Source organism: Corynebacterium oculi, from assembly GCF_001412105.1.
Classification (GTDB): domain Bacteria; phylum Actinomycetota; class Actinomycetes; order Mycobacteriales; family Mycobacteriaceae; genus Corynebacterium; species Corynebacterium oculi.
The window spans coordinates 1-57,671 of the sequence record NZ_LKST01000002.1; the positions used below are offsets into that span (position 1 = coordinate 1).

General features: G+C 57.6%; 50 protein-coding genes, 1 other RNA gene and 4 pseudogenes (1 of these 55 running past the window's edge). 18 read left to right on the top strand and 37 right to left on the bottom strand.

Annotated features, from left to right (window positions below):
- Positions 1–138 precede the first annotated feature (138 nt).
- The 5 genes and pseudogenes from Cocul_RS03960 to Cocul_RS03980 all read right to left on the bottom strand — a co-directional run bounded on the left by Cocul_RS03960 (position 139) and on the right by Cocul_RS03980 (position 4,995).
- A complete protein-coding gene (locus tag Cocul_RS03960; protein WP_055122036.1) occupies positions 139–894 on the bottom strand; it encodes an iron ABC transporter ATP-binding protein in 756 nt (251 codons plus the stop codon).
- Positions 891–1,880 carry an iron chelate uptake ABC transporter family permease subunit gene (locus Cocul_RS03965; protein ID WP_055122037.1) on the bottom strand — a complete coding sequence of 330 codons (990 nt, stop codon included), beginning with the start codon at positions 1,878–1,880 and terminating at the stop codon, positions 891–893. Before Cocul_RS03965 ends, Cocul_RS03960 begins: the two co-directional genes overlap by 4 nt.
- 68 nt (positions 1,881–1,948) lie before the next feature.
- Positions 1,949–2,811: pseudogene (locus Cocul_RS03970) on the bottom strand (iron chelate uptake ABC transporter family permease subunit); the annotation flags it as partial.
- 67 nt (positions 2,812–2,878) lie between these two features.
- Positions 2,879–3,892, bottom strand: a complete 1,014-nt coding sequence (locus tag Cocul_RS03975; protein WP_055122038.1) for a siderophore ABC transporter substrate-binding protein — start codon at positions 3,890–3,892, stop codon at positions 2,879–2,881.
- Positions 3,893–4,005: 113 nt separating this feature from the next.
- Positions 4,006–4,995: pseudogene (locus Cocul_RS03980) on the bottom strand (NADP-dependent oxidoreductase).
- Positions 4,996–5,057: 62 nt separating this feature from the next.
- Between Cocul_RS03980 and Cocul_RS03985 the strand changes: the two are divergent.
- Positions 5,058–5,429: a winged helix-turn-helix transcriptional regulator gene (locus tag Cocul_RS03985; RefSeq protein ID WP_055122039.1), complete on the top strand. Its 372-nt coding sequence runs from the start codon at positions 5,058–5,060 to the stop codon at positions 5,427–5,429.
- On the opposite strand, the gene Cocul_RS03990 is transcribed toward Cocul_RS03985, so the two are convergent.
- The 8 genes from Cocul_RS03990 to Cocul_RS04020 all read right to left on the bottom strand — a co-directional run bounded on the left by Cocul_RS03990 (position 5,408) and on the right by Cocul_RS04020 (position 11,700).
- Positions 5,408–6,499 (bottom strand): alkene reductase, encoded by a 1,092-nt coding sequence (locus Cocul_RS03990; protein WP_055122040.1) that lies wholly within the window; start codon positions 6,497–6,499, stop codon positions 5,408–5,410. The two genes, Cocul_RS03985 and Cocul_RS03990, sit on opposite strands and share 22 nt — an antisense overlap.
- 337 nt (positions 6,500–6,836) lie before the next feature.
- Positions 6,837–7,213: a transfer-messenger RNA gene (gene ssrA, locus Cocul_RS11505) on the bottom strand.
- A gap of 39 nt (positions 7,214–7,252) precedes the next feature.
- Complete coding sequence (locus Cocul_RS03995; RefSeq protein WP_055122041.1) at positions 7,253–7,639, bottom strand: DUF488 domain-containing protein; 387 nt, start codon at positions 7,637–7,639, stop codon at positions 7,253–7,255.
- Positions 7,636–8,133, bottom strand: a complete 498-nt coding sequence (gene smpB / locus Cocul_RS04000; protein ID WP_055122042.1) for an SsrA-binding protein SmpB — start codon at positions 8,131–8,133, stop codon at positions 7,636–7,638. Before smpB ends, Cocul_RS03995 begins: the two co-directional genes overlap by 4 nt.
- A gap of 26 nt (positions 8,134–8,159) precedes the next feature.
- Entirely contained in the window at positions 8,160–9,062 is a 903-nt protein-coding gene (gene ftsX / locus Cocul_RS04005) for a permease-like cell division protein FtsX (RefSeq protein ID WP_055122043.1), read from the bottom strand.
- A 25-nt stretch (positions 9,063–9,087) separates the two neighbouring features.
- On the bottom strand, positions 9,088–9,777 hold the full coding sequence (gene ftsE / locus Cocul_RS04010) for a cell division ATP-binding protein FtsE (RefSeq protein ID WP_055122044.1): 690 nt from the start codon (positions 9,775–9,777) through the stop codon (positions 9,088–9,090).
- Between the two features lie 161 nt (positions 9,778–9,938).
- Positions 9,939–11,039 (bottom strand): peptide chain release factor 2, encoded by a 1,101-nt coding sequence (gene prfB / locus Cocul_RS04015; RefSeq protein ID WP_055122045.1) that lies wholly within the window; start codon positions 11,037–11,039, stop codon positions 9,939–9,941.
- Between the two features lie 121 nt (positions 11,040–11,160).
- The gene (locus Cocul_RS04020; protein WP_055122046.1) at positions 11,161–11,700 is read right to left on the bottom strand and encodes a hypothetical protein; all 540 of its coding nucleotides are present in this window, start codon (positions 11,698–11,700) and stop codon (positions 11,161–11,163) included.
- A gap of 93 nt (positions 11,701–11,793) precedes the next feature.
- Here Cocul_RS04020 and Cocul_RS04025 point away from each other — a divergent pair, with 93 nt between their 5' ends.
- Both Cocul_RS04025 and hisN read left to right on the top strand, forming a co-directional pair.
- Entirely contained in the window at positions 11,794–12,711 is a 918-nt protein-coding gene (locus Cocul_RS04025; RefSeq protein ID WP_055122047.1) for an inositol monophosphatase family protein, read from the top strand.
- Entirely contained in the window at positions 12,704–13,480 is a 777-nt protein-coding gene (hisN, locus tag Cocul_RS04030; protein ID WP_055122048.1) for a histidinol-phosphatase, read from the top strand. The genes Cocul_RS04025 and hisN overlap by 8 nt, the downstream gene beginning before the upstream one ends.
- On the opposite strand, the gene Cocul_RS04035 is transcribed toward hisN, so the two are convergent.
- The gene (locus tag Cocul_RS04035) at positions 13,466–14,329 is read right to left on the bottom strand and encodes a GDSL-type esterase/lipase family protein (protein WP_055122049.1); all 864 of its coding nucleotides are present in this window, start codon (positions 14,327–14,329) and stop codon (positions 13,466–13,468) included. The two genes, hisN and Cocul_RS04035, sit on opposite strands and share 15 nt — an antisense overlap.
- A gap of 126 nt (positions 14,330–14,455) precedes the next feature.
- Here Cocul_RS04035 and Cocul_RS04040 point away from each other — a divergent pair, with 126 nt between their 5' ends.
- Both Cocul_RS04040 and Cocul_RS04045 read left to right on the top strand, forming a co-directional pair.
- The gene (locus tag Cocul_RS04040; RefSeq protein WP_055122050.1) at positions 14,456–14,671 is read left to right on the top strand and encodes a hypothetical protein; all 216 of its coding nucleotides are present in this window, start codon (positions 14,456–14,458) and stop codon (positions 14,669–14,671) included.
- A 149-nt stretch (positions 14,672–14,820) separates the two neighbouring features.
- Entirely contained in the window at positions 14,821–16,431 is a 1,611-nt protein-coding gene (locus Cocul_RS04045) for an inorganic phosphate transporter (protein WP_055122051.1), read from the top strand.
- A 40-nt stretch (positions 16,432–16,471) separates the two neighbouring features.
- Here the strand turns inward: Cocul_RS04045 and Cocul_RS04050 are convergent, their stop codons facing one another.
- The gene (locus tag Cocul_RS04050) at positions 16,472–17,242 is read right to left on the bottom strand and encodes an SDR family oxidoreductase (RefSeq protein WP_150114357.1); all 771 of its coding nucleotides are present in this window, start codon (positions 17,240–17,242) and stop codon (positions 16,472–16,474) included.
- A gap of 49 nt (positions 17,243–17,291) precedes the next feature.
- Between Cocul_RS04050 and Cocul_RS04055 the strand changes: the two genes are divergently transcribed.
- Positions 17,292–18,875, top strand: coding sequence for a succinic semialdehyde dehydrogenase (locus tag Cocul_RS04055; protein ID WP_055122053.1), 1,584 nt, complete (start codon positions 17,292–17,294; stop codon positions 18,873–18,875).
- A 7-nt stretch (positions 18,876–18,882) separates the two neighbouring features.
- Here the strand turns inward: Cocul_RS04055 and Cocul_RS04060 are convergent, their stop codons facing one another.
- Both Cocul_RS04060 and Cocul_RS04065 read right to left on the bottom strand, forming a co-directional pair.
- Positions 18,883–20,448, bottom strand: a complete 1,566-nt coding sequence (locus Cocul_RS04060; protein WP_082422156.1) for a glycoside hydrolase family 5 protein — start codon at positions 20,446–20,448, stop codon at positions 18,883–18,885.
- Positions 20,449–20,493: 45 nt separating this feature from the next.
- Positions 20,494–21,641: pseudogene (locus Cocul_RS04065) on the bottom strand (ATP-binding protein).
- Between the two features lie 349 nt (positions 21,642–21,990).
- Between Cocul_RS04065 and Cocul_RS11715 the strand changes: the two are divergent.
- Genes Cocul_RS11715 through Cocul_RS04075 form a run of 4 tightly spaced genes read left to right on the top strand, consistent with a single transcriptional unit; the run spans position 21,991 to position 24,109 of the window.
- Positions 21,991–22,875: a tyrosine-type recombinase/integrase gene (locus Cocul_RS11715; RefSeq protein ID WP_082422157.1), complete on the top strand. Its 885-nt coding sequence runs from the start codon at positions 21,991–21,993 to the stop codon at positions 22,873–22,875.
- Positions 22,872–23,474 (top strand): AAA family ATPase, encoded by a 603-nt coding sequence (locus tag Cocul_RS04070; RefSeq protein ID WP_055122054.1) that lies wholly within the window; start codon positions 22,872–22,874, stop codon positions 23,472–23,474. The genes Cocul_RS11715 and Cocul_RS04070 overlap by 4 nt, the downstream gene beginning before the upstream one ends.
- A 2-nt stretch (positions 23,475–23,476) precedes the next feature.
- Complete coding sequence (locus Cocul_RS12225; protein ID WP_150114358.1) at positions 23,477–23,728, top strand: hypothetical protein; 252 nt, start codon at positions 23,477–23,479, stop codon at positions 23,726–23,728.
- Between the two features lie 39 nt (positions 23,729–23,767).
- Positions 23,768–24,109: a hypothetical protein gene (locus Cocul_RS04075; protein ID WP_055122055.1), complete on the top strand. Its 342-nt coding sequence runs from the start codon at positions 23,768–23,770 to the stop codon at positions 24,107–24,109.
- A gap of 111 nt (positions 24,110–24,220) precedes the next feature.
- On the opposite strand, the gene Cocul_RS11720 is transcribed toward Cocul_RS04075, so the two are convergent.
- The 3 genes from Cocul_RS11720 to Cocul_RS13130 form a co-directional block, all read right to left on the bottom strand.
- Positions 24,221–25,327, bottom strand: coding sequence for an esterase/lipase family protein (locus tag Cocul_RS11720; protein ID WP_245622104.1), 1,107 nt, complete (start codon positions 25,325–25,327; stop codon positions 24,221–24,223).
- Positions 25,328–25,527: 200 nt separating this feature from the next.
- Positions 25,528–25,755, bottom strand: a complete 228-nt coding sequence (locus tag Cocul_RS13125) for a trypsin-like serine protease (RefSeq protein WP_425388776.1) — start codon at positions 25,753–25,755, stop codon at positions 25,528–25,530.
- A 102-nt stretch (positions 25,756–25,857) separates the two neighbouring features.
- A complete protein-coding gene (locus Cocul_RS13130) occupies positions 25,858–26,226 on the bottom strand; it encodes a trypsin-like serine protease (protein WP_082422159.1) in 369 nt (122 codons plus the stop codon).
- A gap of 323 nt (positions 26,227–26,549) precedes the next feature.
- On the opposite strand from Cocul_RS13130, the gene Cocul_RS11730 reads away from it, so the two are divergent.
- The 3 genes from Cocul_RS11730 to Cocul_RS04095 all read left to right on the top strand — a co-directional run bounded on the left by Cocul_RS11730 (position 26,550) and on the right by Cocul_RS04095 (position 29,095).
- On the top strand, positions 26,550–27,911 hold the full coding sequence (locus tag Cocul_RS11730; RefSeq protein WP_082422160.1) for a TrkH family potassium uptake protein: 1,362 nt from the start codon (positions 26,550–26,552) through the stop codon (positions 27,909–27,911).
- Positions 27,904–28,590 (top strand): potassium channel family protein, encoded by a 687-nt coding sequence (locus Cocul_RS11735; RefSeq protein ID WP_245622105.1) that lies wholly within the window; start codon positions 27,904–27,906, stop codon positions 28,588–28,590. Before Cocul_RS11730 ends, Cocul_RS11735 begins: the two co-directional genes overlap by 8 nt.
- A gap of 163 nt (positions 28,591–28,753) precedes the next feature.
- Positions 28,754–29,095, top strand: coding sequence for a histone-like nucleoid-structuring protein Lsr2 (locus Cocul_RS04095; protein ID WP_055122059.1), 342 nt, complete (start codon positions 28,754–28,756; stop codon positions 29,093–29,095).
- Between the two features lie 325 nt (positions 29,096–29,420).
- Here Cocul_RS04095 and Cocul_RS04100 read toward each other — a convergent pair whose 3' ends face one another.
- The 5 genes from Cocul_RS04100 to Cocul_RS04120 all read right to left on the bottom strand — a co-directional run bounded on the left by Cocul_RS04100 (position 29,421) and on the right by Cocul_RS04120 (position 34,968).
- Entirely contained in the window at positions 29,421–30,485 is a 1,065-nt protein-coding gene (locus tag Cocul_RS04100; RefSeq protein ID WP_055122060.1) for a restriction endonuclease subunit S, read from the bottom strand.
- Entirely contained in the window at positions 30,482–32,308 is a 1,827-nt protein-coding gene (locus Cocul_RS04105; RefSeq protein ID WP_055122061.1) for an HsdM family class I SAM-dependent methyltransferase, read from the bottom strand. The genes Cocul_RS04100 and Cocul_RS04105 overlap by 4 nt, the downstream gene beginning before the upstream one ends.
- Positions 32,309–33,354: 1,046 nt before the next feature.
- Positions 33,355–33,732, bottom strand: a complete 378-nt coding sequence (locus Cocul_RS11740; RefSeq protein WP_169786399.1) for a hypothetical protein — start codon at positions 33,730–33,732, stop codon at positions 33,355–33,357.
- Positions 33,732–33,941, bottom strand: a complete 210-nt coding sequence (locus Cocul_RS11745) for a ribonuclease PH (protein ID WP_082422162.1) — start codon at positions 33,939–33,941, stop codon at positions 33,732–33,734. Before Cocul_RS11745 ends, Cocul_RS11740 begins: the two co-directional genes overlap by 1 nt.
- Positions 33,942–34,581: 640 nt before the next feature.
- Positions 34,582–34,968 (bottom strand): hypothetical protein, encoded by a 387-nt coding sequence (locus Cocul_RS04120; RefSeq protein ID WP_055122063.1) that lies wholly within the window; start codon positions 34,966–34,968, stop codon positions 34,582–34,584.
- A 314-nt stretch (positions 34,969–35,282) separates the two neighbouring features.
- Between Cocul_RS04120 and mobF the strand changes: the two genes are divergently transcribed.
- The 5 genes and pseudogenes from mobF (at position 35,283) to Cocul_RS04150 (ending at position 43,371) form a co-directional block, all read left to right on the top strand.
- A complete protein-coding gene (mobF, locus tag Cocul_RS11755) occupies positions 35,283–39,791 on the top strand; it encodes a MobF family relaxase (RefSeq protein WP_160318487.1) in 4,509 nt (1,502 codons plus the stop codon).
- A gap of 395 nt (positions 39,792–40,186) precedes the next feature.
- A pseudogene (locus tag Cocul_RS13135) lies at positions 40,187–40,468 on the top strand (hypothetical protein); the annotation flags it as partial.
- An 82-nt stretch (positions 40,469–40,550) separates the two neighbouring features.
- Positions 40,551–41,231 (top strand): EcoRI family type II restriction endonuclease, encoded by a 681-nt coding sequence (locus Cocul_RS12785; RefSeq protein ID WP_245622106.1) that lies wholly within the window; start codon positions 40,551–40,553, stop codon positions 41,229–41,231.
- Positions 41,232–41,344: 113 nt separating this feature from the next.
- The gene (locus Cocul_RS11770) at positions 41,345–42,349 is read left to right on the top strand and encodes an adenine-specific methyltransferase EcoRI family protein (protein WP_082422165.1); all 1,005 of its coding nucleotides are present in this window, start codon (positions 41,345–41,347) and stop codon (positions 42,347–42,349) included.
- A 320-nt stretch (positions 42,350–42,669) separates the two neighbouring features.
- Positions 42,670–43,371 carry a hypothetical protein gene (locus Cocul_RS04150; protein ID WP_150114360.1) on the top strand — a complete coding sequence of 234 codons (702 nt, stop codon included), beginning with the start codon at positions 42,670–42,672 and terminating at the stop codon, positions 43,369–43,371.
- Between the two features lie 829 nt (positions 43,372–44,200).
- Here the strand turns inward: Cocul_RS04150 and Cocul_RS04155 are convergent.
- The 12 genes from Cocul_RS04155 to Cocul_RS12245 all read right to left on the bottom strand — a co-directional run.
- Complete coding sequence (locus tag Cocul_RS04155) at positions 44,201–44,890, bottom strand: hypothetical protein (RefSeq protein ID WP_055122070.1); 690 nt, start codon at positions 44,888–44,890, stop codon at positions 44,201–44,203.
- A gap of 13 nt (positions 44,891–44,903) precedes the next feature.
- The gene (locus Cocul_RS04160; RefSeq protein ID WP_055122071.1) at positions 44,904–45,248 is read right to left on the bottom strand and encodes a DUF4913 domain-containing protein; all 345 of its coding nucleotides are present in this window, start codon (positions 45,246–45,248) and stop codon (positions 44,904–44,906) included.
- The gene (locus tag Cocul_RS04165) at positions 45,245–47,029 is read right to left on the bottom strand and encodes a type IV secretory system conjugative DNA transfer family protein (RefSeq protein WP_055122072.1); all 1,785 of its coding nucleotides are present in this window, start codon (positions 47,027–47,029) and stop codon (positions 45,245–45,247) included. The genes Cocul_RS04160 and Cocul_RS04165 overlap by 4 nt, the downstream gene beginning before the upstream one ends.
- Positions 47,022–47,711 carry a hypothetical protein gene (locus tag Cocul_RS04170; RefSeq protein WP_055122073.1) on the bottom strand — a complete coding sequence of 230 codons (690 nt, stop codon included), beginning with the start codon at positions 47,709–47,711 and terminating at the stop codon, positions 47,022–47,024. Before Cocul_RS04170 ends, Cocul_RS04165 begins: the two co-directional genes overlap by 8 nt.
- 65 nt (positions 47,712–47,776) lie before the next feature.
- Positions 47,777–48,349 carry a hypothetical protein gene (locus tag Cocul_RS04175; RefSeq protein WP_055122074.1) on the bottom strand — a complete coding sequence of 191 codons (573 nt, stop codon included), beginning with the start codon at positions 48,347–48,349 and terminating at the stop codon, positions 47,777–47,779.
- Between the two features lie 7 nt (positions 48,350–48,356).
- Positions 48,357–50,045: a VldE C-terminal domain-containing protein gene (locus tag Cocul_RS04180; protein ID WP_245622107.1), complete on the bottom strand. Its 1,689-nt coding sequence runs from the start codon at positions 50,043–50,045 to the stop codon at positions 48,357–48,359.
- A gap of 298 nt (positions 50,046–50,343) precedes the next feature.
- Positions 50,344–51,936, bottom strand: coding sequence for an ATP/GTP-binding protein (locus Cocul_RS04190; protein ID WP_245622108.1), 1,593 nt, complete (start codon positions 51,934–51,936; stop codon positions 50,344–50,346).
- A gap of 146 nt (positions 51,937–52,082) precedes the next feature.
- On the bottom strand, positions 52,083–52,982 hold the full coding sequence (locus Cocul_RS04195) for a hypothetical protein (protein ID WP_150114361.1): 900 nt from the start codon (positions 52,980–52,982) through the stop codon (positions 52,083–52,085).
- A gap of 23 nt (positions 52,983–53,005) precedes the next feature.
- Complete coding sequence (locus Cocul_RS04200) at positions 53,006–54,478, bottom strand: SCO6880 family protein (RefSeq protein ID WP_055122078.1); 1,473 nt, start codon at positions 54,476–54,478, stop codon at positions 53,006–53,008.
- A gap of 453 nt (positions 54,479–54,931) precedes the next feature.
- Positions 54,932–56,344: a hypothetical protein gene (locus Cocul_RS04205; RefSeq protein WP_150114362.1), complete on the bottom strand. Its 1,413-nt coding sequence runs from the start codon at positions 56,342–56,344 to the stop codon at positions 54,932–54,934.
- Positions 56,341–57,207 (bottom strand): DUF8175 domain-containg protein, encoded by an 867-nt coding sequence (locus tag Cocul_RS12240; protein WP_150114363.1) that lies wholly within the window; start codon positions 57,205–57,207, stop codon positions 56,341–56,343. Before Cocul_RS12240 ends, Cocul_RS04205 begins: the two co-directional genes overlap by 4 nt.
- A 12-nt stretch (positions 57,208–57,219) precedes the next feature.
- On the bottom strand, positions 57,220–57,671 hold the 3' portion of the coding sequence (locus Cocul_RS12245; RefSeq protein ID WP_150114364.1) for a DUF8175 domain-containg protein. Its footprint extends 175 nt past the window's final position; only the last 452 of its 627 coding nucleotides appear in the window; the start codon falls outside the window, past its right edge; the stop codon is at positions 57,220–57,222.

Sequence of the window (57,671 nt, forward strand, 5' to 3'; positions counted from 1 at the left end):
TCACACAACACCCACCACAACACCCAACCAAACGAAGAACCACCAACACTAGTGATCCCCCAGGGCCGTTGCGGCGACCCCCCATAACCTACACACCCCCCACCCAACACACAAACAACCAGGTCAACAAGGATATTTTTAGTGATAGCAGGCAAGCAAACCATCGGGACCGTCGATCACGGTGATCGGGGAATCGAAAATCTCGGTCAGCGTCTCCCCCACCATCACCTCCTCCGTGGGTCCGAATTCCACCACGGAACCACCCTTGACCGCGCACACGTAATCGGCGTAGCGGGCCGCGTAGTTGATGTCATGCAAAACGATGATGAAGGTGCGGCCAAACTCCTCGGCGGCGCGCCGGAGGTGCTTCATCATCTCCACGGAATGAGCGATGTCGAGGTTGTTGAGGGGTTCGTCGAGAAGCACGTACTCGGTTTCCTGGCACAGAACCATCGCCACGTAAGCCCGCTGCCGCTGCCCTCCCGAGAGCTGATCCAAATAGCGCCCCTCTAATTCCTGAAGGTTGAGGAACTCGATGTAGCGGGAGATGATCTCATCGTCCCGCGCGCTAAGCCTCCGCCTGCTGTACGGGAAGCGCCCAAAACCCACCAATTGCCGGACGGTGAGCTTGGTGATGAAGTGATTCTCCTGACGCAAGATGGACACGATCTTTGCCAGGTCGGCGGATTTTGTGCTCGTGACGTCATAGCCCGCCACCTCGATCTGTCCCTCATCCATGTCCAGGAGTCGGCCAATGAGGGTGAGTAGGGTGGATTTTCCCGCGCCGTTGGGCCCCACCAGGGCGGTAATGCCACCGGCGGGAATCGTGAGATCTACTGGGCCGATGGATACCTCATCACCATAATTCTTGGACACGTTTTTTAGTTCAATCACAGGCGCCCCTTTCTCAAGAGCACGGCAAGGAATACGCATCCACCAATCAACTCAATAATGATGGATACCACAGCTTGGGCATAGAAAACATGATTCATCAAAAAGTATGCCCCAGCCACAACCGTGAAGGCCGTAACAAAGGCCATGGGGAATATGTATCGGTGATCGTAGGTATCGGAGAATTGATAAGCCAGCGTGGCCACCAGGAAGCCCAGGAACGTCATGGGCCCCACCAAAGCGGTGGATACCGCCATCAACACGGACACCAGGATCAAAATGCTTATCGACGCCCCCCGGTACCGCAACCCCAGGTTGGTGGCGACCTCTCTGCCCAAGGAAATCACGTTCAGGTGGCGCGATAGAAGGTACAGGATCGCGGCCGCGCCCAGGCAGAGGGGAAGCACCACGGGGTAATAACTGGAGTCCGCATTATTCACCGAGCCAAAGAGCCTGGCGGTGAGCACATCGAACTCGCTGGGAGTAAGCAGGCGCTGCATGAACGTGGACAGGGAACCCAATCCCCCGCCGATCACGATGCCAATGAGAAGCATGGCGTGAAGGTTATTTTTCCCGGAAAGCAACCAACTATAGAGAATGAGGGATAGGCCCACCATAAGGGAGATCTGGAGAATGAGCATGGTGAGGTTACGGGACTCCAACAAACCCGTGACACCGAAGAAATACGCGGTTGCGGTATTAATGGCCACATACAGGGACTCAAACCCCATGATGGAGGGGGTGATGATGCGGTTATTGGTCACCGTGTGAAAGGCCACGGTAGCCATCGCCTGACACAGAGCCACAATCGCCATCGCCACCACCGCGTCCAGGCGCCTGTGTGCAATGCGCCAAAAGACCTCAGAGCCCACCGGCATGGGATTCTGATAGGCCAGCAGCCCAAAGGCGGAAAGCCCACCAAGCAGCACCAATGTTCCCAGAATCAACCAATACTTGTATCGCGCCCGTGGGGAAGAAAAGGAACTCATCGGGCCCTCCTCACGATCAGCAGGGTGAAAATCACGGAGCCGAGCACGCCAAGGACCACGGATACCGGAATCTCAAAGGGCGCGATAATCGTGCGGGCCAGCAGGTCACAGGCCGTGACCACGCCGACGCCGAGCAGGCACACCCAGGGAAGATTAGAGCGGAGGTCATCCCCCGGAACATGGAGACGATGTTGGGAACGATCAAGCCCAGGAAGGGAAGATTGCCCACCACCACGGTGACCACGCCGGTGGCCACCGCGATCAGGGAGGTTCCCACGAGGATCATGCGGTTATAGTTCACCCCCACGTTGGTGGCGATGTCCTGCCCCAGCCCCACCACCGTGAGGCGATCCGCGAAGAAAAACACTGCGGCTACCACCACGAGCACCAGCAACAGCACCTCCCATTGCCCCTGGATCACCGAGGTGAAACTCCCCGCAAACCATACCCCCAGGCTTTGCAGCATATCCGTTTTGAGTGCGAAGAACGTGGAGAGAGAACTTATCACCGCACCCAGCATGATCCCCACGATGGGAACAATCAGGGAGGAGCGCAGAGATACCCGGCGCAGGAAGAGGAAAAAGACCATCGTCCCGATGAAGGCGCAGGCGATTGCCCCCGCCATATGGCCCAAAATACTGGTGGAAGGGAAAAAGTACATGACAAAAAGCAAGCCCAGGCCGGCCCACTCCGTAGTACCCGTGGTAGTAGGCTCCACAAAGCGGTTTTGGGTGAGAAGTTGCATGACCAACCCGGACATCGCCATCGCGGCTCCGGCCAAAACCAGGGCTGCCGTCCGGGGAATCCGGGTGAGCGCGAACATCTCGCGGCCGTCGCTGTGGTCAAAAATGCTGTACTCCCCGGTCAAGAGGGAAAGGATCAGCAGGATTAATACCGCGCCCACGGCGAGGGGAAACGCAAAAGTACGCATACATGCCCTTACACGAATAAGAGGAGCCTGCCCTCCCCGGGCAGGCTCCTCGCTTCACGAGGAAAAACTAGACCGCCTCATCATTTCCCGCACCGGATTCAAAGGCATCCGCAATGCCATTGAGAATCTCGGTGTAGGTGAGAATAGACTCATTGGTGTAGGTATCCTGCGGGGCATAATAGACGTGCTTGTCTTTGATCGCCGCGAGCTGGGAGAGCACCGCGTTATCCTGCACAATCTGCTGAGCCTTGACAAAGCCGGGTTCCGTGCGTGCGCTCACCGCGCCGTCGCGGTCGAGCACGAAGAACCAGTCCGGGTTCGCCTCCGCGATGGCCTCCACGCCGATGTCATCGCCGCGGTGATCCTGGGAAGCATTCTCCACCTCAAGGGCCGGCTTGAGGCCCAGCATGTCAAAGACGGGGCCAAAGGTGCGGCCCGTGCTCGGGGCGATGTAGTTGATCTCGCCGCCCGTCACGTTGACCGCCATGACCGTGGCCGCGCCGTCGTAAGCCTTCTTAGCGCGAGCCAGGGCGGCGTCGAAAGCCTCCACCGTTTCCTGCGCCTCCGACTTCTTGTCAAAAAGCTCCCCCAGCGCGAGGGTGTGGCGCTTGAGTTCATCCGCCAGCGGCTTATCCTCGCGCGGCTCCAGTTCCACCACCGTGGCCTGGGGATTCAGGCTCACGATGTCCTCGTAGTACTGGCTGAAGCGCTGGCCGTTGATAACCAGGTCGGGCTGGGCCGCGGCCAAGGCTTCCAGGTTGGGCTCCCGGTGCGAGCCCAGATCCACGATGGAATCATCCTCCCGGTAGTCCGTGACGGTGAAGGGAATCAGCTGTTTGGGGGCGGCAACCAAATCCACGCCCCACTTATCCAAAAGCTCAAAGCTACGGTTATCCGTGGCCGCCACTTTGCTTGCCGGAACGGACACCTCCTTGACCCCGTAGTTGTCCTCCACCGATACGGTGGTGACCTCGCCTGCCTGGCTCGTCTCCTGCTCCGACTCCCCCGAGGAGGAACATCCGGCTAGCGCGAGGCTGGCCGCCACGACGAGCGCGGGGAGGGCAAAACGCTTCTTGACCATATGCTTCCCTTAAAAAAAGTATTGTTAGACAACCCTAATCAGGGACTCTAGCATATGGCCTACCCCGTACCGCCCGGGCGCACACCCCCGAGACCACCCCCATTACCGCATTTCTACGACGATCTTGCCGGGGCGCCCCTCCCCGAGGCCGATAACTCCAAGGCCTCTTCCAATTCCGAAAACGGAAATACATGACCAATAACCGGCCGTATGTCCCCTGCCTCTATAGCCGGAGTGTAATCCGCCAATTACTCGCCGTTGGCACGCATAAAGAGAAACTTATAGTTCACTCCCCGTTTTCTTGCCTCCCGACGAACCCTCGCGCCCAGCACCCACATCACCGGCACAAGAAAGGGCTTACCCGCCTGCCGCGCAAAATCAGGATCGGGATCACCCACGAGGGACACAACGGTACCGCCAGGGCGCAGCACACTCATCGCCCGCACCGTTTCCCCTTTACCCAGGGTATCGAGCACCACGTCATAATCTTGCACATAATCCTCGTAGCGTTGAGTTTTATAATCCACCACCACATCGGCCCCCAACCGCTTAGCCAACTCCACGTTTTTGCCACTTACCGTGGTAGCCACCGTCGCCCCCAGATACTTTGCCACCTGCACCGCGACAGACCCGGCACCGCCCACACCGCCTTGAATAAACACCTTATCGCCGGGCTTGATCCGCACCTTTTCCGTTAAGGCCTGGATAGCAGTGAGCAAGACTAGCGGTAACGACGCCGCCTCGGCAAAGGTAAGCTTTTTCGGCATGGGAGCCATGTCCTTCACGGAGACCACCGCATATTCCGCGAAAGCCCCCAGCGCATGAATATCGGAGCGTGCAAACACGCTATCCCCAACCCGGAATTTCTCCACTCCGGCACCTATCTTTTCCACGGTGCCCGCAAACTCCTGCCCCATCACCTGCGGCAAACGATAAGAAAAAAGCTGTTTGAGCTGCCCCTCCGCAATCATACGGTCCAAGGGATTGAGCCCCGCAGCACGGACTTTCACCAGTACCTCGCCGGGCCCAGGATCAGGCACCGCTCGATCCTCCCACCCCCATTGGCCGCCGCGATCATAGGATCGCAGAACATAATTTTTCATCGCGTAGGCTCCTCACTAGAATATCTGAGTAATAAAAATAAACCTAGATGGGATGCTACCACATGGCAAGCGCAGAGAACCACACCAACGGCACCTGCCCCATAGCCGCAAGCCTGGAACTGCTCGGGGAAAAATGGACGCTCCTCATCCTCCGCGATCTCTACCTTGGCCACACCAAGTTCAACGAGATAGAACACAGCCTCGGCTGCCCCCGAAACCTCCTTTCCACGCGCCTCCGCAAACTCACGGAGGCCGGAATCCTCACCAAGGAGGAGTACAAAGAACAGGGCAGCCGAACCCGCGCCGCCTACGCCCTCACCCCCAAGGGCCACGACCTCGCCCCGATCCTGGAGGCCCTACAAAACTGGGGCATCAAGCACGTGCCGGGCACCCAGCAAAACCCGCCCGTCCCTCACCCACCCGCAAAGGGATAATCGGTATAGCCACGCGCGCCCGGCGCATAAAACGTGGCGGGATCCGGGATATTCAACGCGATCCCCTCCCGCCATCGGCGCACCAGGTCAGGATTCGCAATGAACTCCCGGCCCACCGCCACCGCGTCACCGCGCCCACTTTCCAGCAATCCCACCGCCTCCGCCTTATCCGTGACCGTGGCAAAGCCGGTATTAAGAATGACGCGCGTTTTCCCATTCGCGCGGATCGCCCGCGAAAGATCCGCAATGAGATCGCTCGCGGTGGCGTCCTTATGGAGCAACGACACATACGCCAACCCCAGGTCACCCACCGATTCCACCAATCCCATATAGGTTCGGTGGGTCTCCTCACGATCCGTTTCCACCACCCCCTGAATATTATGCTCCGGGGAAAGCCTCACCCCTACGCGATCCGCGCCGATCTCCTCCGCCACCGCCCGGATCACCATCTCCGGCAACCTGCGCCGATTCTCCGGGCAGCCACCAAAATCATCGATGCGGCGATTCGAGGACGGGGCCAAGAACTCGTGCAACAAATAACCATTAGCGCCGTGAATCTCCACGCCGTCCACACCGGCGTCGATAGCCCGACGCGCAGCCGCCCGGAACTGCTCCACCACGCGTGGCATCTCCTCGATGCCCAGTTCCCGCGGCTCCTCCGCATTCACCTTGGCCTCAAAGGTATGGACCTGCGTGCCCGAGGCCAGGGCACTCGGAGCCTCCGGCCGATGCCCCTCCAACAAATCCCGATGCGACATGCGACCACCGTGCATAAGCTGCATGAACAGAACCCCACCCCGATCATGCACAGCGCGAACCACCCGCGACCACCCCTCCTGCTGCTCCGGGGTTTCCACGCCCGCCTGGCCGGGAAAAGCCCGATTAGTCACCGCGAGGAACGTCCCCTCCGTAACCACCAAACCCGCCGAGGCGCGCTGCGCATAGTACTCCGCATGCAAATCCATGGGAATACCGCTGCGGCCCGCACGCTGCCGCGTTAACGCGGCCATAGTCACGCGATTAGCTAGGGTGTATCGGCCCAATTCCAGGGGTTCAAACAAGGAAGTCATGGTGGGTACAACACGCGGCGATGGGGTTTATTCCAGCCGGGAAACGCGCCGCTGATCCGATGAGGCCAAAGTTGTTATCGGTTTTATCACCCTCATCGACTCAAACAACGCGCACGGCGCTAAGAACCCCCACCCCAATCGTTATTCCTGTCAAAATACCCAGCCACAAACTACCCGAACAAAAGCGAACCCCATACCCCCACTATGACTACCGCGTGGGGCTACATGGGGCGCGAGAGTGCCTTACTGCACGCCATGACACACTTACCATACCCGCAGGTCAGACCCCATAAATCCAAGAAAAATCCCCCTGAGCAGCAACGCTGTTCAGGGGGATTTGTGGAGCCGCCGGGAATCGAACCCGGGTCCTCCGCGACCTCACCAGGGCTTCTCCGTGCGCAGTCCGCGCGGAATCTCTACTCGGCTCTCTGGATCGGGCGAACTCGTCCAGATGATGAGCCCAGCCAACGGTAGGAGTCCTGTGAGGCCCCGTTGACACGGCCTGACAGCAAGTCCCTTAGTCGATGCCAGATTCCAGGACGGGGACACGTCCTGGGCTGACAGACACGCGCTCGCTAATTAGGCAGCGAGGGCGTAGTCGCGCTGAGTGTTCTCGGCGCTTATCGGGTTGCTACGACGCTTACGGTGGTCTCTAGCCTGCACCGGCACGCTTCCCCTGGTGACATTCACGGAGTCGAAACCAAAAACGGCCCCTCACGCAAAGCGGGTATGTGCTTTTCTTTGCGGCTCGGCCTACTCTACCGTCCCGGCGGCCCCGGAAGCAAGCGCCTCTTTGAGCCATTGGGCCAGTACCACCGCATGATTGTGTTCCCTATCCCTCGCGGCGTAGAGCAGGCTTATGTCCTCCGTGCGGGCCATCGCCACAAGCCGCTCTACCTCCGCATTGCCCACATCGAGTTCCTCCCGGTACCTGTGGGAGAACTCCGCGAAGCGTTGGGGGTCGTGCCCGAACCAGCGGCGCAGTTCGGGGCTGGGGGCTACCTCGCGCAGCCAGAGGTCATGGGGTAGATCGCTTTTGGCCACGCCGCGGGGCCAGAGGCGGTCTACCAGGACGGCGCTTCCGCTCGCGCAGGCGCGCCCCTGGAGCAGATCATGCACTTTGAGCGGGGCGATACTCACGCATGGATCCCCTTGATTTTGCGCCCCAGATCCCGCACGATCTCGCGCTCTTCGGTGCGGCGCTTGATGCTCTGGCGCTTGTCGTGGGCCTGCTTGCCCTCCGCCAGGCCGAGTTCCACTTTGAGGCGGCCGTTTTTGAAGTAGAGGGAGAGCGGGACGAGGGTTTTGCGCCCGTCGCGCACCTTGCCCATGAGGGAGTCGATCTCGCGGCGGTGCAGGAGGAGTTTGCGCACGCGCCGCGGGGAGTGATTGGTCCACGAGCCCCGGGAGTATTCGGGAATGTGGAGGTGGCGCAGCCAGACCTCGCCCTCGTCGATGGTGGCGAAGGCCTCCACCAGGGAGGCCTTGCCCTCGCGCAGGGATTTCACCTCCGTGCCCACAAGCGCGATGCCGCATTCGTGGGTTTCGAGGATGGTGTAATCGTGGCGGGCCTTGCGGTTGCTGGCAATGACTCCGGCGCCACCCACCACCTTTTTTTTCTTCTTTTTGGCCATAGTGATAGCCATGCTACCCCGGAGGGTTATTTGCGCACATACGCCCTCAGCGTGATCTGCGCGGTCAGGGCGGCAAAGATCACGCCCACCAGCACCACGCCGGGCACCACCAGCCAAATATCGGAGCTGGTGATGGGCGCAATGAGTTGCGCCTCGTACAGCCCGGAGAGCGCCTTGTCCACCACAAAGGTCTTGCCCAGGAAGAGCCCCATCGTGGAGAACACTGCGCCGATGAGGGTGGCTGCCACGGCCTCCAGGATGAAGGGGGCCTGGGTGTACCAGCGCGAGGCGCCCACCATGCGCATGATCGCCATCTCATCGCGGCGGTTATAGGCGGCGATCTGCACCATGTTGGCGATGAGGAAGATGGCGGCCACCGCCTGCACCGCGGCGAGCAGGAAGGTGGCGTTGCGCACGGAGTCGAGGTTGTCCGTGGCGCCGCGCAGATCGCCCACCTGGTCCACGATCTCCGTTACCTGATCCATGCCCTCCACGGCCTCCAGCGGGGTGGTGTCCAGGGGATCGGTCAGGCGCACGTGCAGCGCGGCGGGCAGGGCGTCCTTGTCCGTGTCCTTGACCAGCTCGGGGTCGGTGTCCTGGAACACCTGCACGAAGCGTTCGTAGGATTGCTCGCGGGAGCGGAATTTTACGCTCTCCACGCCGTCCGCGCCGTCGAGGGCCGAGTAGACCTCCTGGCATTCCGCGGAGGTGCAGTTCTCGTCGCCGCTGGAGATGTCCTCGTCGAGTTGGATCATTACCTCCACGCGATCGAGGTAGATCTTCTTGGTTTCCGCAGTCATGTTGGTGACCAGGAAGCCGGTGGCCAGCAGGGCGAGGGAAATCGCGGTGGTAATCACCAGCGCGATGGTCATGGTGATGTTGCGGGCGAGGCCCTTGCTGGCCTCGCGCAGCACGAATCCGGTGTTCATCGTGGCTTAGCCTTTCTTATCGCGCTTAGTGGGACTCGCCGTACACGCCGTGGGCGTCGTCGCGCACCAGGTCACCGAGCTTGAGCTCGATCACGCGGCGGCGCATGTCGTTGACGGCGCGGGCGTTGTGGGTGGAGGCGATCACGGTGGTGCCGGTGCGGTTAATCAGCGTCAGCAGGTTCATGATCCCGTCCGAGGTATCGGGGTCGAGGTTGCCGGTGGGTTCGTCGGCAAGCAAAACCTGCGGGCGGTTGACAAACGCGCGCGCGATGGCCACGCGCTGCTGCTCGCCGCCGGAGAGTTCGCCGGGCATGCGGTTGGCCTTGGCCGCAAGCCCCACCAGTTCCAGGGTTTCCGGCACGGATTTTTCAATCTCCCGGCGCTTGGTGCCAATCACCTCAAGGCCGAAGGCCACGTTGTCATACACCGTCATCTTGGGCAGCAGGCGGAAGTCCTGGAACACGTACCCGATGCTGCGGCGCAGCTCGTTGACCTGTTTGCCGCGCAGTTTGTTCACGTGGAAAGAGTTCACGTGGATATTGCCGGAGGTGAGCGTTTCTTCCCTGATGAGCAGTTCCAGGAAGGTGGATTTGCCCGAGCCGGAGGGGCCGATGAGGAATACGAACTCCCCCGGCTTGATCTCCAGGGAGATGTTATTGAGCGCGGGCCGGGTAGACGTCTTGTAGACCTTGGTGACGGAGTCGAACGTAATCACGCTTGATGAGTGTAGCGAATCCCCAGGACATAAGAAACGCCTGTGAAAAAAGTTAATAACTGAGGCCTGGCGCCGCGCCTAACCCCCGCACCTGACCCCGCCATGCCGAACCCCCGCGCCCGGCCCCACGGCGCCGAAAAAGCGGCGTCGCCAAGCGGCCCCTAATCCCCCTGCTGCGCCATGCGCCACCGGATACCGGATTCCAGCAGCCCATCAATATCGCCGTCGAGCACCTTGGCCGGGTCGCCCACTTCGTAGCCGGTGCGCAGATCCTTCACCATCTGGTACGGGTGCAGCACGTAGGAACGCATCTGGTTACCCCAGGAGGCGTTGCCACCGGCGCCCAAGGCGTCGAGTTCCGCCCGTTCCTCCTGCCTCTTGCGCTCCAGGAGCTTGGCCTGAAGCACGCGCATGGCCGAGGCGCGGTTTTGAATCTGGGACTTCTCGTTCTGGCAGGTCACCACGATGCCGGTGGGAATGTGGGTGAGGCGCACCGCGGAATCCGTGGTGTTGACCGACTGCCCGCCGGGGCCGGAGGAGCGGTACACGTCCACGCGCACGTCCGCCTCGGGAATATCAATGTGATCGGTCTGCTCCACCACGGGAAGCACCTCCACCTCCGCGAATGAGGTCTGGCGGCGGCCCTGATTGTCAAAGGGACTGATCCGCACCAGGCGGTGCGCCCCCTGCTCCACGGAAAGCTGGCCGTACATATAGTCCCCGTGCACCACGAAGGTGGCGGACTTGATACCCGCCTCCTCCGCGTAGGAGATGTCATACACGTCCACGGAGTGTGCGTTCTTTTCCGCCCACCGGATATACATGCGCATGAGCATTTCCGCCCAATCCGCCGCGTCTACTCCGCCGGCGCCGGAGCGGATATTAATCACGGCCTCGCGGGCATCGTATTCCCCGGAAAGCATCGTCTTGACCTCAAGGGATTCGATGCCCTCGCGCAGTTCGGCGCGCTCCTGATCCGCCAGGGCTAGGCCGTCTTCTTCCTCCTCGGCTAGTTCGTACATCACCGGCAGATCGTCGAGGCGTCCGCGGAGGTCATTGAGTCTGCGCAGTTGCGCCTGCACGTTGGAGAGTTCCGTGGTCACCGTCTGGGCGTGCTCGGGATCGTCCCACAGCGAGGGGTCCGCAGCCTGGGCCTCTAACTCGCGCACGCGCGTCGCCATGGCCTCGGGGTCCATCACCCGCTCGATGGTGGTGAGCGTGGCATCAAGGTCCTGAAGGTCTGACGTAATCTCCGGTCGCATGGTTGCTTATTCTACCGGCTGCGCCCCGCTCTCCCCGCAGGGTGGTACGCGGCGCATATCCCCCGCTGGCACCACGGTGGCGCTTATCGACGCCCCCTTGCCCGGCCTCATGCCCAGCCCGCTAGTCCCGGCCGGGCCGCGGGGCCGCCCGCCCCACCCGGCGCGCCTGCCTCCAACGCCTCCCCACGGTCACCGCGGCGCTCACCACCAGCAGGCCCACGCTGGCCCCGGCCTCCACAAACATCAGTCCCGCGAGCCACAGGCCGGTATCGTCCTGGGGTGCCCACAAGAAGGCAAAGCCCACGCATAGCCCCAGCGCCGTGCCCATCGCCGCAACCAGGGGGCCGCTGAGCAGCCAGCGAGCCCAGCAGCCCAGGGCCACCGCCCCCGCCACCACGCAGATCGCGGAGGCCACCACCTGCCAGTGCGGATACTGGTTGCGCATGGGCCCGCCGCCCCAGCTGTACCACAGAGCGATCCAGGCCACCCCGCTCACCAGGCCCAGCCCGAAGAGCACCGGAGCGCCCGGCCCGGCGCCGCTATCCCATCTCTTTGGTTCCCGGCGCTCCGCCTTGCGGTACGCGCGCAGCACCAACACTCCCACCAGGGGCGGGGCGCCCAGTATGAGCACCGCGCCCAGAACGGCAGCAATAATTTCCATGCACTCCATGCTTATGTACAGCATGTGCCGCGTCAAGGACTCGCGCGGCCCGCCCTGCGCTGCTCACCTGGCCGTTGAGGCACAATAGACCCCATGACTGACCCCACAGGCCCCACGGAACCCACGGACCCCGCAGCATCCACAGCATCCGCAGCACACGCGCTCTCGGAGGAGCGCCTCGAAGAAATGGTGGCCGCCCTGGCCAAGACCTTTGCTGTGGCGCACGCCGAGGACCCCGACGATCGCCTAGCCACCGCCCTCGTGTTCAACGCGGGCCGCCTGGCCTGGCGGATGCGGGAGGGCGGGGTCAAGACCGATTACAAGACCTCCCGCACGGACGTGGTCACGGACGCCGACCGCGCCGCCGAGCGCTTCATCACCGCCGCGCTCGCCCTGCTGCGCCCCGAGGACGGCCTGCTCGGGGAGGAGGGCACCGAGCGACCCGGCCGCAGCGGCCGCACCTGGGTGATTGACCCGGTAGACGGCACCTATAACTTTGCCTCCGGCTCGGATTACTGGTGCTCGGCGCTCGCCCTGGTGGAGGGAAGCCCCCAGGCCCCCGAACGCCTACTCTTAGGGGCGGTTCACCGCCCGGCGATGGGTTATACCTGGTGCGGCGGCCCGGATCTTCCCACCACGCGGGGTCAGAAGGCGGTTGCCCGCCTCTCCCCTGCTCCCCTCGACGAGGTCAGCCTGGCCACCTACCTGCACCCCACGTGGATGGCCCGGCCCGAGGTGCACGCCGCCTGGGCCGCCGTGGCCCGGCGGGCCGCCACGCTGCGCATGTTAGGCGCGGGATCGGTGGATCTGGCCGGCGTGGCCGAGGGCACCCTGGGCGCGTGGACGCAGCACAGCGTCCCGGCCTGGGATTGGTTGCCCGGCAAGGCCCTGGTGGAGGGCGCGGGAGGACGCACCCGCGAGGTCACCTCGGGCGGGGTGACCTGGTGCATTGCCGGGAACCCCACCGCCGTGGAGAACATCGCAGAACTATTGAAGGAAGCCCATGAGTGATCTTGCCCTAGCCTTGAGGCTGGCCGACGCCGCCGATGCCATCACCCTGGCGCGCTTCGAGGCCAGCGATTTATCCGTGAGCGCCAAACCGGACATGACCCCGGTGAGCGACGCCGACCTCGCCTGCGAGCGGGAACTGCGCGCCCTCCTGGCGGCCGAGTGCCCCGGGGACGCGGTATTGGGCGAGGAGTTCGGCGGCTCTCCCCGCTTCCACGGGCGGCAGTGGGTGATCGACCCCATCGACGGCACCAAGAATTACGTGCGCGGCGTGCCCGTGTGGGCCACGCTCATCAGCCTGCTTATCGACGGCCGCCCCGTCCTCGGCGTGGTCTCCGCCCCGGCGCTGGCGCGGCGCTGGTACGCCGCCACGGGAAGCGGCGCGTGGCGCACGTTCGGCGGTGGCGATCCCACGCGGCTCCACGCCTCACGGGTGAGTTCGCTTAGCGATGCTTCGCTCTCCTTTTCCTCCCTCGCCGGGTGGGCGGAGCGCGGGTTGCGCGATTCCTTCCTCTCCCTGACGGAAAAGACCTGGCGGCTGCGCGGATACGGGGACTTCTTCTCCTACTGCCTGGTGGCCGAGGGGGCCGTGGACATCGCCGCCGAGCCGGAGGTGTCCCTGTGGGATCTGGCGGCGCTGTCCTGCCTGGTCACGGAGGCAGGGGGGAGATTCACCTCGCTCTCCGGGCAGGAGGGCCCGCACGGGGGTGACGCCGTGGCCACCAACGGCCTGCTCCACGAGGAGGTGCTGGCGGCCTTAAACGTGGGGTGAAATCTGATCCGCCATGAACCTCGACCCCACCACCGTGGGATGAAACACGATGTTCCACTGGGGGCTGGTGAAGTCCACGATCCCCGCCACCATGCGCTCAGAGTCCTTGGGCGCGCAGGTGCCGTTATCCCGGGTGGCGTCGCGCAGGTTCACAAAGCGGAGCCCGTTTTCTGCCGCCGCCTGCGCCTGGCGCGCGGAGTTCTCATCCTCCACCTGGCCCAGCAGCGGAATGTGCAGCCCCTCGGGCAGCAGGCCGGGGTTATCCGGGTGGATATTGACCGCGCAAAACGAGGGCCCCGTGGACACCGAGGGCATCCCGGAGAGCACGATCTTCGCCTGCGGGGCGGTGGCGCGAATCCGCTCGGTGGCGGCGCGGATGTCATCGAGGAAGGCCTGGCGGTGACTGGGGGCGTCGAGGGGATTGGTGCCGTCCTTGACGCCAAAGGGGCCAAAGTTATTCATGCCGATCGCCATGACCACCGCCCGGGTGCCGGGGTGGAGATCCCCGGTGACGATCGCTCGGTCGAGGCGGCCCAGCATGGTGCGGGAGGTCTGGGCCGTGCAGGACCAGTCTGCCACCGGGGCACCCACCCGCTGCCCCACCAGGCGTGGCCAGTTATCCGGGGCCTGGAGGCAGCCCTCCTGATTGGGATAGTCCTCCGGCACCAGGCCCGGAACCACGCCGCCGAAGTTCTTATACAGCGCGGAGGGGTTGGCGGTGAAGGAATCACCCAGCGTCACGATGTTGCCCGCCGGGGCGGCGTGGGCGGCGGGGATCCCGGCGGAGGAGGCCACGGCACAGGTCAGGGCCGCCAGGCCTCGGATCAGAGAGGAACGTAGCTTGTGCACCCGCCCAATCCTAGTACATCATTTTGCCACTCCAGCCCCATCAGCCCCAGCAGTGTTGCCCGCGCTGGGCGCTTCCCCGTAGACTTCGCCTCATAATCCGCTGCTTTCTTCCGTAAAGGACGCGCCATGAGGTTCTCTTCCCGCATCGGCACCGCAGGCCTCGCCGCCATGCTTGCCCTCGGCACGGCGACGATCCCCGCCCACGCCGCGCCGGGGGACGTCGTCAAGCAGGCCGCCGAACACCGCACGGAGAAAACGGCCAAGGCCTCCCCCGCCAGCGACGTCCTCACCTTCATCGAGCGCCTGGTCCCCCTCACGTCCCGCGCGGTGACGTTCTTCTAATCACCCCACCGCCCCGCTGTTCACTCCGCGTTCACCTTGGGCCGTTATAAGTATGTTCCTGGCTCGACTTTTTGGTGGCGTACCCGCGCCGGCAAGCACCCGAGCCGCAACCATCTCCGTACCTTCGTTTCTAGTTGAGGACCCTCTCCATGTCTGATGCGGCGACTACCACCGGGGCGCTGAACGAAAGAACTCAGCAGGCCACCAGCGACAAATGGTGGCACCTTTCCTTCGGCCTCCTCCTTGCACTCACCTTTGGCACCTTCGTGATGTGGGCGATTGGGGAAGTAAACCAATCCATGCACTATGGGGTGCTCATCCTCACCATCATCTTCGGCTTCTTCATGGCCTTTAACATCGGCGGTAACGATGTGGCCAACTCCTTCGGCACCTCCGTGGGTGCCGGAACGCTCACCATGAAGCAGGCCCTCATGATCGCCGCCGTCTTTGAGGTGGGCGGCGCTATCCTCGCCGGCGGTGATGTGACCGAAACCGTGCGCTCCGGGATCGTCGATCTCGATACCTCCATGGAGCCCATGACCTTCGTGTACATCATGATGTCCTCCCTATTGGGCGCGGCGCTGTGGCTCCTGGTGGCCACCCGCATGGGCTGGCCGGTGTCCACCACGCACTCCATCATCGGCGGCATCGTGGGCGCGGCCCTGTGCGTGGGCTTCCGCGATCACAGCGGCGGCTGGGAAATGGTGCAGTGGGATCAGATCGGGCAGATCGTGATCTCCTGGTTCCTCTCCCCCGTGCTCGGCGGCGTGGCGGCCTACCTGCTCTTCGGCGCCATCAAGCGCGGCATCCTGGTGTACAACGAGGAGGCCGACCGCAAACTCCGCGCCATCAAGCAGGAGCGCTTTGAGCTAAAGAACCGCCACAAGGAATCCTTCGAGCGGCTCAATGAGATTCAGCAGATCTCCTACACCAACGCCATGGCGCGCGACGCCGTGACCACCCAGCGCGGCGATTACAGCCGCGACGACCTGGAATCCGATTACTACCGCGAACTCTATGACATCGAGGCCAAGGCCGATGACGTGGAGGCTCACCGCGCCCTGGAGCGCTGGGTTCCGCTGCTGGCGGCCTTTGGCGCCATCATCATCAGCGCCATGATGCTCTTCAAGGGCCTCAAGAACCTCCACCTGGGCATTGATAACGTGGGCAACTTCCTCATCATGGGCATGGTGGGGGCCTCCGTGTGGATGGCCGTATTCATCTTCGCGCGCACCCTCAAGCGCCACGACCTCGACCGCTCCACCTTCCTGCTCTTCTCCTGGTTGCAGGTGTTCACCGCCGCGGCCTTCGCCTTCTCCCACGGCTCCAACGACATCGCCAACGCCGTGGGCCCCTTCGCCGCCGTGCTCGACGTGCTCAAGAACGGCGACATCAACGCCAAGGCCGAGGTTCCCGGCCCGCTGCTGCTGGCCTGCGGCATTGCCCTGGTGTGCGGCCTCTGGTTCATCGGCCGCACCGTGATCGTCACCGTGGGCACCGGCCTGACCAAGATGCACCCGGCCTCCGGGTTCTCCGCGGAACTCGCCGCCGCCGCCGTGGTGATGGGCGCCTCCCTGCTGGGGCTGCCCGTCTCCTCCACCCACATCCTCATCGGCGCGGTGCTCGGCGTGGGCATGGTCAACCGCGCCGCCAACTGGAAGCTCATGCGGCCCATCGCCCTGGCCTGGGTCATCACCGTGCCCGCCGCCGCCGGCGTGGGGGCCATCGGCGTGGTGATCTTGCAGGCGATCTTCGGGTAGCCCCCGAAGGACACCCCCGAAAGGCCGGTGCGCCGGGGGATTACCCGGCCACCAGCATATTCACCAGGCGCACCACCGGCTGCGGGACGATGCGCCGCAGGTAGCGGAACACCAGATCGGTGGTGGACACCGAATAGAAGCGCCGCTGCCGCTCCAGAATGTTCCGGGGATGCACCGCCTTCCACACCGCCTCGGCCACCTGCTCCGGGGTGATCCGCACCCCCAGGCGCTTGGTGGAGGCCGCCTCCACGTCCGCAAGCTTGGTCTTGACCCACAGCGGCATCAGACACACCACGCGAATACCGTCGCGCCGCCACTCCAAATCCAGGGCCTCGCTCAACCCCGTGACGTAGAACTTAGAAGCGGAATACGGGATGATGTGCGGCTGGCCGTAGATAGCGGAGGCCGAACCCATGTTCACCAGGTGCGAGCCCTTGGTGCCCTTGAGATAGCGGTGCGCGGCGCGAGCGCCCAGAACCGCACCGGTGCAGTTCACGTTATTCTGCGCGGCGATCACCTCGGGGGACTGATCCACGATGTCACCATCGCCGATGATGCCCGCGTTGTTGTCCAGCACGTCGAGCCTGCCCCCAGTGTGAGAGGCAAAGTCCGCCAGGGCCTCCTCCCACTGCTGGGCATCCGTGACGTCCAACGGCCCGGTGACGATCCCCGGGTATTCCTCGTTGAGCGCGGCAAGCGCGCGCTCGTCGCGGTCGTACACGCCCACGATCCACCCCTCGCGATGGAAGCGCAAGGCTACCTGGCACCCGATGCCGGAGGCACCCCCTGAAATAAAAATGCTTTTCCTCATAGAGGAGCACCTTAAAAAAGATCCATCACACCATGTACGATTTTGCGACATGAAACATATATTGCGCTTCGATCAACCCCTGCCCGACGACCTCGCCCACCGGCTCCGCGCCCTGACCGTCAGCGCCCGCCTGGGCACCATGCCCGAGCGCCCGCGCCTCACCGTGGAAAACCCCTTCACCGGCACCGAGCTAGGCTGGGTTCCCACCTCCACCGAGGAGGACGTGGAGGCCGCCTTCACTCGGGCACGCGCCGCGCAGCGCCTCTGGGCACGCACCCCCGTCAAGGAGCGCAGCGTGATCCTGCGTCGATTCCATGACCTCGTCCTCAGCAACCGCGAGCTCCTTTTGGACATCGCCCAGGTGGAAACCGGCAAAAACCGAGCCTCCGCCCTCGACGAGGTACTCGACATCGCCATCAACGCCCGGCATTACGCCACCACGGCCCCCAAGCTCCTCTCCCCGCGACGCAAGAACGGCGCCCTCCCCCTCTTCACCAAGACCTACACCTATCACCGCCCCAAGGGAGTGGTGGGGCAGATCAGCCCGTGGAACTATCCCCTCACCCTGGGCATCTCCGACGCCATCGCCGCACTCATGGCGGGCAACGCGGTGGTGGCCAAACCCGACTCCGCCACCCCCTTCTCCCTGCTGATCTGCGCCCGCCTACTCCACCAGGCGGGACTGCCGGAGGACGTCCTCCAGGTGGTCACCGGCTCTGGGCGAGTGGTGGGCACCGCGATCGCGCAGCGCTGCGATTACCTCATGTTCACCGGCTCCACCGCCACCGGCAAGATCCTCGGGGAGATCTGCGGGCGGAGGCTCATCGGCTACTCCGCCGAACTCGGCGGGAAGAACCCCATGATCGTGGCGCGCGACGCGAATATCCACAAAACCTTAGACTCCGCCGTCCTGGGCTGCCTGGCCAACTCCGGCCAACTATGCGTCTCCATCGAACGCATCTACGTGGAGGACGCCATCTACGAGGAGTTCACCGAGGCCTTCACGCGGCGCGTGGCGGACATCAAGCTCGGAGCGGGATTCGACTGGGCCATCGAGATGGGCTCGCTCGCCTCCCAGCAGCAGCTCGATACCGTGCGTTCCTACGTGGAGGACGCCCGCAGCCCGGGTGCCACCGTGCTCACCGGCGGGCGCGCCCGCCCCGACCTGGGCCCCTACTTCTACGAACCCACCGTGCTTGCCGACGTCCCCCATGAGGCCCGACTGCGCCGCGAGGAGGTCTTTGGGCCGGTCATCTACATCGAGCGAGTCCGCACCGTGGACGAGGCCATCGCCCTGTGCAACGACACCAACTACGGCCTCAACTCCAGCGTCTTTGCCGCCCCCAACACCGCCTGGGCCGCCCCCCCCCCGATCGAGGCCGGGTCCGTCAACATCAACGATGGTTTCTCCGCCAGCTGGGGGTCCTACGACTCCCCCATCGGCGGCATGAAGGAATCCGGCATGGCCCACCGGCACGGCGACGAGGGCCTTACCAAATACACGGACGCCCAGACCATCGCGGAGCAAAGGATCATGGCCCTCCAAGGCCCCCGCCGCCTCCCCCGGAAGGTCTACGCCGCCATCATGAGCGCCCTGCTGCGGGCCGGGAAGATCACCAGGCTCCTGCAATAGGCCACGCCTACCGGGCGCGCACCGTCACGCTCACCGGCCCCTCCCCGGTGGACTCCACCAGAAGCCGGGTGGCGTTGGGCTCCGAGGCCACGCGCCCGCCGCTGACCTCGGCAACGTACCCCTGGGGGAAATTCGCGGAGGGAACGGCGATCTCGCTCACGGAACCGGGGGCAAAGGCGCCCTGCCCGTCCACCCGCGCGGCGTCCCAGGCCGCGACGTAGGTGCGGGTCTGCGCGTCCCAGCGCGCCTCGGTGGGGGTACCGGCCACGGCACGAGCGTGCGGGGCCGCCAGGATCGCCAGCTTATCCGCGTTCACCGCGTCCGCCGTGACCGGGCCCGGCGCGGCGGGATCGGCCACGATCCCCTGCTCCTTTTGATTCTGCGTGGTGGGATCATCGCAACCGCAGTAGGACCAGTACTGCCAGCCAATCAGGCGCTCCCGGGCCTGGCCGATCACGCCGCTGAGGGTGGCGGCATCGTCGGTGGCCCCGAACTCGCTGAGCAGCAAGGCGCTGTTGTGCTCTCCCGCCACCTTCTCCGCATTATCAAAGGTGGCGGAATCGGGGAACTCACAGCCCGTATAGGAACCAAACAGCGCATTAGTGGTGCAATACACGTGCCAGCTTAAGGACGCCTGCCCCGCGCTCTCCGGGCGAGCCGGGCGCGTATTAATCCCCGTATTCCACATGGAATAGGGCTCATAGTGCACGATCGCCTGGGGATCCGCCTCCGTGATCGCGCGAGCGGCCTTCTCATGGAGCTCATCCAGCTTTGCCGTGGCCGGACCGCAATCCCCCAAGGTGAGATAGCACAACGGATAAGCAGAACCCGGCCAGGGCTCATTAATAATGTCATAGCCCATCACTCCCGGGCGCCCCTGGAAATACTGCGCCACGTGCTGCCACATCGCGGCATAACGATCCTGCAATCCCACGCCGCCCGGGCCGGGGGCGTTATTCAAGAAATTATCGTAGGCGCGCAACAGGCCCACATTCACCGCCTGGTTGGTGGGAAAACCCACCTTGAGTAGGCTCGGCAAACCATCATCAATCACCGCCCAGTCCGGGGCAAACTCCCCCTCGAACTTCTCGTTATACATGTCCTGGTGGGCGTCGATAAGCACCGCAATACCGCGCCCCGTGAGTTCCTCAACCGTGCGGGAAATCGCTTCGAGATAAGAGTCATCATAAACACCCGGTTCCGGCTCCACTGCCTTCCACATGATGCCCAGGCGCACGGAATCAAAACCATTATCCTGAAGCCACTGCGCATCATCGGCATTAAAACCACCGGCCTCCGGCGTATAAGGCGCGTGCTTGTACACCATGTTCACACCCGCGGTGAGGAACGCCCGGCCGTCACCATCGGTATACCAGCGTCCTTGCTGGCTTATGGGGCCACGCTGGGTGATGCTGGGCTGCGCGGCCTGCGTATCGACGGGCGCGGCCTGCTGCATCGCGACCGGAGGCTGCTCGGCCAGAAGGCCCTGCGCGAAAGCGGGGGTAGGAACAACGGCGAGCACCCCCAGGCACAACGCCAGGGGGATTTTTACCGCGCGAGAAGCAAGACGCATAGCGAACACACCTCAAAAGTTAGGGAAGCAAAGAGGAACGATGCCTCATACCCTACGGCATGACCGGGACGAGCGCGCAGCCATACTCGCCGCGTGCTCACGCAGGTATTCCCGCAGATAGGGCAGGGCAAAGTCCACCTCGCCCCGGCCGGTTTCCGCGATCATCTCCGCGTCGAGGAGGCGGCGACGATAGTTTCCGGCATATGACGCAGAAACCCCATCCGCTCGGCAATATCGCTGGTTTTAGAGGGGCCAGTGTCCTGCGCCATATGTACCAGGAACGTCCGATCTACCTCGGAGAGATCGGAGAGCGCCGGCTCGTGGACGAGCTGGCCTAACTTTCTTTGCGCTATCTCCACCCCGGCCCCCGCCGCAGCCGGGGTAATGAGGTTACTCTCCCTCTGCCGGAAGGAATACTGGCCCACCAGCTGGATCATAAAAGGATAGCCCTGGCAGGCCGCCACGGCCTTTCTTAATGCCTCCGTATCCCACTCCATGCCCATCTCCAGGAGGGGTTTGCGCAGCGCCTGTTCCACGGCGGTGTCGGAAACACGATCAAGTTCTATACGCTCCGCGCGCCGCAGAAAGGTAACGGGATTGGCGGTGTCTTTATCCTCCAACAGCGGTTTGATCGCGGAGGGGATACCCGCCATCGCCACGGCGATCTCCTCTTCTTCCCGCACGAGATGCTGGATCGTCACGCCGAACTCCACAACCTCCTCGCTGCGCTGGTGGTGCATCTCATCGAGGGTGATGAACACTCCCGTGGGGGCTTGCTGCGCGCGGCGATCTTCTTCCCGCTTATAAGCAAGCAGATCCTTGAGAGCTTCGCGCAGGGTATAGGTGGGATCATGAAGTGCCGTGGACTCCCAGTTCACCCCGCCACCGATGCTCATTCTCTTGTTCTGCGCCAGGAAACGCACGATCCGATCCCGTAACCGCCGAACAAAGCCGGTGGTGGCGGTCTCACTGAATACTTTCCAGCCGTGCTTCGCCTTCGCCTCATCTTCCAGGGCGTTGAGCAAAACGGTTTTCCCGATTCCCCTCGGCCCCACCACGAGGGAGACCCGCTCGTGGGTACCGGGGCCATCGTCGAGGGCATAACCGAAGTTCTCCACCACGTGATTGCGGCCCACCAACTCCGGCGGCGTGGCACCGAAGGTCGCTTTAAAGGGATTCCGCTGGCGAGTCATGCGCACAGCATAGCGGAGGGGTTTATGAATGGTTATGAAATTCAGGCTCACCTGGCGTGCGCGGATCGCGCCACGGAGCCTTCTCCCGTGAGGTGTGACAGTACCGGACACCGTGTTGTGGCTCTAAAGCGACTTCTGGGTTAAACGAGGTTGAAAGCGATAGCCCCTCACCCGCATTTCTGCTGGTGAGGGGCCATAAATTGGTAGCGGGGGCAGGATTCGAACCAACGACCTCTGGATCTATAAAAACAGCCCACAAGCCAGCAAGCCGCCAGCCCGGCAACACAGCACGCCATCAACCCGGAACCAATAAATGTCACACAACGAGAAGAATAATAATCTATAGCACATGCTCATCTCTGATAGCCCCTACCTCCTACCCATACCCAAGATTTGGCACGATGAAATCCGCACCTGGGAGATACATCTGCACACATCCGGGATCCGTCACCGATCCGTTGACACACGCATACGCCACATCCGCTACCTCGCACGAGAAATCTACAAAGCCCCAAACAACGTCACCGAACGTGACCTCACCCTCTGGCTAGGCGAGAAAAACTGGTCCCCGGAAACACGACACTCCCACTACACATCAATCCGCGCTTTCTTCACCTGGCGCTGCACCTGGTACGGACACGACAACAACCCCGCAACAAACCTCCCTGCGGTACGACGAAACCAGGGAAGACCACGACCAATCCCCGAAGAAATCTTAAGAGAAGTTCTCTATGAAACCCCACCACGAACAAGCCTCATCCTCCGACTTGCAGCAGAACTCGGCCTCCGCCGATCAGAAATCGCAATCATCTGCGCCAAAGACATCACCGTCACCAATGACCAGCCATACATCATCGTCCACGGCAAAGGAGGAAAAACACGGACGCTTCCCCTCACACGCTCACTCCACAAACACATCACGACATACATACAAGACAAATACTGGCTCTTCCCAGGAAACACCGATGGACACCTCTCACCAGCAGCAATCGGAAAAATTGCGTCCACCGCACTACCAGACGGATGGAGCCTACACACCTTACGCCACCGATTCGCCACCAGCGCCTACCACGACACAAACGACATCATCGCAGTCCAAGAAGCACTCGGACACGCCTCCTTAAACACCACACGCAGATACACCCAAATAGAACCTCGAGGCCTCATCAAGATCACCACCGCCACAGAAATCAAGCTCACCAACGCACGACCCCCGAAGGAGAAAAAACCATGAGCACCATCATCACCGTCTGCCACCTCAAAGGCGGCACCGGGAAAACAACCACCACAATCCTGCTCGCCACCGCTTTGACCAACCTCGGATACAGCGTCACCGTCTACGACGCAGACCCCCAAGGATCTGCATCCGAATGGGCAGCACTCGCCGCCGACAACAACACACCCCTTAACTTTCCCGTCACCGTCGCCAACCCAGCCACCCTCAACCGCCTACGCCCCCGAACAGACTACGTCCTCATCGACTGCCCTCCCGGAGGAAGCACTGCCATCAACGCAGCGATCAACGCAGCCAATGAAATCATCATCCCTACCAGCCCCAGCGAAATAGAAGTAGACCGCATGTGGGACACACTAAGCCTCTCCACCACTAAACCAACTCATGTGCTCATCACCAGTGCTCGCCTCGGCACCACCGCACTCACCGACATCCAAAAAGCACTACGCACCGAGAATATCCCCACCTACCGGACGATCATCCCCCTCCGACAAAAAATCAAAGCAATGTGGGGCACAAACCCCACAGGCATGCTCTACGGCTACGACACACTAGCCAACACCATCACAGAAAACATCGCACTGAAGGAGACCGCCTAACCATGAACCCCATGCTCCCCCAACGACGTCGCCCCACCCGCAGCGCTGTCCGCGCAGAAGACACCATGCGCAAAGCCACTGACCCACGCCCCAAAATCACCTTCCGTGTTGATCCAGAAACACGAAGAAACCTCAAAAGCTACACTAGCTTCCATGGAATCACCATGGAACAATTTCTCAACCAACTCATCGAGGAATACCTAGAAGAACACACAGCACCCTATATCTCAAACACCCGCCCACCCAAGAATTAACCGCCCGCCCGACAACGCCCCACCCCGAAAGGTGACATCATGACCACTACCATCCACGCACTAGACCTACCATCCGCGACGGCCAACCTCTACGGATTCATCTTCTGGGCCATTCTACTCGGCATCCCCATCGTCGCCTTTATCAAAGCAAAAGGCATCATCTCACGCTTCCTCGCCGCAATATTCATCCTCCCCTTCTCAGCAATTCTCGCCTTCGGCTGGGGATTCTTCGGAATGGCTTTCGCTTTCTCTGGTGCCATCATAGAAAAAACTAACGAAAACTACACCGAACTCCACAACAAAAACGTCCTCGAATCAGGAGAAGGAACACTCATACCCACCCCCACATCCGACCCCAACGAGAACTCTTACCAAGAATAAGGAGGATACAAATACACCCCCAGCGATCCTCCTGCCGCTACCCACCCCGGTCAAACAATCAGCTTGCTGGCAAGTCAGACCCCCTCATTGACTACTTGCCAGCAAACCAGCTTACGAAGAAAGCTTAGACGACATCTCGTCTATCGGGCTGAACCCATCAGAAACGCCCGGAAGAGACGGAATGTTAACAGGACCAACCCCCGGAGCACTATTCTCCGAAGAGGCCGTCATCGGAGCGCACGGAACAGCAACATCACGCCCCAAAGCGTTAGCAGTCATGGCAATCGCACGGGGAGAATAGGTAATACCAAGATGCTCCGAAGCGTCCAAGCTACACCCATCCTGCAAAACATAGTTCTCTGCACCTTCTGCAGTGTACTGGCTTGCAGACAAAGGAGTTACCGCTTCATCAAAGAGGGTAGAGATAGAAACATACTTCACCCCAGGAACTTCAATAGGGGCATCATGAAGCTTCTTGTTAAACTCACTGTTAGGAAGCAAATCACGGACACTCGGGCTAGCAATCAACTCAGTAATGAGATTTCCCATACCATTCAGTGCATTCAGCTTCTCCAGACCATACCCAACACCTAACAAACCAGTGCCATTCAGTACACCAGAGATTGATACAATAGTACCAACCCCTTCACCACCTACCTGCTTGGCATACGCAGTAGCAATGGTGGCACCAGCAGAATGACCAACCATATCCACAGCCTGCGCACCAGTCATCGCTTTGACCTGAGCTATCTTCTCAGTAATTTGCTCTACCGACTGAGAGATAGGTGCCATAGCGCGGAACGTAGGAATAGAGCCCAAAAGCGAGCTTCCCTCAGGAGTAGGAGTACCAGGAAGCTTACCGACGTTAAATGCGTACACGCACTTCCCCATCGCAGCCAGGTCAGGAGCCATGGCTGCAAACGTTTGATACGAGTTGGAGTTAAGCCCATGCAAAAGGATGACAGGATTCTCCCCAGGCTCTGGCGTACACGCGACATTAGACCCTAACGGGCTAATATCTTCCGTCAGTCCCTGCTTGAGCATCACATCAGCAAAACCGGGGGCCCTCTCCCCCTGCGGCCCCATGCCAGTCCACTCCAGCACCTCACCACCAACAGCAGGCTGATCACTCGATCCCGGCACAGCTCCAGCCTGGGTACTACCAGCAAAAAGAGCTAAAGCCGCAACGCATGCGGCCGATATACGTGAAATTTTCACGATCTACCTCACACCTTTCAAGAAAATAGAGACTGCCCGCATACGCAAGGCCAAGAACACCATACCCAAAATAACTATGATCAGCAAAGCAGCTATATGTGACAAATGTAATTTTTACTACATAAAAATATGCATTATTACTGCAACAAAAAATAGGCCGGCACTTTAAAGTGCCAGCCTACTCAATGGGCAAAAACTGGTTAGACAGATCCCAAGGAACCTGTAGAAAACTGACCCGAAAGCGCAATAGTCCTGTACACCCACGGCAAGATCGGGGCAACTGCAGTGTAGTTAGCTGGGATATGCCCCCCCCCTTCATCCTTGCCACCCACCGCAGAAATCACGCCATAAACAAGCCGCCCATCATGGAACGGTCCGCCGGAGTCACCCGGCTCCTGGTTCCCAACAATCCCTCGGGTCACAACCATCTTCGCATTCCCCAGGCCATCATTATCGTCATAGTGACCAATAACTTCCGCAGTGCCCTTGCTGGAGCGGATAGCGACCAGCACCCCATCCACTGATCTGACTTACATGACCAGTAGACGGAATCTCACCGGAGACAGCACAGCAGGCGCCACAGGCATCGCTTCCGTAGTGTGCACCAAAGCAACATCTGCCCCAGAAGGATGAACGACTACCCTATCAATCTGGTAATCGCCTTCCGCCCTTTCCCCAAGCTTGACGGTTCCATTTTGCTGATCACCCACACAATGCTGTGCGGTGAGCACCCAGTTAGGTGCGGCAACCGATCCGCTACACAGACCAGAGACCAAAACCTTAGCTGCCCAAGGAGTATCCACGGCATCATGGCCACCTTCGACAGCTCCAGCCACCGGCACTATCGACGTTGACACAGCGCAGGTAGCCACCACAGGTAGCTTTTTGAAAAAATTCACAACTCCATCTAACTACATCAAAGCAAAGATTACCTAATTTCTCAGCATACCCGCATAAAACATGACCTAGCAACCAACGTTCCATGCACCCAGAGCATCCACTTCAGCACCTACCCTTCAGTCATGGCTACCGCCACACCTCCTCACAACTGGAAAATCGATGCAGAATCACACCACGCCCAAAGGTCTGCCCATGAAAGCTCTACTTCAACGCACATCGCCACAGCACAGTCCCGCCAATTGAGAACCAAAACTATCAGAAAAATCTGTAGAAAATAAAGTTAAGACTTGTATCCCAGAAAGCAAAGACTACAATCTTAGTAGTGCTTAAAACACAGCTACCTCATCGGCACCCAGCTAGACTGGTCGCCATTGGGTTTCTCGCCACGATCGCAGTCGGGTCTGTGCTTTTATCCCTGCCATTCGCATCAGCGTCACACCACTCCACCTCCCTACTCACCTCGTTTTTTACCGCCACCTCAGCTGTATCAATGACTGGACTGGCAGTAGTTGACACCAGTTCCCACTGGAGCGGCACTGGACAAGCCGTAATAATCGCGCTTATCCAGATCGGCGGCTTCGGAATCATGGGCCTTACCTCACTAGCAGGGATGATCATCACCGGCCACATGAGTCTGCGGTGGCGCGTTACCGCAACAGCGGAAGGGCGTTCCCTCACTACCGCCAATGTTAAAAAAATACTCATCGCCACCTTTTTCCTTACAGTTTTTTGTGAACTCACCACGGCGAGCATCATCGCAACACGCATGGCCATATCCTATGGGAAATCTTTTCATGAAGCACTATGGTCTGGAATATTCTATTCAATATCTGCTTTTAACAACGCAGGGTTCGCCCTCGAGGCAGACAGCCTCACCCGCTATGTTTCCGACATATGGATCATCATCCCCCTATCCCTATCTTTCATAATAGGAGGAATAGGCTTCCCCGTCGTAATTGAGATCATCGACAAAATAACGGCTTGGCGGAAAACCGGAAGAAAAACATCCAACCGCCTTTCTCTAACCGCAAGGATCTCACTTACCGGAACGGCAATCCTCATAGCAGCGGGAACCATGATGGTAGCAAACCTTGAATGGGCAGGAGCACTACACCACTTGCCCGCAGGGTCGAAAATTTTAGCTGCATTTTTTCAAGGAGCCTCCCCCAGGACCGCTGGTTTCAATTCCATCGACTACGGATCCATGCACCCCACCACTTTGATGGGCACCGATATCCTCATGTTCATTGGAGGAGGGTCCGCCGGGACAGCAGGAGGCGTAAAGATAACAACCTTTGCCATTCTCTGCGCCGCCATGATAGCCCAATTCAAGGGGCACCAAGATACCACAATACATGGAAGAAAAATACCCAATGAAGTTACACGACAATCACTAACAGTATTCGCCGCCGGAATCATTTCTGTCACAATCTCCGTTGGCCTACTAAGGGTCCTAGAACCTCAATTTTCTGCCGACCAAATTTCCTTCGAGGTCATCTCAGCATTCTCCACAGTGGGACTATCAACAGGGATCACTGCCAATCTTTCCGGCGCTTCCCAAATCATCATCTGCGCTTTAATGTACCTCGGCCGCATTGGTCCCATAACACTCGTAGCTTCTTTAGCAGCGAAGTCCTCACAACGACAGTTCTCCTATCCTGAAGAAAGGCCCTTCATTGGCTAACTTAGGCAAAATTCTCAGCCGCCATAACAAAATTGACCTCGACTCCGTCATGGTCATTGGGTTAGGACGCTTCGGCTCTGCCGTTGCCGATGAATTAATCAGCCACGGGGTTGATGTACTAGGAATCGATACCAGCACACGCATCATTCAAGAGCATCGCACACAGCTCACAGAAGCAATCGTAGCCGACACAACCGAAACTGAAACCTTGGTTCAACTAGGCGCTTTGAACTTCGACAAAGTTGTGATCGGCATTGGCAGCAACCTGGAGGCCTCGATCCTCACCGCATCCAATTTAGTCGAACTTGGCGCAAAGGATATCTGGGCAAAGGCCGATTCCGATGCGCACGCACGTATCCTTAGCCAAGTAGGCGTACACCATGTCGTCCGACCCGAGCGTGAAACAGGTCGTCGCGTTGCTCACCTCCTTGCCGGAAAGTTCCAAGAGTTCGCAGAGTTCGACAATGACTATGGGATGATCAAGATGGTCCCTCCCAAGTTCCTCCGCACACAGAGAGTCGATAACGGTTACCTCATACAAAAGTATGGTGTCCACATCGTATCAGCCAGGGTTAACGGAGTATGGGGACCTGTCCAACCAGGCGCCACGCTCACAAAAGACGACCTCGTTATTCTCGCTGGTAAACCAACAAAATTAGAGCAGATCCCTGCCCAGTGAACCCGACGCAGCCTCTAAGGAGGCAAGAGTAAAGCCCCCAGAAAAATCGCAACACCAACACGCTACGTTCATACAAGTCCCTGCTTCATTTGCACATGAGCCAACCGTTAAAGTAACGTAGCATGCCAACGTCAAAATATACCCAAAGAAAGAGGATGCCTCCATGGCACGTAAGGAAGTTACTCAATTCTTCGATGATCTTTCCGGCAACCCCCTCAGCGCAGAAGAGGTTCAATCTGTCATCTTCGGAGTGGACAACGACACATACATCATTGACCTCTCCGAGAAAAACGCCGAAAAATTCCGCGAGACCCTGCAACCCTATATCCAGGTAGCTCGTAAGCATGTCGCCCCCACTCAGAAAATCCGTCGCACCCGTGGTGTAACCACTAACGGTCGTGCACGCGAGATTCGTCAGTGGGCAATTGACCAGGGCAAGGAAATTTCCCTGCGGGGCAAGATCCCTACGGAAATCATCGAGGCGTATGACGCCGCCCACAAATAAATAGAGATTCTATATTTCATGAACAGCCCTGCTCAACACCAACCAGGCGGGACTGTTCATGGAGCATCTGAGCTTGGTTGATTTGTTTGAGCGGTTCCCCAATCAAGACGCGGCGAGGGTGTTCCTGGAGACTCAGCGTTGGGGTGGGGATCGACTGGTCCCAGACCTACAACGTGCCACTTGAAGCGGTGCACGTGCTGTTCGCCGAGGTCACACCCGGAGCAGACGAGCCGTGCTGCTGTGAGTGCTTCTTCAAGGCAGAAAGCAACTGAGCCTGCACCCACGTCAGAGGCACAGGCTCAGCCAGTCGCAGTCAGCCCTTCGTTTAGTCTTGGACTGTTAAAGCGCGAGTCATTGATGACAAGATACTGATACCTGACCCCTTATCAGCCATCAGAACCTTCATTTCTGCTTCCATCCGTGCCCAATCGGGATCACCAGTTGCATCAATCGGCAATCGAATAATTGCCGATTTCATATCAGAAAGCTTCCACTTGTCGATATACGCATACCCCGATCCAACTTTTTCAATTATCGGGGCAACAAACAAGAGTGCAGATGCCGAAACGTCCGCCTTTGGATAAAGCACGTTCACGTCATCCGTGGCCCAGAACGGAACTGGCTGATAAAACGTCGTTCCAACAGGACCATTGTAGCACACCGTAAGAACCCCACCGGGGTGTACCTTTTCCTCATTGCCGATGTAGTGGGTAATCCCGTTGTTGAACTGAGATGCTCCAACATAAGGGATCTCACCAGGGAAACGCTCAACTGTCGTCAGTCGTGAGCCTTTCACTACATCGAATAGCTCATCGATTTGGAACTCGCCCCATTCCGAGGTGTCAATCTCGCGCGGCTTCAATTCATCGAGCGTCACAAGAGAATCAAGTTCCTTCTGTTGCCCTCTCATACAGTTGCGCATCGTTTGCTCCATGAGCGCCCAATCAGGCTCAGCATTCTCTGTTTGAGGGAGGAAGACAGTCTCTTCCTGAAAAACTTTTCCCGTCCTCTTCCACGCAAAGCTGTAGTTATAACGTTCAATGCTCTTATTCAAGCAGGCGACGAGGAATAAGCCGTTCCATTCGTTCAAGCGGTGATGATATGCCAACTGGAGATCGCTGCTACCTACGAAATCTACCGGCTGATATGTATTCCGCCCGATACCACCATTACCGTTGCTAATAAGTGCAATACAATTACCCTTACTCGTCAAGGCTCCATCTTGGTCTTCAACTAGACGAACAAAACCGTTGTTGGCAAAGCTGGCTGCGATGTAAGGGACATCTCCATCCATGTAGGAACCGGCACCGCTACCACGTCCACGCTCGATGCGCTCAAACAAATCAACGACGCGAAATTCACCCCACTGTGATGTGTCAATCGTCGTCACTTGAGCACCTCCATGATAATGGCATCAGGATTTTCGCTCACGTGCGCCGAGTAGGTGGCAATCATGCCGACCTTCTCACGCAGAGCCTTGCCATCCAATCCGCGCTGGAATATGGCATAGTCCATCGCCGCACGCGCAAGGTCTTCTTCATGTAGCTCAAACGGCTTGACCGGAGCCTGCCAGCTCAAGCAGTCATCCGTGCTATTCCACTGCCCCGTACCGTAGCGGCTATCGTCATTACGCTCGATGGCATCGACCCAGTAATCCTCGATCGCAGGCCACTTGTTGTACACGTCATGGCGCCCCTTGTTCTTGACTGTGATGAGACCGTCTTCCTCGATGTTCATCGCAAAGAATTTCTTGTCTCCTTGTGGAATACCCGCCTTAAAGATGAAGATCGAAGTTGTCATTCCAATGCCAAAGAACAGGTTCTCTGGCATCTTCACGACCTTCATCAATTGATGATGGCGCAAGATCCGCGACATCTGCCCCTTCGAAGTCTTCTCAAGCTTCTTATCAGGCAGGATGAACCCGCACAGCGTTCCGCGATCAACGCTGTCGAGCACATTTTCCACGATGATCATGCAGCCAAACTTGTTCTCATACGGCGGGTTCATCATGATCTTGGTGGCCTTCGTTGCCTTAATCCAGTCACTTGCAGTTTCTGTGCGTGCGTCCATGTGTGCAAGATTCGTCTTACCATCCTTGTGGATGAGCATGTTTGCACAGGCGAGAGCGAAGATCTCACGGTCGAACTCCATGCCGTAGAGCTGCTCACGCTTAATCTGGCGTGCCTTGCGTGTATTCGCACCACCAGCTTCGCGCATCATATTGCTCATGGCCTTCACCAGGAACGACCCTGAGCCAGCGCACGCATCGAGGATGCGGTCATCCTTATTCACGCCTAGCAGACGGTACATAAAGCCCGTCACGTGATCAGGTGTGAAGATCTGACCAGATTCGCTCTTCTTCTTGTAGCGGTTGAACTCGTTGAAGAAGATGGCCATCACATCTTCGCCGTCCCATGCGCTTGAGTTAATCAAACCGGAGATCTCAGTGACCCAATCGATAAAGTCTCCGATGAGATCAGTCAAGCGCCGCACCGCCCTCAGATCATCCTCATCAGTCGACACATTCATCTTGATCTCGGAGTACACATCCGACAAGAGTTGCAGCTTCGAGTTCTGCTCCTTATCAGCGCGAATTGCCTTATTGAGCGCGTTCAAAATCCCTGTGTGGAAGTCTGCGTAGTCCATCCCGCGCACCAGCACCGCATCGTAGCGCCGTGCAACCAGGGCGCAGGCAGTGAAAATCATGCGGTGATAAAGATTCTTGATACCGAAGTCGCCGTGTAGCGAGTTGTTGATGCGCATCGTCAGCTCGTAGATGCGCTCCTTGTCGATCGGGCGTTCCATGAGCTTCTCGAAGTAGTACTCTTTGGGCTGCAACTCATCGGGTACCTCAAGAGAGCGGCCATTCACATAAGCGCGGGTGCGTTCACCGTCGAAGACGATACCGATGACCACGTCATATCGCGTGCGCATAACGTCGCAGTACTTCTCGACTTGGTTGCGCAGCTCAGGTGCATCAATAGCCATAGCGTCAGGCGCCTTCGTCTCCAAAGCCAACGCCACAAGCCCTCGATCTGCTGGCAGATACCAACCATCAGGCTTCAGCATCACTCCTTCACCATGAAAACCAAGAGTCTTCATCGTCGTAATCTGACCAACGCCAGCCTTCGCTGTCTTTGGATCCACAGACTCGAAGCCAAGGATCTTGCCTGCATACTCCCGCACCTGGTCTTCAGTCTCAAACCGTGGCATCTGTCTGCTCCTTCTCGGCATACGCGCCGACTCCGTTCAGTGCGTCGAACACCCTGGTGGGGGAGAGCCCGCCACTCGCGCAATCTCGCACACACGGCAGAGGGCCTTCCTTGTGGCGTATGGTGGTGCGATCACGACGCCACGTGACAGGGGTGGTCATAGTATGTCATAGACATTCAGCAGCATATCTGGTTCGGTGAACGCTTAATCAAGTCAATCAAGCTCGGCTGCTTCATGGACTCGATGCTAGCCAATACCTACTGGTGAGTTAAATATATAAGTCCCATTTTTATACCTCCAGCCTAGAGCTTAGAGGTTAGTCCTGTCCTCAATTCGACTACGCTGCCGTCCTCCATGACGTAGTCTTCACCCTCCTGGCAGACTTTGCTATGGGAGCAGGCCTCAGTGCGCTCTTGCGCGCGGTAGTGGTACGCAAGGCAGGGGAAGCGCACCGCCAACAGATTTATCAATTACGCCAAACAAACTGGGCACACAATGGTCACCGCTGAAGGTGGTCGCGAGGACGGCTGGCAGGTCGCCCAACTCCGCGAAGAACCTGGACTGCTCACTCAAACCCGCCGTCTCGACCAAATCCCCGATACGGTACGCGATGCCCTGACGTTTTTCCCAGAGCTAGCGTCCTCCCCTGAGACTGCCACTATCCTTGTCGAGGTCACCGACGAGAACGAACAAAAAGCAGCCGCAGTCCGAGAAAAGCTGCTGCTGCCGCCCGCATGCGAGAAGAAGCCACCCAAGCAATGCGTGACACCGTCCACGAACTCTCCAACAACGGCATTTCACTCATCGACATCGGCACTCTCCTCGGGGTCTCCTACCAGCGAGCGCAAAAACTTGTCGCCGCGTAGCCCAGACACAAACAATACGCCCCAGATCTTCTGGGGCGTATTGTGTTTTGACCTGTGGTTGAGATACAGGCTTAAAAAGCACTGGTACGGTCATTCTACATGCCTGGGCGTACGTCTCCACATCCCATCTTTCGCGCAGGGCTCCTCGAACTCTTCATCCCCTCGGCGGCGCGTAGTTTCCTACCCTGCTGCTAGATCCGCAGCACGCTGGTGTGAGACGCCTAGAATCCTTCCCATATCGCGGATCGAATACCCTTCTCCTTTAAGCGCTGCCGCTACGCTGCGCTTCGCCCGCACGGCCTCTCGCGTTGCTTCATCAGCCTTACTTTGAAGTTCATCCGCCTGATCCTTGAGATGACGAACTTCGTCTGGGAGTACCGGAACAACATCAAGATCAAACTCCGATTCATCAAGACCAGATTGATACGCCACGGCCTCGCGCACTTCAGCATCAGCATGGGCCAGGCTGCGTGTCTGGGAGACAACTCCCAGCTCTGGTACCTCAAGAACCCATACTGAGCTTTTACCTCGTTGAGCGGTCACTGTGAAAGTTACCATCACCGCCACCATCCTTTACCCAGTTCGTGTGCAAACTGATCAAAAAATTTCCGAGCTGTCAGATCATCAATCTCACGATGACGTCCCAGCGTCTTCGTAGTGCTACCTACTCGGTAGGCATCGTGACGACTCAGCGGAATCTCCTCAAACTCAAGCCCACGACGCTTTGCTTCTGCCTTGAGTTTTTTGATGACTGCTGACCGCTTCATAGTTTTAGTCTACACAAAAAGACAAATTCCGTCAAGTGAGAAAGACAGTTTCACTAGCCGTGCATCGATAAGTTTCCCGTGAATCACCTAAAACAGCTGAGGTTCGGGAGGCTCGCACGCTTGCTGGTATGTCGATAGATCCCATCCATTTCGCACTGCTTCTCTCACCCTCCGTGACCGAGCAACCCGATCTTGTCCTGCCCCAGGAATGTTCCCCATGTGACGGCCAGTGCGGACTGCGTAGGAGAGGTTTTCCGACTGCGTGGAGACTACGACATGACCAGGCCCCGGGCGCACGCACAGTGGCTCATTACACTGATGCTCCGCCACCATCCCTGGCGGGATAATGGCACCGTAGGCCATTAGAGAAAAACGGTGCGCTGACATCGTGCACTGCTTCCCACCTCGTTGCCAGGTGTACCGGCCGTAGCCATCAGGAGTAGAGATACCGCCTACCCAGATCCAGCAGTGCTCGGTGACTACTACGTGTGAGTAAAAGCGCCGTCTATCCGCCTCGGTAATCTCCAAATGCGGCACGATGCTCACGCGCGAGGCATTCCGCGATGGACTTCCTGGCGTTGGGAAGTGGTCTGCGAGGGGGAGGGAAAAGCGCGAGCTGTGACCAGGGAGTCCCCACGAGCTAGACTGCGTTCACTGGACTGTAACTCGCAGTGGAAAAAGATTGATTCGCGGCCGGGGTGTCCTCGGTACCGCTGTCGCTGGTCTGAAGTTCTTCAGTTTCCTCAGCGACATCTTCTTTATGTGCCTCAGTAGATGATCCCTCTGCAAGTTCCAGCAGCGCCTTACGCTCTGACGCCTTAAGACCAGTCTCCCGTGCGAGAGCACGCGGCCGTACAACCTCTGAAGCTTCCTTCAGCGCCCGCCCCACCCCCACACGGGCCTGATGAAGTTCCGCTAAAGCCGCATCAACCTTCGCCAGCGCTACCAACTCCGGTTCACGGTCAGCCAACGCTTTCTCACGCCGAGACGCCAAAGCCAACTCCAGACGCCTCTTCGTCGTAGCCATATCAACAACACCTTTCCTCATACCCCACAAGCACACAAACCTCAGCCGCGCACCGGAGGGGAAACCAACACCAACCTCAACACCACCACATCCAACACACACAAGCCTACCAAAACTGTACTCAAATCATCGACAAAACTCGATCCAGCCGCCAACAACACCGACGCAAACCTACCCCCGCCACACCTCCAGCATTCCACAAAAGACAAGTTCAGACACCCACTAGCAGTCGCGCACCCTGTGCGCGAACCTAAAAGATGCACACACCTCTTGCACTATTACTCCTTGTACTATGATTAGCTCATATGATGTCCATGAAGAAGCTCACCGCTGGGGACGGGTACCTGTACCTCACCCGGCAAGTTGCTTCTGCCGATGGACGCCGTCAGGGCCAAGCTTTGGTGGATTACTACTCCGCGCATGGCATGCCAGAAGGTACCTGGTGGGGCAAAGGAGCTGCCGCACTTGGCATAGAAGGAGTCATCACTGAAGAGCAGATGGCAGCAGCTTTTGGGGAGTTTCTGCACCCCAACGCAGATGAAAAAATCCCTGAACTGCTCAAAGATGGCCACCGAATCCCCCAAGCAATCGATGCAGTTCGGCTCGGAAGACGAGCCCCAAACTTCAACAAAGAGGTACCGTTTCTTGCTGAGTTCGCAGCCAGGAAAGAAACATTTATCCGCGCACACGGCAGAGTCCCCACCACCGAAGAACGCGAGCACATTGAAACACTCATCGCTAAAGACATGATGGAAACCGGGCATCATGACCCTGCTGAAGTGCGGTTTTTCATCGCTGAACAGAAGCGCAAAGCACACCACGCAGTAGCAGGATACGACCTGGTTTTTACTCCCATGAAGTCGGTATCTGTGCTCTGGGCAATCGGAGATGATGCCACTCGCAAGGCCATCATGCGCGCCCACCACGAAGCAGTAGATGACACGTTGAGCTGGATAGAAGACAACGCTTTGTACACCCGAGCAGGAGCCCAGGGGGTCAAGAAGTTGGACTGTGAAGGCATGATTGCTGCAAAATTTGTGCACTGGGACAACCGAGCAGGAGACCCCAACCTGCACACACACTGTGCGATTCTGAACCGAGTCTTGTCCGAAGGAAAGCACCGAACCATCGATGGGACTGTCCTGTACCGGCACGCAGTGACCGCTTCAGAACACTACAACAACCGCGTGAAAGAGCTCGTGGAACAATACGCAGGCGTGTCGTTTTCCCCTGTAGAAAAGCGCGGAAAACGCCCCGTATGGGAGATCAATGGCATCCCAGAAAAGCTCATGGACGCCATGTCCAGACGACGCGATGTGCTCGCTAAGCAGCGTGAACTCATCGAAAACTACCGCGCAAACTACGGCCGTGAGCCCTCGAAATCCGTCCAGATCAAGCTCGCCGAACAAGCCAATCTTGAGACCCGAAGTGCGAAAGCAGAACCGAAAAGCCTCAAGGAGATGGTGGCCGGATGGCGCAAACAGGCAAACGAAATATCCCAAGACTTCACTACTGCGAGTGTCCTGAAGGATGTGTTTTCCAGCAAGGATAGGCAGCACGAACGGACCATGTTCTACGATCCGTCTCGTGATGATGACATCTCCTCACGTGTACTTTCTGCAGTGGAAAAAAACTCCTCTACCTGGACTTCTATGCGTGTGGAGTCAGAGATCTACCGACAAATCAGCGCTTATAAGTTCGCCAACCTAGAGCAGAAAAAACAAGCAGTCACACGCCTACTAAACCTCACCCTTGAGGGAAAAAGCATCTGCGTAGACCAGCGAGAGATCATTCCCGGTGGACCGAAACGGCAAGATGGTGAGTCAATTTTCGTCTCTCACGGTTCACGTAGATACACCAGTGAGGGCATCATCCAGGCGGAACAACGCCTCACCAATGCTGCATCTCAGTGGCTCGTCAACACCTCAACCGAAGAAAATCTTGCTCAAACACTGACCTCCTTAGAGGAGAAAAACGGTTACGCTTTGAGTAATGAGCAGACAGATTTTGTACGCCACCTGCTGTTTTCCCCTGCACGCATCGCGGTCGGTATCGGGGCAGCAGGAACCGGCAAAACCACTGCTATGGAGGCATTTGCTCGAGCAGTCGAGGCTGACGGGCGCACAGTTGTAGGCCTTGCACCGTCGGCAAAAGCAGCAGAAGTTCTTGGGGAATCTCTAGGAGTCGAGGCACAAACCTTGGCCTCGCTCATCACCAAAGCCAGCCATACTGCACAACCTGAGCCCCCTCATCAGGGCACCGATGAGCCACGAAAGATGCTAGGTTCCGGCGATGTTCTGCTTATCGATGAAGCCGGTATGGCCTCGACAAAAGACCTCGATGCAGTCTTAGCGTACGCCACGAAGGTCGGCGCTTTCGTACGCATGGTAGGCGATCCTGACCAACTTGCCTCAGTTGATACCGGAGGCATCCTCGAAGAAATCGCTACCCTTACTGATGCTCCCGTGCTTCGAGAAGTACGCCGATTCAAAGACCCAGAGGAAGCAGCAGCCACCTTAAAACTGCGCGACGGTAACTCAGAAGCACTAGATTGGTACTTCCACAACGACCGTATCGTCACCGGCCTTCGTGAAGAACTCCCCGGTGCAGTGTTCCAGGATTGGTGTGCTTCCACCGCCAAGGGCAACACCGCAATCATGATCGCCGGGGATAACGTAACCGTCGATGCCCTCAACGAAATGGCCCGGAACCACTTCATCGACACCGGCATCGTGACCCCAGAAAAAGGGGAAAAGGAAGTCGAGATCTACCATGGGCGGCATGCAGCGCACGGCGATGTGGTCGTCACACGTGCTAACAACGGAAAGATTCGGTTTGGGTACAACAACGCCCACCGTGTGAAAAACGGTGACCTATGGACAGTCATCAAGACACATAAGGACGGTGGTTTGCGTGTACAACACCACGAGACCGGTAACGTCGTAGAGCTTCCCGCCAACTATGTGAAAGCCAATGTTGAGCTAGGTTACGCCTCAACAGTGCACCGCTCCCAGGGCATGACTGTGGACGAATCCTTCTTCCTCCCCTCCCCAAAAATGGACCGCCAAGGCCTCTACGTGGGACTCACGCGCGGGAAGACTCTCAACCGTATCTATGTTCCCGATGATGAAATACCAGACCTTGATGATCACTCTCCACAGATGCAACCACCATCCGCACGTGAGGTTTTAGAGTCAATTCTCACCCGTGATGGACGTTCCGTGACCGCGCGTGCCATTCTTGAACAAGCAGACGCGCCATCCGATTTTGCTACCTTGTCCTTGGTCTATACCGAGCTAAGCAACCAACTTATCTGTGACACCGTGGCTGATTCCGCTCACCGCGCAGGCTATGAACAAGCAGCAGAATTATTGCGTGATGATTGGCAAACTCCACGCCTTGGTTCTGCGCTTGCCACCATAAACCAACAACGCTCGGATAACACCACGCTGCTAACCGATGCCATTGAGCGTGCATGGCATCGATTCGAGGAAGAACGTGCAGATAATAAGGAGGACTGGATCGTTGCCCGCGACAATGACAATACTGATTCCCCTACTGAGTCTTTAGCGTTCCTGGTGCGGATGGAGTTATCAAACGCTCTAGGAGAGGACTCCTCCCCTATCACCAGCGATGATGATCTATGGTCAATCACCGGCCTCAACCCGCCACTAGCACGAGACGAGAGCATGGATCCTGAGATTCATCAGGCAATGTCCCATGCTGCTCAAGGGATTCTCCAACGACTTGAGGAAGCCGCAGATCACGCTGTTGCTCATCACCCCACGTGGGTGACAGCCATCGGTGATTACCGCCCCGAGGACGAGGACTATCACGAAAAATGGGTCCACGCAGTCCGTCTCATCGCCGCAGGTCGTGAAATTGGCGATACTAATGCTCTTGCAATCGGCCAACAAGATATCGTGAAGGGCACTGCCTACCACGATGTTATCCAGGCCGTTCGACGTGCAGGCGAGCGATCACCTCAAGCACGATACGAGTCTATGGGGCGTAACGAGCTAGAACGCTTCCTGCAGCACTGTGACAATAAAGCGGCTCAAGTGGCATCGCAAGCAAAGGCGTGGGAAATGCGAGCAAAAACCATTGATCAGGTCCGCCCCCATGAAGAAGCAGTTCGTACTGAGCGACTCGCCTGCCTTGAGACAGCAGAACACGCCGCTCCGATTATCCAATCGCGGCAAATCGTTTCTCAATACGATCAACAAGTCGCAGCCGCACAAGCACAGCTACAGGCCGCACATAAAGAAGGAATCTTTACCCGTGGGAGGAAAATCAAGGATGCCACCACCTATCTCGAGGCTGTCACCGCAGCACGAGATAAGGAAGCAAAATTTTATCAGCACTTATGCCAAAACTCTACGCTCAGTTTCGAAGAGATTGAGAAAGCAACCGCACTGGCCCACAACGATGGACATTGGGCAAGGCGTTTCCAGCAAGCGCAGCGTCAAGACCAAGAAATCGTGGATCAAGCATCACAGAAGGCAAGAAAACTGCGTACCGACGAGGGGCTATGGCAGCAACGTTCCCATAGGATCGCCGACAAGCTAGAGGAAAACCGCCCTCTGACGCATAAGGAAGCTCAGGTGTACATCCAGAAAATTAAAGAGATCCTTAACAGGAAACCTCCTGCAGGAGTAGCTACAAGCCTCGATGGCAGTAACCCCTATAGCCTAGATGCTGCAGACGATCTCGTAGCACAACTTGCAACACGAAAGGCCTCCCCGCAGGCAACCCCAACATCTAGACAAGCTTCCCATCAGCAACGCCATGAACTCCACACCGAGAATGATATGGAACTATAAAAGAAAATTATAAACGAAATACAACCCAGATACATACACATCAACGACTTTAACGTGCACCGCCCAACCAATCTCTAACCCTGCAACAAGGAAGAATTTCCAGCTACGCCATGATCGATAAAAAAGATTGGGATTCATATACTTGACTCACCACTAGACGTTGACTAGCCTTGAAGCAATGAAGCGGCTGAGCGTGATTGATCTGTTCGATCATTTCCCCACCCAAGATGCGGCACGAGTACTTTTGGAGGCTCAACGCTGGGGAGAGAATCAGCTCCCGGACGTATGCCCTGTGTGCGCGACTGAGGAAACCACGACAGCGTCAACTACTCAGCGAAACAGTTCGTTAGTAGCATGATCCACGCCAACGGTATTGAGTTCTTTGGCCATTACTCAAGCGTGGAATCATAGGCGTGTACCATGCTGCGAGCCTCGACCATCTTCAACGCTACCTTGCAGAATTCAACTTCCGACTCTCTCAGTACCGCATGAGCCTAGAACAACAAATATCTGATATTCTAGCCGTGATGATGGGAACAAGGACTACATATAAGCAGGCGATAGGAAAGGTAAGGGACATGGACGAAAAGAAAAAGGAGCGAGCGCAGGCATGTACTGTTGTACAGCGCACGATGGCATTATCGCGAACCGTCTATAATGTTTTCATTAGGCCTTAATTTAATTCGTGGAGGTTCAAATCGTGGTGCGAAAAAGAGGCAGACCGCAAGACTGACAACCCAACACCTTGCCAACAAGGGTGTGGAAGGCATCTTCGGCGAGTTGGCTCGAAGTCATGATCTCAGCGTTGGGGACGTCACTACAAAGGTGATGGAAATGTTACGAAAAGAGTTTCCATCAATGGAGTTTCGTAAGAGACCTGCAATGACCAAGGCAGCAATCAACAAACGCCTGCACGAGATCGATGGACGACTAGGCCAAGAACTATTTGTCCGCAAGGCTGAAATACGGCCCGATGGCGGCATAATTGAAGTAAAGGATGACCACGGCAAATGGCGAGTCGTGCTAGTCACAGAGGCTAAATATCAAGGTAAAGATGTTGAGAATATCAAAGCTGGAACCCTTGTAGGGAAAAACAAAGACCAAGACATCATGGCAGCGGGCAACGCAATCGAACGTTCTCACAAGAACATAAAAGAGGTTGCTAATTACATGCTAGGTGAGAAGCATTTCCCGTATGTTCTATTTCTTGAAGGTTCAAACTTCCTCACGGAAACTATCATGGTGGTTCGACCAGATGGACGGAAGGTAGAACTGGAGTTTAACTCTAGTAATCTAAATCGGATCGATCGTCTCACTGCTGCCAATTACTCGATGCCAATTAATACAAACTTATGCAAGAACATTACAGTCACTAGCCGTGGGCAGGCAATAATGTTGCAAGCCACCTCAATCTATACACAGGGTCACGGAGAAGAATGAAATGCTGACGAGATGGCTGCCGTTATGCTGGACGTGGCACATACATCACTAAAGATACTGGCTAGTGATTTATTTGAGATTATGACTGGACTTCCAACCGAAGAGGGGGATGAATGACCCGAAATGTAGATCGCTCGTTGTTGACGAAGGCGAAGAAAAACAAGAACGATGAGTTTTACACTCAAAGAGTTGATATCGACAAAGAACTTCAACATTACCAAAGCAAGTTCAGAAATAAAATAGTCTACTGCAACACAGATAATCCTCTTGCTAGCAACTTTGTTAAATATTTCATCGACAATTTTTCTAATCTCGGCTTGAAGCGCCTCATTGCCACCGGCTATGCCGCGAACGATGGGGAATGTGGAACGTATTTCTCGTACACTGGCAGCCCCGATGAACTCGCTGCTTATGAAGCAGGAAACGTACAGTATTTGCATGGCGACGGAGACTTTCGAAGCAGCGAATGCCTTTCTCTTCTTCAAGAATCAGATATCGTTGTCACGAACCCTCCATATTCCTTACTTCGCGAGTTCATTAGTCATATGGAGTCTTTCGATAAAGATTTTCTGATTGTCGCTACCGTCAATGCCATTACGTACAAAGATGTATTCCGTCTGATCCATGCTGGGAAGATTTGGCTTGGTGTTGGTTTAGGTCGAGACATCTCCGGTTTTATCGTGCCAGAATGGTATGAACTTTATGGGACCGAAGCGAGAATAAATGACCGTGGCGAAAGAATCGTATCGACAAACAACAGCCTGTGGTTAACTACGTTAGACTTTGAGCGGCGCCATAAAGATATCCCGCTCGTGAAGACATATAAGGGAAATGAGTCTGATTATCCACACTATGACAATCTAAATGGGATAAACATCAGCAAGACCAAAGATATTCCTTCTGACTGGTTCGGACTCATGGGCGTTCCAATCACTTCTCTCCATAAGCACAATCCAGAACAGTTCGAAATTGTACGATTTCGCAAGGGGGATGATGGAAAAGACCTTCGCATCAATGGTAAGCAACCGTACTTTCGCATCATCATCAAGCGGAAGAGTGGACAATCTTCCGATCACCAATGTAACGACGCCGCTCTTTCATTAAGAAACAGTGGGTAAACGGCGCTGTTTTGATCGTCAAGACGTGGAAAGGCCCCTACCGCAGTAGGGGTACCATAAATTTTTACTTCTCCTTTTCCCTCTCTCGTTTTCGTTACCTGCATTAGGTACTGCTTATAGGCACTACATATGAATGCCTGTTCTGGCAACAGTTTCGATAAAATTGGCGACATGACCCCAGCTAGGCGCACCGAACGCTACGAAGCAGAGCACACGACCACGCGGACCTACCGGACTAACTTGCGCCGGATCCGCGAGATGCTTCGCCTCACCCGCGACGAGGCCACGGCCCGCATGGACCCCCTAAGCTCACCTCTGCGATGCTTGCACGCGTTGAAACAGGCGAACGTGGCCTATCCGTGGAAGAACTGGTTCAGCTAGCAGTTGCATACCAAGTCCCCCCGACAGCGATTCTGACCCCCTGGTCAGAGGACGATACAGCCAAGCCCCCAGTGCTCTCTGGCGCGGACTACAAGCTCCCCCTCAAAGATGCCCAGAACTGGACACTTAACTACGAGTACCCTCCCTTCCCGAGTGCGGTCACCCGCTATGACTCCGCCATCCAAGGCGCAATCAATGCTCGCCTCTATAAGAACCCCGCCACACTCCTAGCGCTATCAAACGACCCCACCCCAGAAAACTATGAAGCTCTTGCAGTGAAGGAAATTGACCTCTTCCTTGAACCACTCACGCAAGCCATCGAAAACTTCTATAAAAAAGTCACAGACTACTGCGGTTTCGACCCGCGACCCCACTTCGACGGCTTCGTAGAGAGCGAGAAGGCTGGGTACTGGCCAGACAGCATCGATCCCCTACTCCTCAAAGCGGTTACCACCGACCCTACAACCGCCATCGCCGAGCTCGAAGGGCAAAAAGAGCAGGTCGAAGAACTAAAAGACGTCTACCTGAATGGTTACGGCCAGGACGCTGTCTACTCCACCATCGAATCCTTAAGAAGCTTCCCCGAGACCGTGGAGCAGCGATGCGCAGGCATCGCTCGACGAGCTCTGTTGGGAACGTAGCGAAGTGCCCCGAAATAGGCGTAGACCGTTTCGTTGAGTCCGATCTGCCCATCAATACCGTAGTCACGCAACGACCAATACGGAGGCGATGTCACCACGGTCTGTACGCTATTACCTGGCATTGCAGAGAGAACATCCAGAGCGTCCCCCTCGATGAGAGCACTCGCGCCATCGGGACACAAAAGGTCATCGTATGAGGAACCGAGTCGATGCTGGCGTACGTCAAACATAGGCGATCGCAGTGGGCGCACGTGTCCAGATTTGGGTTGTGTGGGTTGTGCGTTGGTGATTTTCATACCTCCAGCCTAGAGCTTAGTCCTGTCCTCAATTCGACTACGTCGCCGCTCCTATGACGTACCCTTTGCTGTGGGGGCAGTCCTCGGTGTGCTCTTACGTGCGGGGATGTTCACTGAGTCTGCGGATGGCATCATGCCTATTTTAGTGAATATCGGAACAGATCAATGAAGCTCATTTCATTCATAGATCCGAGGCTAGTCAATACCTAGTGGTGAGTCAAATATATAAGTCCCGGAAAAATCTACCCCACCGCCGATAGGAATTTCCCGGCAATACCTACTACGTAGCATCCTATACCAACCGAAACACAGCAGTGCGACTCCCTAGCACATGGAATCAAGGTAAAAAATCCAAGATATTCACTACAATACACTTAGCCATCTTTCACCAAAAGAGGAGATATAATTGCTTCCCACAGGTATGAAAATACCAGAACAGGGTAGTCAAAATTTCACCAATCAACAAAAGAGGAGCTGCTACCGGCCTGTAGGAACAGATAACAACCCCAAACGAATCTTAGCACAGCACGAGGTCACAGAATATTCTCAGAATCCTGTTCCAATGCTTCATCAAGATCATGATTGAATCCACTTAAGCTTTCATCTTTTTCCTGTGGCACTGCAATAGCCTCCGGTAGAGCCATCTCATCGAAACCACCAGCAAACTCAGCCGCAGCCACCAATTCCTCATCAAGACCCAAGAATGCAAAATCTTGCGCCATCTCCTCCATCGTCACTGGCTCCACTTCCACCGCATCAAGGACATCATCACCACCTGGTGTCTCCTCTAAGAAATTCTCCACATCCGCCTCCACCACATCCCACCGCGCCTGTTCAGCAAGCCCCACATCATTCATGCGCTCCTCCAACACCCCCGCCAGCATCGCTGCACCAGCTGTCACCGCCACTGTCGAAGCAACCTCACTGCCTCGGGAACCATAAGACTCGTGATACTCATCCTCCTGCTGGCGTACAAAGGAAGCAGTCTCGGGCAAATGCCGCCGCTCAAACTCCCTCGCATACACCTCCCGACGAGGATCCCCTACCGCATAACCCCGCCGAGTAACCTCCCCCAACAGCGCACCCGTCGTCATCCGCGCCGCCATATTCGGCCCCGCAGGAACCAACCGCGCCCGCCGCGCCTGCACCCGCTGACTGACCACCGCGCGCCGCAACATCCGCAACGCCTCAACCATCTCCCGATCAATATCCCGCGTACTCACCTTCTACAACCTCCTAAACCTCATCCAACGAACCATCAAGCGGCGCACACCGCAACGGCATCGACGGCGTATCCTCCCGCTCACACTCGGAAAACACCCCACCCGGACGCTGCAACACCCCCATGTGATAATCCCCATGAACACGCAAAAACGTCTCCACATACGTCCCAGGCTCTTCTAAACGCAACTGCTCAAAACGCTTCCACAACGCTGTCAAACGCGTCACTGCTTCCTTATGCTTCCACCACTGCGGCGCCCACCGAGTATCACCACCAGCCACACTCGGATACATCACCGCAATAAACTCCTCCACAAAGTGATACACAGTGGGATACACCAACCCCTCCTCTGTACTCACAGCTGCGCCCCCTGATTCCCATCCACAACACCAGCGCTCTTCGAGCCCAACAACGCTGTTACCTCCCGCGACCACGACCGATCCCACCACGGCTCCAACGCCACAATCATCGGCCGACGCTTCGTGGCAAACAACACCACCCGCCACGCCTCCATCGCCGCGATCTCCGCCACCGTCAAAATCTTCTTCTCCCGCACCTGCTGCGACACCGAACGCCCCTGCCGCGAACGCGACACCGACGAGGTCACCTGCTCATAATCACCAATCAACGCCTCCACCTTGCCCAACAACTTCTCATCACGAATACCCCCACCCACCATGACCACACCAGCGGCCGACCACAACAACTCCATCCCCTCCCGGCCCCACACCTTCTCGCCTTGCATATACGACTGCAACACCGTCATCACGATGATCCCCCGCGACCCATAATGCGAATACACCTTCGGCATCTGCGGCCACTGCACCACATTCGCCGCCTCATCCAACGCCGCTACCAACGGCACCGGCAACCGACCCCCACACAACTCCCCATACTCCTCCGCAGCCTTCATCACCGCCACCGTCAACGCCGTGGTCAAAGCCGCAGCATTATCCGCCCCCTCCTTCGACAACACATACAACGTCCCAGACCCCTCACGCACAAAATCATCAGGAGAAAACCGTCGAGCACCCGCCTGCGGCGTCACCCACCGCACCGCCTCCCGCCGCCCCAACGGTGCCGCCATCTGGGCTGCCTGCGAGAACAACCCCGAGCGCGTCTTCTCCGTAATCTGATACGTCCCCCGCAGCGCCGCGTGCTGCTGCCCCCACTCGGGGTACTGTGACAAAATACGGACAGGTGTTTTATCCTTCTCGTCATTCACCCACAAGAACACATCACTGATCGGACGGCCGTCCAACGCCGCCGCCAACAACAACCGCGCCAACAAATCACGGCCACCATCCCGGAAGTACCCATCCCCAGAATCATTCTCCCCCCGCGCCGCGCACTTGAAAATATCCGACAACTCCAACGCCGCCGCATCCATCACTGCTTCATCTCGCCGGATCATCTCCAACGGATCAAAAAACCACGGCTCCTGCTCCAACCCCACCGCAATACGCTGAGGATCAAAGACGAACACCGCACCCCGGCTTTTCATCAACTCCACGGTCTCATCAACAATATCGCGCTTATTCGACGTCGTGACCACCACACCCGGAGCATCCACCATCGCCGGAATCACCACCGCCGTGGACTTACCCATACGCGGCCCCATGAGCACCAACAACAAATCCTCCCAGGTGGAAAACACCGACTGCTTACTACCCGGAATATGCCCCAACCGCAGCCCAGGACAACGATCCATCACCTCCCGAGAAAACCACTGCCGCCCAGCCTTCTGCGCCGCCGCTTTACTCATCGAAGCAATATCCTTCGCCGACGCCAACTGCGCCGCCGCGGCATCTACCCGCGTACGCCTCCCCACACGCCGCCGATGCACCATCCACACCACAACACTGCCAACCACTACCAGTGTCCACAGCACTACCAGCGTGGCCACCGCAGGCCACGCCCACCACACTGTGCCCTTGACAAACCCCATAATCAGCGTGATCGGATTCCACGGCACCTCCGCAGCAGGCATGCCTTGCCCGGTAAGAACAAAGCCCACCTTCAAACTCATCGACGCCGAGAACGCCAGCACTCCCACCACGCCAATCAGCCCCAGCAAGAACATCTGCTGGGGATCCTGCCGCCCAGGTTGCCTCACCCGCCGCACATTCCGATCACTCATCAGTAGCCACCAACTCCGTCAAATCGCGCTCCTGCCACCCCATAAACCCCGGAGTCTGCGCCATCGTCAAAGCCCGCTCATCTGCCTCATCGACATGAACCACCACGGCAACCCCCATTTTCGCGCCCGTCGCACGCAGCTTCTCCTCATCCAACTGCGGGCACATCGTCGTTACATGCAACCGACCCACCTCATGACCACACGCCTCCAAGGCCTTATGCGCCATCCACACAGCTTTCTCCGCGACCGACTGCTCAGCCGACACTAAATCCCCAGCCTGCCGAACCCGATCCTCATCATGAAACGCGCCATACCACACCGGATCATCCTCCATATCCACAATGGCAAACGCCCCCTCCCCCGAATCTTTATCCTCTTCAGCAGCCACCCACAACCACACCTCTGCAAGATCATCACCCATCTGAGCTAACTGCTCAGCACGCTGCGCATTCTCCCCCTCAGCCCGCGCGAATGTTTCCTCACGCACCTGCACATAATTCACCCGAATCTTCACCAACGCCCGCTTAAAAGCCGCAAAATCCGACCCATTATCCCACCCCTGCTCTACCGCAAACGCACGCAACTTACGGTGATCACGCTGTTCCCGCAGCATCACACGATGCTCTCTGACCACCGCATCAATCTCCGCCCAACGGTTTTTCATCGCCTCGGTAATAGCCATCTTTTCCACCAATCCTTCTCTCTCGTCCGTATCCCATAACCCCCACACCAGGGATATCCCGACCCCTAGTACGCCACATCCGTGATGTCATACGCACCAACTCGCCAACGATCCTGCTCATAGACCACATCAACCTCTGCAGAAAAACGCGAATACGGTGTAGTCTCACCACCAGGGTGATGCACAGTTTGCTCCACAGTGGCATCCACCACACCACTGTGACCATCACTGCTCATCTCCACCGACTCCGGGGTCACCACAGCAACAACCTCATCACCAGATGCCGCCCACACCGGCCACGACGAAGGCATCGCTTTCGTCCCCATCTCCTTACCGCGTGCCTGCTCCAACTGCGCCCGCCACGAATCCGTCAACTGATCACCAACCCGCAAAAACCCCTCCAATGTCGACTCATCAGTAGCAGGTTTCCACGACAAACCCGCCACCATCACCGACACCGCCGCCCACTGCGGATCCTCCGCCACCGGATCAATCTCTACATGATCATCACTGCCATGATCATGACCATGCTCATCAGACGACTCCCCTAAAAACCCGACCATCGCCCACGCCCCCACACCCACCATCGCCACCACCAAAACCACAAGAACAACCACCTGTACCCGAGAAAACTTCATAACCCCTCTACTCCTTCACATCTTCCTTGTCATCATGTTCTCCTGCATGCCTCTGGTCAGCTACCTTGCCGGTAGCCGCCGTAAACTTCTCAGCTTCCTTCGGCACCACCTGAACATAATTAAGAGTCTCTTTAAACGGCGGGACACCACCATGAGCCTGCACCGCACCAGGACCAGCGTTATACGCCGCCAACATCAACTCCGTGGGATCACCAGAAATCGCCCCCGAAGCTAAAAGCGGTGCCTGATCCTTAGCAATCCCACACAAATACCTCGCCGCCGCCATCGTGGCATCCGCCGGATCACTCGGTGACCCCGAACCCGCAGGGCCTGCCACCTGCCCCTGCTCATCCACCTTGGCCCCCACCGACGCCCACGTTAAAGGCATAAACTGCGCATACCCCTGCGCACCTACCGGCGAGACCGCATCCGCGTGAAACCCACCAGATTCGTGATACAACAACCCCGCCAACAACGGCGACGAAACCTCACGACACACCTGACCACCCAGACCAATCCACTTCACCAACTCCGGCGGGATCTGCGCAGTATCCAACCCCTCATCCGGGTGAACACCCACCCCACCACACCCATCACCCATACGCGGCGAAGACGATCCCCCCTCCGGTGCCGGAGCAAACTCATGATCAGGGCCAGGAAAACCACCACCCACCGTAGTGACATGCACATGATCAAAATGATTCTGCGTCGGAGACCCACGATCCTCCATCACATTGCCCTCACCCTCCGACGGGATATACTCCTGCCGCCAGATCATGTACTCAATATGGAAATCCTCACGGTTGGCATACAAATAATCCCGAATCTCATCACCTAACCGCCGCCCAGCATCACCATCCCAACCCGGGATCATCACATCGACTGCACGCCCAGACGGGTGATCCGGGAACGGATCATACGGCCGCCACCCACCAATCGTTTCAATCTCAGGGAACCGCTGCGCCACACTCCGCGCGACCCGAATCGCATCCACCTGCAAATGCTCTTCATTAGCAATCTTCTCCGACGGGGCCAACACCCCACCAGAACTCCGCCGAGACCCATCCCCCGGCTGCGTCTCCTTGGTAGGAGCATCCTCCTCCGAGGAAGGTGCTTTCCCCGGCCCACCCGTGCCCGGTTCCACAGCCTTGTTCAACCACGGCACCGGATCCACATCCTGGCCACCACCAAGCCGCGATGGCTGCCAGACCTCAAAGTGCAGATGTGAACCCCCAGGACCAGGAGGCGACACCTCACCGTTATAACCCTCATGAGCGATATGCTGACCCGCTTTAACCCGATCCCCCGCTTTTACCAAAACATGCTGCGGGAACATATGCCCATACACCGTCGAAAACGTCTCCCCACCATACTCATGATCAATCACAATCCACTGTCCAAAACCCGACGCCTCACCTGCGGCCACCACCACCCCATCGGCAAACGCATAGATCGGAGTACCTGCCCCTTGCGGAATATCCACACCCCGATGATCCGGGCGCTCAGGAACCCGCCACCCAGAACCAAGATGGTTCATCGCATTTTTCTCCGGCAAGGAAAACTCCCCCTCAGGCACCCCACCAGATAACGACCTACCACGACCACCATCAACACACTGCTCTGGTGTGTCATCGACCCCGATCACCGCTAAAAACACCACCAACACCACCACCACACCAATGGCAACCGCGACCACTTTCCGAGATGTTTTCACCCCACACCCCCAGAAGAATCCACCCCACAAGGTGTATGCCCCAGCGTGACGATCTGGGCCCGTAACCGCGCATTCTCCTCCGCCAATTTGGAATACTCCCGCGCAGGCATCACCGGCCACACCCCCGCCTCCATCACCGACTTACGCACCGTTTCCACCGTGACCCCATACTCCGCAGCAATCACCCTGGCTGCCTGCGACGGAGAATCATACCCCTCCCACCGCTCAACAAAATCCGACACCATACGCTCATGCACAACCCGAGGAATACGCCGATACATCACGCCACCTCCTGCCCCTGCGCGAAATATGCGTCAAAACGCATATTCGTGTCATGGATACGATGCTCATACTCAGTCGGAAACAACATCGTCTGAATCGGAATCCCCGGCGACCCATCCTTCGACGCCTTAACCATAAACCGCCCACGCCCAGGCGGCGTCGCATTCGCCCCTTGCGTCCGCGCCCGCTTCGGCGCAGCCCCCTTCGACCACGACGTCACCATCTGCGCCTCAGCCTGAGTAAACGGCAACATCGAGGACAACGTATCGAGCTCCGATAACGGCAACCCACCACAGATCACCATGCCCGCACGCTCAATAAAACCCATCGCCGTTTTGCGATCCTCTTCCGTCGGCAACGCCTGGAGATCCTTAAACGTATGGGTAATCATGTACAGCGCCGTACCCGTCGTGCGATTAAGGCGCGTGAGCGCATCGACCTCGGAGACCATCCCCGCCCCCACCGCCAGGGTCTGCCACATCTCATCGAGAACAATCCCGAAATACCGCTGCTCAGCAAGCCCCGCATCAGCCAAAACGTGCGCCGCCTCAATCGAACCAAACGCATTCGACCAACACGCCACCACCACCGCAGCCTTCGTCGAGCGATCCGTGGAATCCAACGCCGAGACATCAATACACACCGCCGGAGCCGATACATCAATCGGCTCTGTGGTCTGTCCTGAGAAGATCTTTCCCGTCGCACCATCCAACAAAGAGTTCAACGACAACAACAGCGCATCAGTACGCTCATGCCACTCTTGATCACTGCGCGCACGCAGCATCGTGCGCAACGACTGCGAACCCTGATCAATCTGAGCAATCAAATCCCGCAACGTCGGCGGATTCGCCCAATCAACATCCCGGGAGGCATACAACTCACGCAACCCCATCGAGATCACCATCGCCTCATAATCCGCCACCCCGTGACCACCAGGATTATTCGCCCGCGCCAACCCCACCAGTGAGCGCACCATCGCCACCTGACGACCATGCACCTGCTCCTTAGTCTTATCCACCAAGTCCCACTTTTCTGCCTGCTCCAGCAGCGGGATGATCCTCCCCAAAGCCCCCACATCCAAAGGATTAAGCGAACCCACACCATGCCCCAACGTGATCACCTGACCACCCACCGCCTGAGTAAACCCCACATACTCAGCCTTCACATCACCAGCAATAATCGGAACATGCCCCTGAGCAACATGCCCCAACAACATCTTGCGAACCATCGTGGACTTACCTAGCCCCGGCAACGAGAGCACAAACGCACTCGGATTAGCAATAATGCCCTCCCGAAACCACGCGAACGCATCACACCCCACATCCATACTCGTCGTCACATGCCGCCCCACCGGAGTACCGATCATCGGTGCCGGGGCACCAATCACGTTCGGGTTAAACCCCGCACCCAGATTCGTCGTAGTCTGCCACTCAGTAGGACCAGAAACCACACGCGCATTCCCACCCCCACGCGCAGCAATACCATGCACACCCGGAGCAGGCAACGGATCTTCCCCCACCACCGGCTCTAACCCACCAGCAGCTTGACGCAACTGCTCTAACCGATGCTGCTGCCGCTCATGGTCTTTCAACCACCGCCGATACCTCCGCCCAGACTGTGTCCACCACGGCGGTACCATCACCTCACCAGCAACAATATTCTCATGCAACGACTCCATATCCCCCGCAACCGGCTCCACCACTCGACCAACCCGACCACGAGAATTCCCCGGCACCCTCATGCCACCTTCACCTCACTCCCGGTATGCTGCCACCCCAAAACCCCCACACCAGCAGAAGCCACCACCGCCATCTCCTGCCTGCCCCACACCCGCCGCACCCGCAGCCGCGCCTGCGGCGATAACTGATGCAACAACCCCGCAGCAAGACCCTCCGCATGCTGCCGAGACGACCCCATCACCGTCAACACCCCACCACGACGCCCACCCGACACCCCACCAGGATGCTCATCCATCACCGGGCGATACCACCGCGCACAACGCACCACATCAACAACATCCAATCCCGACAACACACCCTGAAATTCCTCCCCCACCTCCGAAGAATCAAAATTGCACTCATACGACACACACGCCACCTGACCAATCTCAATACCCCCCACCTGACCACGCACAACATCACACTGCGGAGGCCACACCAACTGCTGCTCCCCACCACTCGACGGCCACCACACACCGCCCCACTGATAAATGTCCTCCACCGACAACGGAACAAGATCCAATCCCACCGCAGCACCAGCCTCATACACCCTCGGGTACTCCTGCGCAACATACGTCACAAGCTCACTCACATCCTCACGCTGGCTTTTTGTCGCCGCACGAAACGTCACCGACATCAACGGACGAGCAGAAAACATCCCCACGTTGACCCCACACGTCGCTACTACCTGATCACGCGCCCCCACACGAGACTCCCACTCATCACACTGCCCCCACGACGCCTCCCCCTCACCAGCAAGCATCACCGTAAGCTGATGACGCTTACCATCAACAAGAGCACCAAAAGCAAACCCACCAGCTTCACGCGAAGACTCCACCACCGTAGAAGCCAAACACGCCGGACTATAACCACCTCGACGCTGCCGAGACGACACCCACGGAAAAATATTCATCCCCATACCCCTTGTCACCTTCAATCCTTTTACGCTCGCGCTAACCCAGAAACAGATTCCCTCGTCCACGGCAACTGCCCCACACCCAAACCACAAATAAACGCCGCATCCTGCTGCAACGTCGCTACCTGCAACCGCAACGACGAACCAGAACCCAACTGCTCCACGTCATGCACCATCCGTGGAATCTCCGCCACCTCATCCACCGTGGCCGTCACCAACAACGAATACCGCCCCAACTGCGCACCCCGCGCCTGCGCAATACGAGCAGCATTGGTGTGCTCCACCCGCATCCCCGCTGCCGCCGAACGAATCTTCTTCGACGAATTCAACGCCGTCAACGCATCCCGATGCTCCGCCTCCACCTTCTTCGCCCCCTCACCCGCATGAAACGGCCGATACAACAACGTCACACGCTTACGCAACACCCGCGAATGCGGAGCCGTAATCGACGTCAACACATGATCCTCAAACGTCGAACGCGGTGCCTCAGCCATCTCCCACGTCACCGAATACACACCCTCATGGGCATACCGATCCTTCTCATCACGCGCCCAACCAGGCCCCGCATCATCCCACGACAACCCATGCGACTGACCCGCCACTTTCAACCGCTCAAATTCCGTTTCCGCCGCCGGATTAAACCCCTGATGCACCCTCGCCACCAACGCCTGCTCATCCATCGGGCTCGCCAAAATACCCGCCCACGACAAATCCTCCGCCCACGTCGGAACCCTCGTCGCCAAATTCGACACAAAAGCGTCTTCTTTAAGCCCTTCCCCGTCCAACTTCACCGTGACAGCAACATGCGCATCAATCTCCGGCACCCCCACACTGAGCAGCTCAGCAGCATCCTCCATCACCCTCCGCGCCAACCACGGTGCATTCTCATCCATAATGGAATCCACCTCACGACGCACCAGCTCACCAGAACCCGGACGAACCCCCACACTCACACTGGCCGCCAACACATCACCAGACAACGACAACCCCGCAATCCACCGACCCCACGACGCCGTCATCGCATTGCGTTCTTCCTGCATCATCGCAGTCTGCCCAGAGAGCTGACAATCAAACACCACCGTCGCTTCACGACGTAACCGATCTACGATGATCGCAAAATCCCTCCCCGCACCATCACTAGCAGCAATAATCTCCGTACGAGCAAGCAATCCCGGCAATCGATGCTGCCCACCAGGCATCCGCGACAACCCACCACTGACATACTCATGCTCACCACGCTTGACCTTGCGGTGATACTGCCACCGCATCTGCACATGCTGCGCCAAAGTACGCCCACCCCACGACATCGACACCACCGCCGCAGCCACCACCGACACCGGCAACACCACAAACAAACCAATCTTTGACAGCCCCACAAGCCTCAAAATCAAAAACACCATAAAACCACCACCAACAATGGCGGTCGCCTTCATCGAAAAACCACCAAGACCAGTTCGCTTCGGCGGCTGCCCCAACGAATAATTCGGAATCTCTACCATCACCTACTCACCTCCTGACCTGACCGTGATAAGAACCCTCAGCACCCAAAGCACCACCCAACAACGCCTCAGTACGCTGAGCCACCTGATCCACATGAGAAAGACCACGCCCTGCCGCTACCCCCGCACCAGCAACACCAGCACCAACAGCCCCCGCAACCCTCACCCCACCTTTCACCACTGGCTTACCAACCCGATACGCAGTCTGCGCAGCTCCCCCCACACGACTAGCCGCCTGCCCCACACGAGTTTTCCACCCACCGGCCTGACTATTACTACTGCCCTCTACCCCCAAACCAGAACCCTCAGATGCGGAAACACCCTGCACCTGCTGCCCAGCAGAACCATTCCCCACAGCAGAAGCAGCACCCGTACGCAAAGCAGCCCCAGCAGGAGCAGCAGACACCACACCCCCAGAATCATGACGCCCCTGCACACCACCTGGCTGCGACGCTACCGACACCCCTCCAACAGCCTCCGAACTACCGCTACCCCCACCAGCAAGAAAACCAGCAGCACCCGAAGGCTGAGCCTGTTGCCCTGCCGCACCGGCAGGCACAGAAGCAGAAGCACCACCCTCACCAGACGAAGAAAAACGAGACACCCCACCAGAACTTCGACTGCCACCACTAGAAGTCCCAGTACCACCGTCGAGGTATCACCACCCCGCACACCACCAGCAGCTCCCCCAGCACCTCCAGCAACACTCTTGCCCACACTCATCACGCCAGAGCCCACCACACCTAACCCACTACCAATCGCTGCACCAGTAGCAGAACCCAACCCCAGTGCCGCTCCCGCAGCACCACCACCAGCTTGCGCCGTCAACGGAACAAGCATGTGCACTAACTTCGGACCTAAAAATCCCACCAAGGCAATCATCAGCACATTAATCATCGCACCAATAATCGACGTTTGCTCTTTACCAGGGCCAGCAGTCACATTCCACATCAACACCGCATACAACACCGCAGCCGCCGGCTTATACACCACCGCAGCAATCATAAAAGCCGTAAGATGATCAAGACCAGCACGACCCTTACCCGAAAACGATGCAGCCGCAAACAAAGGCGTCAAACCAGCCGCCACCGGAAGCACTAACGTAATAGCAACCAAAGCAATGATCTGAACAAAAGAACCAGCAATGCTAATACCCGCAAGGACCAGCATAATAATAGGGCCAGCCATATTCTCATTTAGCGAACCCAAATCAACAAATGACTGAGTATCCCGCACGCCAAAGGACTCCATAATTTCCTTAGCAAGGACATCGCCAGCAGAAACACCGCTCGCCACCATACCAGGAACAACAATAGAATAAAGAAGATAGCGAATAATAACACTGCCAGTTTCTTCAATACCATCCTGCAACCCCATACGCCGCGATGACGATATCTGAATACCGCCATATATCAACGACCCTACGAGCGCCAAGAAAGACAAAGAAAAAACAATGTTTTTCACACCCCTAATCTGAGCGTCAGTATTATCGCCGACCGTGGAATAATCCATCCACAACGTCATCACTGACTGCAGGATTTCCGCCGAGCCCTCCATCATGGACTTGCTCAGCTCGCCAACCTTAGAATCCCACCACTGCGAAACTTGATGGCCCGCCGCCTGACCGACAGTCTTCCCACCAGCGAGTACCGTACAGCCCACTATCTCCATCGCCGCGCCAGGAGCTTTTGCGGCTTTTTCAACGAGATTCCCCTCGCTCATATCCACTAAAGGATCTTCCCGACACTCGGAATAGTTATCAGAAAAACCCGGAGGTGCTTCATCTACGGCATACGCCACAGCACCATGAACCGCCATAACAATAACAGCAAATAGCGAAGCGATAAAAGTGATGAACTTACTCATTGATACTTCAGTTCCGTCCACCCATCAAGGGAATGAACAATCGCATCATCTCCATATTTATTTTTCTCATCGGTCACCATAACTTTCCACTGACCTTTATCCCACCGCATCGTCAACATAGGAACCAGCCACGTTGCCCGTTGCGCAGGAGAACCATCATCACGCAATGGTTGACCAATGGCGAGACTAAGAGTAATAATATTTCCCGCACAAGAATGAACCTTAAAAGCATCAGGCGGCGGAGCCGGAGGCATCATCCCCCTCCCAGAACCCTGACCGGGACCATACAGTGACTCATCCGAAAGAAGAAGCTCCCTATCAGCAGCACGACCAAGACCATCAGAAGCCACAGTGACATAACTTAAAAAGTTCGCAGCAGCCACCACAGCACCCGCAGGAGTCTGAGAATAATCCTTCAATATCCCATTCTCTTGCACCCCACCCGGACCATCAGTATCCGAAAACAGAAGAAAACGCCCATGAACATACTGGAGATTAACCTTGTTAGGCACACGAACACTATCAGGAATACATTCACTAATCTCATCATTCTCTGTCGGCTTCCCCAACGGCTCACCGAGAGGACTATCCGGAACATAAAGCGGATCCCCTTGAGGAGTCACTGACCACGTGCCAGGACGGTACGACGAATCATCAAAGAAACGCCTCGGCCAACTGCGCTGCGCCTCGCCTTCCTCCGCACTAGTCACGTAGGTCTGCGACGGCGCGGCCCCTACCTCGTGGGAGGTCTCCACCACAGGGGAGTCATTGTTCGGTGCCTCTTCGCTGCTGGAGCACCCCACAAGCATCGCCGTGGCCACCACCACGACCGCCACCTGCTTGACCATCACATACTTACCCATGACGTAACCTGCCTATCCTTCCTGAGAGAACATGACAAACTCCTCTAGATTATCCAGTTCCACAGCATCGACGGCTTCATCCTGGCTGGGCAGCACAATCTTCCAGTCCTCGTCCTGCCACACCAACTGCGTCGGCATCGCATACAAACCCCCGTCTGGGCGACGCACAGCAAGAGCAAGCGCAGCACGATCCTCAGTGAAACTATCAAAAGCGAAACCGACAAAAGCCGGTGCCGGATCAAGACACCCCTCAACACTAAGCGTTGCCCGAGCTTGCGCCCACTGGTCTTTCCCCTGCCCTGGTGCTACGAACTGGTTAACCACCATGGGCCACTGATCATCATCAGCCGCAGCAAGCCATCCCTGACCAAGAACCGCCGCCATGACCGCCCCCTGAGGAGAACGCTCAAAACCACGCGGCACTGCCCCAGGATCTTGTTCATACGGCCCAGAACTCACCGACG

What these genes read in the sequence shown, in the direction of transcription:
- Cocul_RS04170 (WP_055122073.1), bottom strand. Translation starts at nt 47,711, where the DNA reads ATGGCTATTACCGAGGCGATGAAAAACCGTTGGGCGGAGATTGATGCG.
- Cocul_RS04020 (WP_055122046.1), bottom strand. Translation starts at nt 11,700, where the DNA reads ATGGAAATTATTGCTGCCGTTCTGGGCGCGGTGCTCATACTGGGCGCC.
- Cocul_RS04150 (WP_150114360.1), top strand. Translation starts at nt 42,670, where the DNA reads ATGCTTGCACGCGTTGAAACAGGCGAACGTGGCCTATCCGTGGAAGAA.
- Cocul_RS04195 (WP_150114361.1), bottom strand. Translation starts at nt 52,982, where the DNA reads ATGGGGATGAATATTTTTCCGTGGGTGTCGTCTCGGCAGCGTCGAGGT.
- Cocul_RS13125 (WP_425388776.1), bottom strand. Translation starts at nt 25,755, where the DNA reads ATGGTTGTGACCCGAGGGATTGTTGGGAACCAGGAGCCGGGTGACTCC.
- Cocul_RS04205 (WP_150114362.1), bottom strand. Translation starts at nt 56,344, where the DNA reads ATGAGTAAGTTCATCACTTTTATCGCTTCGCTATTTGCTGTTATTGTT.
- Cocul_RS04200 (WP_055122078.1), bottom strand. Translation starts at nt 54,478, where the DNA reads ATGGTAGAGATTCCGAATTATTCGTTGGGGCAGCCGCCGAAGCGAACT.
- Cocul_RS03990 (WP_055122040.1), bottom strand. Translation starts at nt 6,499, where the DNA reads ATGACTTCCTTGTTTGAACCCCTGGAATTGGGCCGATACACCCTAGCT.
- Cocul_RS11770 (WP_082422165.1), top strand. Translation starts at nt 41,345, where the DNA reads ATGACCCGAAATGTAGATCGCTCGTTGTTGACGAAGGCGAAGAAAAAC.
- Cocul_RS12240 (WP_150114363.1), bottom strand. Translation starts at nt 57,207, where the DNA reads ATGGGTAAGTATGTGATGGTCAAGCAGGTGGCGGTCGTGGTGGTGGCC.
- Cocul_RS04055 (WP_055122053.1), top strand. Translation starts at nt 17,292, where the DNA reads ATGAAACATATATTGCGCTTCGATCAACCCCTGCCCGACGACCTCGCC.
- Cocul_RS04060 (WP_082422156.1), bottom strand. Translation starts at nt 20,448, where the DNA reads ATGCGTCTTGCTTCTCGCGCGGTAAAAATCCCCCTGGCGTTGTGCCTG.
- ftsX (WP_055122043.1), bottom strand. Translation starts at nt 9,062, where the DNA reads ATGAACACCGGATTCGTGCTGCGCGAGGCCAGCAAGGGCCTCGCCCGC.
- Cocul_RS03965 (WP_055122037.1), bottom strand. Translation starts at nt 1,880, where the DNA reads ATGAGTTCCTTTTCTTCCCCACGGGCGCGATACAAGTATTGGTTGATT.
- Cocul_RS03975 (WP_055122038.1), bottom strand. Translation starts at nt 3,892, where the DNA reads ATGGTCAAGAAGCGTTTTGCCCTCCCCGCGCTCGTCGTGGCGGCCAGC.
- Cocul_RS04165 (WP_055122072.1), bottom strand. Translation starts at nt 47,029, where the DNA reads ATGAGTGATCGGAATGTGCGGCGGGTGAGGCAACCTGGGCGGCAGGAT.
- Cocul_RS04070 (WP_055122054.1), top strand. Translation starts at nt 22,872, where the DNA reads ATGAGCACCATCATCACCGTCTGCCACCTCAAAGGCGGCACCGGGAAA.
- Cocul_RS03985 (WP_055122039.1), top strand. Translation starts at nt 5,058, where the DNA reads ATGGCAAGCGCAGAGAACCACACCAACGGCACCTGCCCCATAGCCGCA.
- Cocul_RS04175 (WP_055122074.1), bottom strand. Translation starts at nt 48,349, where the DNA reads ATGAAGTTTTCTCGGGTACAGGTGGTTGTTCTTGTGGTTTTGGTGGTG.
- Cocul_RS04120 (WP_055122063.1), bottom strand. Translation starts at nt 34,968, where the DNA reads ATGGCTACGACGAAGAGGCGTCTGGAGTTGGCTTTGGCGTCTCGGCGT.
- Cocul_RS11740 (WP_169786399.1), bottom strand. Translation starts at nt 33,732, where the DNA reads ATGGTAACTTTCACAGTGACCGCTCAACGAGGTAAAAGCTCAGTATGG.
- Cocul_RS04105 (WP_055122061.1), bottom strand. Translation starts at nt 32,308, where the DNA reads ATGCCACGGTTTGAGACTGAAGACCAGGTGCGGGAGTATGCAGGCAAG.
- Cocul_RS04075 (WP_055122055.1), top strand. Translation starts at nt 23,768, where the DNA reads ATGACCACTACCATCCACGCACTAGACCTACCATCCGCGACGGCCAAC.
- Cocul_RS11715 (WP_082422157.1), top strand. Translation starts at nt 21,991, where the DNA reads ATGCTCATCTCTGATAGCCCCTACCTCCTACCCATACCCAAGATTTGG.
- Cocul_RS11745 (WP_082422162.1), bottom strand. Translation starts at nt 33,941, where the DNA reads ATGAAGCGGTCAGCAGTCATCAAAAAACTCAAGGCAGAAGCAAAGCGT.
- Cocul_RS12225 (WP_150114358.1), top strand. Translation starts at nt 23,477, where the DNA reads ATGAACCCCATGCTCCCCCAACGACGTCGCCCCACCCGCAGCGCTGTC.
- prfB (WP_055122045.1), bottom strand. Translation starts at nt 11,039, where the DNA reads ATGCGACCGGAGATTACGTCAGACCTTCAGGACCTTGATGCCACGCTC.
- Cocul_RS04040 (WP_055122050.1), top strand. Translation starts at nt 14,456, where the DNA reads ATGAGGTTCTCTTCCCGCATCGGCACCGCAGGCCTCGCCGCCATGCTT.
- Cocul_RS04025 (WP_055122047.1), top strand. Translation starts at nt 11,794, where the DNA reads ATGACTGACCCCACAGGCCCCACGGAACCCACGGACCCCGCAGCATCC.
- hisN (WP_055122048.1), top strand. Translation starts at nt 12,704, where the DNA reads ATGAGTGATCTTGCCCTAGCCTTGAGGCTGGCCGACGCCGCCGATGCC.
- Cocul_RS04050 (WP_150114357.1), bottom strand. Translation starts at nt 17,242, where the DNA reads ATGAGGAAAAGCATTTTTATTTCAGGGGGTGCCTCCGGCATCGGGTGC.
- mobF (WP_160318487.1), top strand. Translation starts at nt 35,283, where the DNA reads ATGAAGAAGCTCACCGCTGGGGACGGGTACCTGTACCTCACCCGGCAA.
- smpB (WP_055122042.1), bottom strand. Translation starts at nt 8,133, where the DNA reads ATGGCCAAAAAGAAGAAAAAAAAGGTGGTGGGTGGCGCCGGAGTCATT.
- Cocul_RS04095 (WP_055122059.1), top strand. Translation starts at nt 28,754, where the DNA reads ATGGCACGTAAGGAAGTTACTCAATTCTTCGATGATCTTTCCGGCAAC.
- Cocul_RS04045 (WP_055122051.1), top strand. Translation starts at nt 14,821, where the DNA reads ATGTCTGATGCGGCGACTACCACCGGGGCGCTGAACGAAAGAACTCAG.